This is a genomic window from Paenibacillus mangrovi (assembly GCF_022898935.1).
Classification (GTDB): Bacteria; Bacillota; Bacilli; order Paenibacillales; family Paenibacillaceae; genus Paenibacillus_AQ; species Paenibacillus_AQ mangrovi.
In genome coordinates this window covers 1-57,671 of sequence record NZ_JALIRP010000018.1, presented here as the reverse complement: position 1 = coordinate 57,671, position 57,671 = coordinate 1, and the positions used below count along the sequence as shown (strand labels likewise).

The following is a 57,671-nucleotide window of genomic DNA, read 5'->3' as shown; positions in this document are numbered from 1 at the left end:
CTGACGAGCTTCTGGATAGCGAGCAGGGCAAGATCGAATTGTTACAGCAGATCGGCGAAATCCGTGGTATGCTGATTAATCTCGTATTTTGAAGAAATAGGAATGAACATCTGAGCTATCTCATGATACACTAAGATATAGCAGTAAAATACAAACACGGATGTTGATCTAAACGAAGACTTTGCAAAATCCGATTTTTTGGTGAATCGGATCATGCAAGTTCCCGAAGGAAGAGAGGAAACATGTCTTTTCAGGATATTATGGGGCAGGAACCGGCCAAGAAGCTGCTGCAAAGCGCGCTTCGCAGCGATTCCGTCAGCCATGCGTATATTTTCAGCGGACCCGCTGGATGCGGGCAGATGAAGACGGCAATGACGTTTGCCCAGGCATTATTCTGTACTGAACGTGAGGATGATGCGTGCGGGCATTGTCTCGAATGCCGCAAGGTTTTGCACGGCAATCATCCCGATCTTCATCTCCTTGCTCCAGACGGATCTTCCATTAAAATAGACCAGATCCGCGAACTGCAGCGGGTCTTTTCCTATCGTTCGGAGTCCAAAAATCCAAAGGTATATATCATTGACCATGCGGATACCATGACCGTACAAGCTGCCAACAGCCTGCTCAAATTTTTGGAGGAACCGCCGGTGCCGGCTGTGGCTGTGCTGATCACGGAAAATGGACAGGCTTTACTGCCAACGATTCAGTCGCGGGCGCAAACGATAGCCTTTTTCCCACTGAGACCTGCCCTGATGCAGCAGCAGTTGGTCGATGAAGGGTATCCTTCAGTGCTTGCCAGGTGCGCGGTACAGCTGTCATCTGGACTCGATGGATGCCGTGAAATGATGGAGCAGAATTGGTTTGCAGAAATTAGAAACGTAATGTTACAATTAGGGAAGGAATCTCTGGGACGAGGCAGTTCCGCTCTGGTGACCGCAGGGCAGAAGGTGTTCAAAGCCGGACTTTCCGACCATCTGGATTTACTGCTAAGCTTGTTTCATTTGTGGTTCAAAGATATGCTTCACGTCCAATACGGAAAGCACGAAAGTATCGTTTTCATAGATCAGTTGGAGTTCTTATCCACATATGCTTCATCCCGCAGCACAGCACAATGGGTCTCCTATATGGATTTGGCCGCAGAGTGCCAAAAAAAATTGCGCTACAATGTGAATGGCCAACTTTGTCTTGAACAATTTTTGATCGGTTTGGAAGGATAGCTTCAAGGCCAGCCAATTTTTCTGGCATACGAGGGGGTTAATTTTTGTACAGTGTAGTGGGTGTCCGTTTTAAAAAAGCGGGCAAAATTTATTACTTCGATCCGCTCGATTTTCCGATAGAGAGGGATAATAGCGTTATTGTCGAAACGGCGCGCGGCATCGAATATGGTAAAGTTGTCGTTGGAAAAAAAGAGGTGCAGGAAGCCGATGTGGTATTGCCGCTGAAAAAAGTGATACGCATCGCTGGAGACTCTGACGCACGCGTTGTGGAAGAGAACAAGCAGGCTGCGAAAGAGGCTTTTACCACCTGTTTAAATAAAATCCGTGACCATGGGCTCAAAATGAAGCTGGTGGACGTGGAATTTACGTTTGACCGAAATAAAATCATTTTCTACTTTACGGCTGAGGGAAGAGTGGACTTCCGGGAGCTGGTCAAAGATTTGGCAGGCATATTCCGGACTCGAATTGAGCTCAGACAAATTGGGGTACGTGACGAAGCGAAGATGCTGGGCGGAATTGGCCCATGCGGTCGAATTCTTTGCTGCTCGTCGTGGCTCGGCGATTTCGAACCGGTATCGATCAAAATGGCCAAGGATCAAAGCTTGTCGCTGAATCCAACCAAAATTTCCGGTTTGTGCGGAAGACTCATGTGCTGCCTGAAATTTGAGCATGATAATTATGAAAGTGTGAAGGAAGAACTGCCATCGGTAGGCAAAATCGTCATCACATCCTTGGGCGAAGGCAAGGTAGTCGGCATCAATGCTGACACTCGTTCTGTCCATGTACAGCTGTTTGAGATCGGCAAGGTCAAGGAACTGCAACTGGATGACGTTGTCATTAAGTAGACCATATGGTTACTTTCGAGGTGGAAACTTGGAAAAGAAAAGTATTTTTGCACACATTCAAGAAATGGAAACACAAATGGGACAGATCCATAGTGATCTGGGTGAAATGAAGCTGATTATGAAAGAATTGCTGGAAGAGAATCATCGTCTGACCTTGGAAAATGAACATCTCCGCAAAATCTTGAAGGAAGCTTTGCCTGCTGAAGAGGGCTTGCCTTTGCATGAGCCGCCTCATGACTCAATGAAACCTGAACACCCAAGTGACGTGGTTGGGGAAGGCTATGACAACCTTGCAAGACTTTATCATGAGGGCTTTCACATCTGTAACGTCTATTATGGACATCTGCGCATGGAAGGCGATTGCCTTTTCTGCCTGTCTTTTTTGAATAAATGAGGCCGTAGGAGAGACTCCTACGGTTTTTTTTCGAGGTGTATACTCCACTTTGTGGGGTTATTTGCAATGATGAATGGTGAAAACTAGAGAACAACGGGTAAAGGAAAATAGAAACGATGAACATGGATATGGACAACAGCCTTTTGGAGCCATCGGAACGCATTGACGATTTACTGACCCATGATTTGCATATTATACAGAGCGACGAGGTGTTCAGCTTTTCGATGGATGCCGTCCTATTGGCACGGTTTGCGGGGATTCCGCCAAGGGGCAGGATCCTGGATTTGTGTACAGGCAACGGAGTGATTCCCCTGCTCCTGACGACCCGAACCAAGGCCGATATTGAGGGGATCGAAATTCAGCCCCGTCTTGCAGGGATGGCCCGCCGCAGTGTGACTCTGAACCAGATGCAGGAGAGAATCATCATTCGCGAGGGAGACCTGAGAGAACTGTATAAGGAAACGGGGCATGGCGTATATGATGCAATTACGGTGAATCCGCCCTATATGCCGCTGAACGGAAGCGATATTAAGCTGAATCGGCATCAGGCCATTGCCCGCCACGAAATCAGCTGTACGCTTGAGGAGGTTATTCAGACCTGCTTCCGGCTGGTCAAGCCCGGCGGTAAGGTCAGCATGGTTCATAAGCCACAGCGGCTTGGTGACATTATGGCTTTGATGCGGCAGTACCGGCTTGAACCGAAACGACTGCGTTTTGTGCATCCGCGTGCCCATCTGGAGGCCAACATGGTGCTAATTGAAGCGATACGCGACGGCAAACCGGAGGTAAGGCTCCTTCCTCCGCTGATTGTGTATGATGAGAATAATCAATATTGTCCGGAAATTATGGATATTTACTACGGTTCCAAAGAGGGAGAAGTATGAGTCTTACACGTCAAAGCAGCTTTCAAGAACAGTCCCATAGCGGCAAAGGATCATTGTATCTCGTTGGTACGCCAATCGGAAATCTAGAGGATATGACTTTTCGGGCGATCCGGACATTAAAAGAATGCGATATTATTGCAGCCGAGGACACGCGCCAGACTCGGAAACTGCTAACGCATTTCGAGATCAGCCCGCAGATGCTGTTTAGCTATCATGAGCATAACAAGGCGGCAAGCGGACCGGAACTGATACGCTATATAATAGAAGGAAAAAATTTGGCGCTCGTCAGTGATGCCGGTTTACCGGCGATTTCGGATCCTGGAGCGGACCTGGTGAAGTTGGCGGTAGCTGAAGGAATCAATGTAATTCCGATCCCGGGAGCCAATGCCGCATTATCATCCCTGATTGCTTCGGGACTATCGACAGAGCGGTTTACCTTCATTGGTTTTCTTCCCAGGGAACGTAAAGATGTCGAAGCGATACTCCAGTCCTTCCGGGTTTCGCAAGGGACGTTACTGTTTTACGAATCGCCGCACCGGATAATCAAAACCTTGAATGCGATTCTTAATGTATATGGGAACCGGCAGGTGGTTCTTGCTAGAGAGCTTACGAAGCGATATGAGGAATTTATTCGTGGCAGCGTAGAGGAGTGCCTGGAATATCTGCAAGAGCATCCGCCTCTTGGTGAATATTGCTTAGTCGTTGAAGGGACAAGTGCTAGAGAGGAACAGGAGCAGTTATCGGCCTGGTGGCAGCATCTATCGGTGGAGGAGCATGTGGCTCATTACGAGTCGGAAGGAGTTCCCCGTAAGGAGGCCATGAAGAAAACGGCGGGTGACCGAGGTGTGTCGAAGCGGGATATTTATAACGCATTGATCTAAGATTTAGCTGAAATGGATATAAAAAAGAGCTCGTCAACGGGGGGGTGCCGCTTTAACGCACCCCCGTAAAGGTGAGCAGCAGGAAAGAGGGCAAAAAAATGTCTCCCAAGGCCGGGTTCAATAGCCTAGGAGACACAAGGAGATATGAAAAAGGTTAGAATTAACAAATAGAATAATACTATTATATACTAAAAAACTTAATTTGTCACAGGTGTTGGGATTTCTGAGATACATTCATGGCAAACAATTTTTCCTTTGAAGTAAGTCACGTTCTCAGCGTTTCCACAGAAGATGCAGGCTGGCTCATATTTCTTGAGCATGATGCGCTCTCCGTCTACGTAAATTTCCAAAGCGTCCTTTTCCCCGATGCCCAATGTGCGGCGCAATTCAATTGGAATAACGACCCGGCCCAGTTCATCTACTTTTCTTACAATACCAGTTGATTTCATCATAACTGATCATTGCTCCTCTCGCCATAGTTTTAAAATGTCATAATTCGACAACGTTCTCTCTTTTATGATATTTATAATACCAACGATTCCCAAAACAGTCAACCTGCAATTTGTCATCAAAAAAAATACAGATCGCTTAATAGCTTGATAATCACTCGTTTTAGGATTCTTTTCCCATTATATAACGTTGGTAGGATAATGTCGATTTGGAAGTCTCTTTTTCTACTTGAAACGACACTATTCGACATACATTGTCGAAAAAAATTCAAAATTATTTTAATTTTAAATCACTAATTCAAGAAGGAAGTGAGAGATATGCATACTTTGAATGAGGAAAAGGTGTTTAAAGACCCGGTACATAATTATATTCACGTGCAGCACTCTATCATTTGGCGTTTAATCAATACGACGGAGTTTCAGCGGCTTCGGCGGATAAGGCAGCTCGGTACATCCTATCTGACCTTTCATGGGGCTGAGCACAGCCGCTTTTCCCATTCTCTTGGGGTGTATGAGATTACCCGCCGGATCATTTCCCAATTCGAACGGAGCGGATATGCCGATTGGCCCAGCAGCGAGAAGCTGCTAACGCTATGCGCAGCTTTACTGCATGATCTCGGACACGGTCCCTTTTCTCATTCAATAGAAGAAGCCTTTCATATGGACCATGAAGATTGGACCCGGCGAATCGTTTTAGGGGATACGGAAGTGAATGCGATCCTCACCGAGATTGCGGCGGATTTTCCGGCGAAGGTTGCATCCGTCATTGCCAAGGACTACGTCAACCCGATTGTCGTCAACCTGGTATCCAGTCCTCTCGACGCCGATCGGATGGATTATTTGCTGCGTGATGCTTATTACACTGGAGTGAACTATGGAACGATCGATATCGATCGCATTTTAAGAATGCTTCGTCCATATCAGGGAAGAGTTGTGGTTAAGGATTCGGGAATGCATGCGGTAGAGGATTACCTGATGTCCCGTTACCAAATGTATTGGCAGGTATATTTCCACCCGGTGACGCGCAGCTCGGAGATTATTTTGCGGCAGATTTTCCGGCGTGCCAAGGAGCTTTACCGGGATCATTATTCCTTCAATTTTATGGTGGATCCGCTCCCGGGGCTTTTTGAAGACAGGCTGTCCGTACAGGATTATCTCAAGCTGGACGAAGCGCTGATCCAAACCGCATTTTTGCAATGGGCAACCGAAAAGGATGCTGTTCTGAGCGAATTATGCTCTCGGTTTATGCATCGAAGGTTGTATAAATATGTAGAGGTTGAATCTGTGGACCTAGAAATGATCGATGAGATCCGCAGGGAATTCAAACGCGTGGGACTGAACCCCGAATATGATCTCGAGATTGATTTTCCAACGGATCTTCCGTACGATGTATTCCGTCCCGGTGATGAGTCCAGCCAAAAGCAGATTCTCCTGCTCGACCGCGAGGACCGGCTGCGTGAAATCTCAGAGGTGTCGGATATTGTTCGCTCTATCAGCGGCATTCATCGCGGCAAATATCACTTGTATTATCCAGGGTCGAAACTGAAGGACGTCATTTCTTCTCTTCCCGACTCCATCGCCCAAATTTTCAAGCAATAACGACAAATACTACGAAGATGCAAGGCCATGCTTTGCGACACGAAGGGAGTTATACTCATGAATTTGTTCGACACACATACACATCTTGACGCGCCTCAGTTCGACGAAGACCGCGAAGAGACGATTCAGCGCGCACTGGATGCCGGCGTCAGCCGGATGATCAACGTCGGCTTTAACCGCGAGACGATTCCGTCGACGATGAAGCTTGCAGAGACCTATGATTTTATCTATGCCGCTGTGGGATGGCATCCTCAAGATGTGATCACCATGAAAGAAGGGGACCTTGAATGGATTGCATCCTTATGCAGTCACGAGAAGGTCGTCGCGATCGGCGAAATTGGACTCGACTATTACTGGGATACCTCACCCAAAGAGGTTCAGCATCATGTTTTACGTCAGCAGATTGGCCTGGCCCGGGAGCTGAACATGCCGATTGTCATCCATAACCGGGATGCGCATGAGGATATCGTGAAAATTTTACGTGAAGAGAAGGCAAATGAAGTCGGGGGCGTCATGCACTCCTATTCCGGAAGCTGGGAAACGGCCAAATTATGCCTGAATATGGGCTTTCACCTCTCCTTCGGAGGACCGATCACGTTTAAAAATGCAAGACAACCCAAAGAGGTGCTCGCGCAGGTTCCGATGGACCGGCTACTCATTGAAACCGACTCTCCTTATCTCACTCCGCACCCCTTCCGCGGGAAGCGAAATGAGTCCGCTCATGTACGTTTGGTTGCCGAGGTGGCAGCACAGATTAAGGGGGTTGAAGTGGAAGAAATAGCCAGAATCACAACCGAAAATGCACTGGAACGATTTGGAATTATTTGAAAACAGGAGAAAAACAGATAAAAAAGTGAGCATGGTCGATGGATTAAAGAATTTTAATCAAAAAAACGATGAATATTACAATTTTTTAACCATATATTCAAATAAACGTAGTTGATTACCGCTTTACAACATGCATCAAAACAGGATATCATCTTGTCAGTAAGCTTCAACTGCTGCCAGAGGTTTCCTCTGATGCAGTTTCCAATGAACCAGTCTCGCTGAGTCTTTCGTCTTCGAAAGAGCGGGGGAACCGATACATAGAGTAACGGCCATTTCATGAGCCGAAGCAAGCTCGATATGTATTTGATTTCTTTTCAGGGTCTCTGGGGTGAATTCGATCGCAGTCCGCCATGAGCGGTCCCGCGAAGATAGGGCGGCTCTCTTTCGCCCGAACCCGACAGCTAACCCCGTAAGCGCAATAAAAGAGAGGGTTTCGTGTATTTACTTTTCTGTCATTCTGACATCCAGAGAAGCCACGAAAGAGTCCTCATAAGCTCTTGATCTGGCTTCTTTTGTTTTGAATAATGGAGAAGGCGTCGTCATACTGTTGTATAACAGGAGGTGGCAAATCATGAAAAAAAGACAGGTTCATGGTGCAAGAGCACATGATCCATGAGTGTTCTTGTAAAAATTTGAGTATAGCCCGCGTCAAAGTCATTCATGCGTAACTCTAAATGGCGAGGCTATGAAGGAGGATCGAGAAAGTGGGCATTTTCCATCAAGAAGAGACCCATGATTCAAACATCTCCAGCATGTCTTACGCATTACGATGGAAGCATGAGAATTTGCGCCGAATCTCTACTGCAGCTATCGTTTCAATCGCGGTTATCATCATGGTCCTGCTGCTCGTTAGCACACAAACGCTAAAGCAGGTATACCTGGTGGTAGACGGTCAGGTCAAATCGATACAGACCCACAAATCTTCTTTACAAGAAATGCTGGATGAGCAGTCTATCAGTCTTAGACCGGAAGATCAGATCTCTATGCCGCTGAGCGGTTCGCTTCAGGATGGAGACAAAGTGGTGATCGATCGTGCGGTCCCTGTTTCACTGACAGCTGATGGAACAACTAAGCAATGGAATTCAACCGGGGATACCGTTGGCGAAGTCCTGAAGGAAAAGGGCGTACCGCTGAAGGAAACGGATAAAGTTACCCCGTCTCTAAGCGAGCAGATTACCGGTCCAACAGATATTCGGATCGTGCACACCAACAAACAGGTCGTGCAGCGCCATGAGAGCCTGCCTTACCATGTCATCAAAACCGCAGATCCCAGCCTGACTGCAGGCGAGGTTCGTGTGGTTCAGCAGGGAAAACCGGGCGTGATGGTACAGAATATCGAGAAGGTATACCATGATGGCGAAATGGTGTCCATGCGTATGGTAGGCAAAGAAGTACAGACGAAAACGCAGGATAAAGTCATTGCCGTAGGTACCAAAAAGAAGCCGGAACCGGCTGTAGTCAAAACGGCGTCTGTAAAACCAAAACCAGTAAGCGCGTCATCATCGAACAAGGCTGTAAGCAGCAATAACCGTGTCAGTAAAGCCGGTGTTGATTTCTCATATAAAAAAGTGATTAATGTCTCCATGACGGCCTATTCTGCAGAGGAACCTGGTATCGGTACACGTACCGCAACAGGAACCCATGTAACTGAAGGCCGAACCATTGCCGTGGATCCAAATGTGATTCCGCTCGGCTGGTGGGTGTACATTGAAGGCGTCGGCTTCCGCCGAGCTGAAGATACAGGTGGAGCAATTAAGGGCAATAAGATCGATATCTATTATGACTCTGTGAAGCGTGCTAACAACTTTGGCCGCAAATCCGGACTCAAGGTATATGTTATCGGTCCGGTGAAGCCAGAAGTGAATTAATTTGGTTTTACATTGCCATTCTAATGTTATAGTATTATGATCATGAAAATGTCATGCTAAAGAAGAGGAGCATTCCTCTTCTTTTTGTTGTTTGGATGTCCGAAAAGCGGGTGACAAACGGACGGATGAGCTTTTGGGAAAGGGAGAAACGGGTCATGATAAAAGAAGTCATAGTCGTGGAGGGACGGGATGATACCGTCGCCGTCAAGCGGGCAGTGGAAGCCGATACGATCGAAACCGGAGGCTCGGCTATAAACACGCGGATATTGCAGCGGATTGCGCTGGCACAGGAGCGCCGCGGAGTCATTGTGCTTACAGATCCCGACCATGCCGGTGAACGGATCCGCAAGATTATTGCAAACAAGGTACCCGGCTGCAAGCATGCCTTCATTCCGGAAGTCGATGCTACGCGCAAAGGCGATATCGGTGTGGAGAATGCTTCACCAGAAGCGATACAAAAGGCGCTCTCCCGTGTACATACGTCTTATGAAGGAGCCGAGAGCCAAATTGACATGGAAGACCTAATGGCAGCCGGACTGCTGGTGCATCCAGACGCTGCCCATAGACGCATGACGATGGGGAACCTCCTTGGTATCGGCTATTGCAACGGAAAGCAATTTTACAAGCGCCTGGCCGTTTTTCAGATTACAAGGGAAGAATTTGCAGAGGCGTTAGCCCGTTTGGAACAGGAAGGAGAAGATCATTGATGAACGGATTGGACGATATCGCTTCACCGAGACGGACGAAAGAAATTATTCAGCGACATGGTTTTTCATTCAAAAAAAGCCTGGGGCAGAACTTTCTGATCGATCAAAATATTTTAAATAAAATTATTGAGGCTGCAGGGCTGGATTCAACCAAGGGAGCGCTTGAAATCGGTCCGGGGATTGGGGCGTTAACCGAAAAGCTGGCTCAGCAGGCTGCTACCGTTACAGCGGTAGAAATAGATCAGAGACTGATCCCAATCCTTCAGGAGGTTCTGGAGCCGTATCCACATGTGCATATACATCACGGGGATGTGCTGAAGACCGATCTTTTGGCATTGTTTCAGCAGAATTTTGCGAATGTATCCAAAGTGAGTGTTGTAGCTAACCTGCCTTATTACGTGACAACACCGATTCTGATGAGGCTGCTGGAAGAGAAGCTGCCGCTTGAGAACATCGTTGTCATGATTCAGAAAGAGGTTGCGGAGCGTATGGCGGCTGTACCGGGAACGAAGGACTATGGCAGCCTAAGCATAGCTGTACAATACTACAGCGTTCCTGAGCTGGTCTGTATTGTTCCCAAGACCGTCTTTATTCCACAGCCGAACGTAGAGTCCGCTGTCATCCGGTTGACGGTTCGCGAGCAGCCCCCGGTTGAAGTTGATGATGAAGCGTTCTTTTTCCAAGTGGTTCAGGCTTCCTTCGCCCAGCGGCGTAAAACGATCTCCAACAATCTGAAGACACGCTTCTTCCCGAAAGAGGGCAGAGAACGACTCGAAGCTTTGTTAGCCGAAGCGGGAATCGAGCCATCACGGCGTGGGGAGACGCTCAGCCTACAGGAGTTCGCCACGCTCAGCAATGTGCTGCTTAAGGCTGGAATCCGCTAATTGATCAGGCCGATACAGGACTTCGAAAAAAACTCGCCTAGGCGGGTTTTTTATATTTTGCCCAAAGTGATGAACCATTAGGAAGATTCGCCCATACCATAGGGTAGGGGTGATGTTGTGATGAATGTAGGAGACCTGGTCGTCCGCAAATCTTATGGCGGTGATATCGCTTTTCGTGTGGAGGATATGCGGAGCAATCTGGCTGTGATCAAGGGGACCGAGTTTCGGCTGCTGGCTGATTCGCCCCTGGATGACCTTATAAAGGTGCCTTACGCGCCGCTTAGTGAAAGATCACAGAAGGCCAATATTAGAGCAAATGAATCTTTTAGCAGGCTAAAACGCCACCGAGAGGAACAGGCTGAGCGCAACCAAGCGGATCTTAGCGGAGATTGGCCGCTGATGGAGCAGCCGTCCTATTTTGAGGTTCCGGGTAAAGTGCTCCATTTGGATGGAGATTTAAATTACTTAAAAAAGAGTTTGAGCCTATATCAGCAGCTCCGTGTACCCGCAGAGGGCCACTATGTGAATGAATCGGGCATGGCCGATGCCTTGTATCGGCTTCTGCCGAGAGTCAGGCCGGATATTGTCGTCATCACAGGTCATGACGGCGTGCTGAAGCATCGGCCCAATAATGACCTTTACAACCTGAACAGCTACAAAAATTCGCAAAATTTCGTGACGGCGATTCAGGTGGCAAGACAGTATGAACGGCATTATGATACGCTGACGGTCATTGCCGGTGCGTGCCAGTCGCATTTTGAGGCGCTGCTGCAAGCGGGAGCCAACTTTGCCAGCTCACCGGGGCGCATCCTTATTCACGCTCTGGATCCTGTATATGTCGCCGCTAAAGCATCGTTTACATCGGTACGGGATACGATCAACATGACAGACGTGCTTCACAATACGATCAGTGGAACACAGGGCGTTGGAGGCGTTGAGACAAGGGGGAGCTACCGCATCGGCTTGCCTCGTCTGAACGACCTTTCGCAATTGAAGGTAACGCCTTCCGTCATGTGAAAATGGATGTATTGAACCTTAATCATGCTGTATGGATTAAGGTTTTTTGTCGTTTGTAGGGTGTATGCGGAAATACTCCAAAATGTTGCAAAAAAATCCGTTGACAATTTAATTTTGATGCTGATATAATTAAAATTTTATTTGACAAAAACTGAATACCAAGTTATAATGGACAAGGAAAGAGGTGGTCGTCGACAATGGCTAAAAATGCGCTATTGGAAATCAAACGCAATCTCGAAGCTCATGTTGGTCAAAAAATATCGCTTCGGGCAAACGGTGGTCGCCGAAAGACCGTCGAGCGAACTGGTGTCTTGGAAGAAACGTACCCTTCTGTTTTTATTGTAAAGCTGGACCAAGAACAGCAAACCTTTAAACGTGTTTCATACAGCTATGCGGATATTCTTACTGAATCCGTGGAAGTAACTATTTGCGATGATAACGCAAGTACCCGGACTGAGTTTGAAGAGGCGTAACTTTATCATTTCGGAACAGCCATCCTTCGCGGAGGGCTGTTTTTTGTTGGCAGCGAGCTTTTCGAATGAGGATTTTCCCCACGAGAAATAATACATAAGGCATGAACCTATATAGACTGGCCTATACAGCAAAACAAGAGTCAATAAATGGGTGATAAGGAGGATTTACCATGAGCCGCAGACGCCGCAGTGTCATGTCAGAAGAACTGAAAAATGAACTTGCCAAGGATTTAGGCTTTTATGAGACCGTTCAGCAGGAAGGTTGGGGCGGAATCAAAGCCAAGGATGCCGGCAATATGGTGAAACGGGCCATCCAGCTGGCCGAGCAGGCTGCATCGCGCAAATCGTAAAATCTAAATAGGCAATTTCAGCGGAGACCACCATTTACCATGGGGATCTCCGTTTTTAATAACGAAAGCGAAATGACTTGCATGTTACAGTTTGATATAATGATTTGAAGCTGAAATGAGGGAAACTTGAGGATGGGTGAACGCCTTGAAAATTTACGAAAAAGCGCCAGCCAAAATTAATTTGATGCTGGATGTATTACATAAACGGCCTGACGGGTTCCATGAGGTCGAAATGGTTATGACGATGGTGGACTTGGCGGATCGGCTGGAGATGTCGGCTCTGCCGCGGGATACCATCATTATTACGAGCCAGGCAGGCTATATCCCGCTGGATGAGAAGAATCTGGCCTTTCAGGCTGCAAGACTGATTAAAGACCGCTATGATGTGAAAAGCGGCGTGCATATCCATTTGGACAAAAAGATCCCGGTAGCCGCAGGCCTTGCTGGAGGAAGCAGTGATGCGGCTGCGGCGCTGCGGGGGCTTAATCGGCTCTGGAATCTGAATATACCGTTGGAGGAGCTTCAGAAGCTTGGTGCTGAACTTGGCTCGGATGTTCCCTTCTGCGTGACCGGAGGTACGGCGCTTGCAACTGGCCGTGGCGAGAAGCTGGCATCTGTTAGAAATCCGCTGCAGTGCTGGGTGATTTTGGCCAAGCCTCCGATCAATGTATCGACTGCGGAAGTGTACGGCAAGTTCAGAGCGGCTGAGGTGAAGCAGCATCCATCCGCCAGCGGGATGATCGAAGCCATTGAAGCAGGCGATTTTGGGGCGGTATGCTCTGGTCTTGGCAACGTGCTCGAGGATGTAACCCTGAAACTTCATCCGCAAGTAGGGCAGCTTAAAGAAGCGATGCTGAGGCTTGGAGCCGACGGAGCCTTGATGTCCGGGAGTGGGCCGACTGTTTTTGGTCTCGTATACAAAGAATCCAAGGTTGCAAGGATCTATAACGGTCTGAGGGGCTTCTGCAAGGAAGTATATGCGGTGCGACTGTTGACCTAATCCTTGTTTTTATTGTACAAATACGTACAAAAATGATATATTTATACTACAATATTCGGATTTTACACATAGATAAGGGTTTATATGGAAGTTATCTTGAAATTGAACGTTCAATTTTGATTTCAGGCTGTAATTTTAACGATAAAGTGATAGCGAGGAGTATTTCGTGAAAAAATTAAAGCGAAGCGCGCGTCTGGTTGAGATGACCCAGTATCTCCTGTCCAGACCCCATACATTAATCCCGCTTACCACGTTCGCTGATCGGTACGGGGCTGCCAAATCCTCCATCAGCGAGGATCTGGTGATTATCAAGGAAGTGTTTGAGGACGAGGGTATAGGAGAGTTGTTGACACTGGCAGGAGCGGCCGGAGGGGTAAAATTTATCCCGAAAATCCCGAAGGAGCAGGCGCTCATTTTCGCTCAGGATCTGTGCAGCCAGCTGCAGCAGAAGGAACGGATTCTTCCGGGAGGATATTTGTACATGTCCGATCTGCTTGGACAGCCGTCTCTCATGAACGAAGCGGGCAAGATTTTTGCTACCGCCTTTGCCAATATGGATATCGATGTGGTCATGACAGTCGAGACCAAGGGGATTCCGCTGGCATACGCGACCGGAGCCCAGCTTAACCTGCCGGTTGTACTGGTACGTCGTGACCATCAAGTTACGGAGGGTTCGGCGGTAAGCATCAATTACGTCTCCGGCTCCCATAAAAGCATCCATACGATGTCGCTGTCGCGCCGTGCGCTGAAGGAGAAGTCTAAGGTACTGATCGTGGATGACTTCATGAAGGCAGGCGGAACGATTCAGGGCATGGTAGATTTGCTGGCAGAATTTGATGCTGAAGTAGCAGGTGTGGGCGTGCTGGTGGAGTCCGGCGCCGTAGAGTCAGAGGAGCGTCTTCTCCATGATTATGTTTCACTTGCGATCTTAACGGGAGTGGATTCTAAATCCAAGGAAATTGACGTAAGTCCAGGCAATTATTTTAACAAGCGATAAATGTTGATGGATATTGCGAATTTTGTCGATTAAATTCTTTTATCGGCGAATAGTTCCGAAGTCTGTCGACTTTATCAATCTTATAAAAAAATTCCTAAATTTAGGACATTTTATTGAACAAAAAAAGAGGATTTCGCTTCGCTGTGTGGAATTATACTACCCAAGTCTCTGATGGAAAAAGGTGGTGAACACACATGCAAATTACGGATGTCAGACTCCGCCGCGTCAACTCTGAGGGGAGAATGAAAGCAATCGCATCCATTACCATTGATAACGAATTTGTGGTTCATGATATTCGGGTTATCGATGGCAACAATGGAATGTTCGTTGCTATGCCGAGCAAGCGCACTCCAGATGGAGAATTCCGCGACATCGCCCATCCGATCTCTTCCGGTACTCGGGAGAAGATCCAAACGGCTGTTCTGGCGGAATATGAACGCGCTGCCAATGAAGAAGAAGTGATTGAGGAAGGCGCTTAAGCTTTACAATTGGGGTTCAAGGAAAAGAGGGCCAGGACTATGGCTCTCTTTTCTTTTTGCGAAGAATAGGATATATTCAGTAGTGAGTTCGAGAGTACAGGAGGTCAAGACCCTTGAAAAGAATGGCGATTGTTCTTGCCGCAGGGCAGGGTAAACGAATGAAATCGAAACTATACAAAGTGCTGCACCCCGTCTGTGGAAAACCTATGGTAGGGCATGTGTTGAATACCGTGAAACAAGTCAACTGTGAACGCAGCATCGTTATTGTAGGACACGGTGCGGAAGCTGTCCAATCTTATCTGGGTGAGACCGCTGAATATGTACTGCAGGAGCAGCAGCTCGGAACAGGTCATGCCGTAAAAATGGCGAAGGACTTGCTAGGATCAGAAGAAGGCTCCACCATTGTGATTTGTGGGGACACGCCGCTGGTTACCGCGGAAACGCTGGAGGCTTTAACCGAGCTTCATGAAAGCAATAACGCGGCTGCAACAGTGCTGACAGCTTATACCGAAAATCCAAAGGGATACGGACGTGTCATCCGCAGCGAGGACGGAAGCGTCCTGCGTATTGTGGAGCAGAAGGATTGCTCTCCAGAAGAGGATGCCGTACGTGAATTTAATACAGGCACATACTGCTTTGATAACGCTAAGCTGTTCGCAGCACTCGAGAAAGTTACGAACCAAAACGTGCAGCAGGAATATTATCTGACGGATGTCATTGGAATTCTGGTGGGTCAAGGTGAAACCGTTCTTGGTTATATGACGGAAGACTACGCAGAATCGATCGGTGTCAATGATCGCTTGGCGCTTTCAGAGGCAGAGCGTTTGATGCGGGAGCGCATCAATAAACGCCATATGCTGAACGGTGTAACGATTATTGATCCGGCTTCGACCTATATCGGGGCTGATGTAACCATTGGTTCAGATACGGTTCTTTATCCAGGTACCGTACTTAAAGGCAGCACGGTGATTGGTAAGGACTGCCAGATTGGACCGCAAAGCGATATTAAGGATTCCGTGATCGGCGACGGCGTCGCCATCAAGCATTCCGTGCTCGATCAAGCCGAAGTCGGCAACCGCACGACTGTCGGTCCTTTTGCGTACCTGCGCCCAAAAGCGAAGCTTGGTGAAGACGTGAAGATCGGCGATTTCGTGGAGGTTAAGAACGCCAAGATCGACAATGGCTCTAAAGTATCGCATTTAAGTTATGTGGGCGATGCCAATGTAGGTAAAAACGTCAATGTCGGCTGCGGAGCGATAACAGTGAACTACGATGGTTATAATAAGTTTATAACAGAAATCGAAGATGATGCTTTTATTGGCAGCAATGTGAATCTGGTAGCCCCTGTGAAGGTTGGAAAAGGTGCTTTTGTGGTCGCAGGCTCGACTATTACGAATTCTGTGCCTGAGAACGATCTGGCAATCGCTAGAAATCGTCAGGAAAACAAACCGGGTTATGCTGAGAAAATCAGAGCCCGCGCACAGGCAAAAAAAGACAAGCAGTAGCTTTCACGTCCAAAGGATGATTAAATAGTAATATAATATGTAATAGAACATTGTTCAAACGGCAATGGAGACAGGCATGAATTTCAATGAACCAAGCACGGAGGGTTTTTATTCTATGACTTATTGTGATTCGAAATTAAAGATTTTTACTTGTAACTCCAATCCGAAGCTCGCGCAGCAAATTGCCGATTACATCGGAATTCCTATGGGCGATTCTCACACCACCAGCTTCAGCGACGGCGAAATTCAGGTCAAACTGAACGAGAGTGTACGCGGCTGCCATGTGTATATAGTGCAGTCTACCTGCGGACCGGTTAACGACAATCTGATGGAGCTGCTCATCATGGTCGATGCCTTGAAACGCGCTTCCGCTAAAAGCATCAACGTCGTTATTCCTTACTATGGTTATGCACGTCAGGACCGCAAAGCTCGTTCGCGTGACCCAATCACAGCGAAGCTCGTGGCGAACCTGATTGAGAAAGCCGGTGCGCACCGCGTCATTACGATGGACTTGCATGCCATGCAGATTCAGGGATTCTTCGATATTCCGGTGGATCATTTGCTGGGCGTGCCGATTTTGGCACAATATTTCCGTTCCAAACAGATCGAAAATCCGGTTGTGGTTTCTCCTGACCATGGCGGCGTTGTTCGTGCCAGAAAACTGGCTGACTTCCTGAACGCGCCGCTGGCGATTATTGATAAGCGCCGTCCGGAGCCAAACGTCAGCGAAGTCATGAATATTATCGGGAACATTGAGGGAAAAACCGCGATTCTTATCGATGATATCATCGACACGGCCGGTACGATCGTCCTCGGAGCGAATGCGCTGATGGAAGGCGGGGTTAAGGAAGTATACGCATGCTGTACGCATCCGGTATTCTCCGGCCCGGCGATGGAACGCCTAGAAAACTCTCCGCTGAGTGAAGTGATTGTAACGGATACCATTCCGATTATGCATCCTGATCCTAGCGACAAAATTAAAGTGCTTTCGGTAGCTCCGCTTATGGGCGAAGCCATTATCCGGGTTCATGAAGAACTGTCGATCAGCAAGCTGTTTGAAATCGAATAGAAATATGGGATGAGCCTTAGGTTATCGTATTTCCAAGTTCATTCTATAACAAGCGAAGAAAGGGTTATGTTTCCTGCATAGGGAAATATAACCCTTCTCGCCATATCAAGCTCCCCTGGAGGAATAGAATCAAAATGAAATGGATTGTCGGACTCGGGAATCCCGGTTCAAACTATGAGAAAACACGTCATAACGTCGGTTTTATGATGCTTGATGCTTTGGCTAAACGCCATGGAATCACATTTGGTCCAAGCAAGTGCAAGGCGCTGATCGGCGAAGGGTTTATCGGAACCAATAAGGTTGTGCTAATTAAGCCGATGACCTATATGAATTTGTCAGGTGAGGCTGTACGGGCTTATATGGATTATTACAAGGTTAAGCTGGAAGATATGATGGTCGTCTATGACGACCTGGATACGGAAATTGGCAAAATCCGCTTGCGGTACCAGGGCAGTGCAGGAGGCCACAACGGCATTAAGTCGATCATTCAGCATACAGGAACTCAAGTCTTTGACCGTATTCGTATGGGCATCTCGCGTCCGGAGCCTGGTTTCGCTGTTGTAGACTATGTATTGTCTGCTTTTCCGAAAAAAGAGAAAGAACTGCTCGAAAACATGATTGAGCATGCATGTGATGCGGCTGAATTCAGTATGGACCATACCTATGAGCAGACGATGGCGAAGTTCAACGGGTAAACCTTGGCCTGATGCTTCGGAAAACAGGGCTAAATCAAGTGCATTGCGGGCATAATGAGGGTATAAATCACCTTCAGGAGGCATATAGATGGCAATAAATTATATCTGCCGGCACTGCCGTACACCGCTAGGAAGCATTGATTCCGCCCAGGTGACCGATATGCAGCTCGGGTTTCATTCCTTGACCCCTGCGGAACGTAGAGATATAATAGCGTATGATTTAAGCGGAGATATTACAGTCAAAGTGATTTGTGATTATTGCAGAGAGGCGCTGGAGCAGAATCCAGAGCTGAGTCTTGTGACAAGTCCGCTTCAATAAATATGACGATTGTGGGATACCCGATTATTTTGGGGCCTTGGCAGTTGCTGAGGCTTCTTTTCGATATTCCCTTCAGACGCACTGCAAAATAGCATGTATAAAATAATCGCAAGTTGAACCATTTTATGGTAAAATCTTTCGGGACTACCGGGCAAATGGTATAAAAGAATTCTAAAAGTAAGCATGAGAGAGGTGCCCCTTTTGTTACAAGCACTAATAGAAGCGTTTTCTAAAGATCCGGATTTACAATCCGTGATCGCCGGAGTGAAGGCTGGAATGAAAGAACAGCTGGTATCCGGTTTGTCGGGCTCTGCACGCCAAATGATGCTTGCAGCATTGTTTGAAGAAGTGAAGCGTCCGATGCTGATCGTAACCCACAATATGTTTTCCGCCCAAAAAATCGCGGAGGATTTGCAGGAAGCGCTTACAACCGATCGAGTTCTTCTCTACCCAGCCAATGAGCTGGTAGCTGCTGAATCAGCCGTATCTAGCCCTGAAACCCTGGCCCAGCGCATTGATGTGCTGATGAGATGTGCACAGGGATTTTCTGGTGTCGTCGTTGCGCCTTTTTCCGGTGTGCGTCGGTTTCTTCCTTCTCCTGAGGTGATGGGCAGCGCCCGAATTCGGATTGAGGATGGAGGAACGCTGGCGGTAGATGAATTTGTGTCCCGGATGATCGAAATGGGTTATGAACGGGTGGAACGTGTTGAAAGCAAGGGCGAAATGAGCCTGCGCGGCGGCATTATTGATTTTTATCCGATGACATCGCAGCTCGCATACCGGGTTGAACTGTTTGACGATGAGGTGGATTCGATCCGTACTTTTGATCCGGCAGATCAACGATCTATCGATAAAGTCAAAGAAGTGAACATTACGCCTTGTAAGGAAATTATCGCCGATGGGCACCGGCTGGTGCAGGCCGCGGAGGCCGCGGGACACTTGCTGGAGGAGCAGCTTGGCAAGATGACGGACCGTCAGGCCAAACTGCGCTTAACCGAAGAAATGAACCGGGAAATAGAGCTCCTGCGCGAGCATATATATTTCCCTGAAATCTATAAATATATCTCACTTCTCTATCCGGAGCGTAGAACTCTGTATGATTACATGCCGAAGGATACGGTACTCATTTTGGATGAGCCAGCCCGTCTGCTGGAGACCGCAAGGCAGTTGGAGCGTGATGAGGCGGAGTGGAATCTGCATCTGCTTCAAAACGGTAAAACGTTACCGCAGCTGCATTTGTCTGTGGAGAACGAGACGGTACTCTATCACCGTCCGTTCCAAACGATCTTCATGTCTATTTTCCTGCGTCAAGTGCCGCATACCCAGCCGCAAAATATTCTAAATTTTATTAGCCGGGGAATGCAGGACTTCCATGGTCAAATGAATGTGCTCAAATCAGAAATGGAGCGCTGGCATAAATCCGGCGTTAAGGTCATCATGCTGGCCAGCGGAGAAGAGCGGCTAGACCGGATGCGGCGCGTGCTTCAGGACTACAATATCGATGAACCGACGATGCTTCAGGGTAACTTGCAGACGGGATTCGAGATGCCTTCGATTCATCTGGCTGTCATAACCGAAGGTGAAATGTTCTCGCAGAAGCAGCGCAAAATCCGCAAGCTTGGCAAAAACATAGATAATGCCGAACGTATCAAGAGCTATACCGAGCTGAAGGTCGGAGACTACGTCGTCCACCAGAATCACGGAATCGGGAAATACATGGGCATCGGTACACTCGAAATCAACGGCATCCATAAAGATTACATGCATATTCTGTATGCCGGGGGCGACAAGCTGTCGGTACCGATTGAGCAGATTGACCTGATTCAAAAGTATGTCGGTTCCGAAGACAAGGAGCCTAAAATCTATAAGCTGGGCGGCAATGAATGGAATAAAGTTAAAAGTAAGGTGCGTTCCTCTGTACAGGATATCGCCGATGATCTGATCAAGCTGTACGCGGAACGCCAATCGACATCGGGTTTTGGCTTCGAAAAGGATACGGCCGAGCAGCGCGAATTCGAGGAAATGTTCCCGTATGACGAAACGCGGGACCAGCTCCGTGCCATTGAAGAAATTAAAAAAGACATGGAGCAGAAACGCCCAATGGACCGACTGCTCTGCGGAGATGTTGGTTACGGGAAAACCGAGGTCGCCATTCGTGCTGCTTTCAAGGCGGCAATGGAAGGCAAACAGGTTGCGGTGCTCGTACCGACAACGATTTTGGCACAGCAGCATTATGAAACCTTCCGCGAGCGTTTCTCCGGATATCCAATCAATATTCAAGTTCTCAGCCGTTTCCGTTCACGGAAGGAACAGAATGAAACGATCAAGGGCATCCGTCAAGGAACGGTGGACATTGTCATCGGTACTCACCGTCTCTTGTCCCAGGACTTGATCTTTAAGGACCTGGGCCTGCTGATTGTGGATGAGGAGCAGCGTTTTGGCGTCACGCACAAGGAAAAGCTCAAAAAGCTGAAGACGAATGTCGATGTATTGACGCTGACGGCGACCCCAATTCCGCGCACGCTGCATATGTCGATGCTGGGTGTACGTGATTTGTCGGTTATTGAGACGCCGCCGGAGAACCGTTTTCCGGTGCAAACCTATGTTGTCGAATATAGCCAGACTCTTGTCCGTGAGGCCATCGAACGAGAGCTCGCGCGCGGAGGCCAGGTGTATTATCTGTATAACCGGGTACAGGGTATCCAGGAAATGGCGAGCCAAATTACAGCATTGGTGCCGGATGCCAAAGTGGGCATCGGCCATGGTCAAATGTCCGAATCGGAGCTGGAAAAGACGATTTTGGACTTCCTCGACGGCGAATATGACGTGCTTGTAAGTACAAGCATTATTGAGACCGGCGTAGATATTCCGAACGTCAATACGCTGATCGTGCATGATGCCGATAAAATGGGCTTGTCCCAACTTTACCAGCTTCGCGGACGTGTAGGCCGGTCAAACCGGATCGCTTACGCCTATTTCACCTACCAACGGGACAAGGTACTGACTGAGGTGGCCGAAAAACGGCTCCAGTCCATCAAGGAGTTCACGGAGCTCGGCTCCGGCTTCAAAATTGCCATGCGTGATCTGTCCATCCGCGGTGCAGGAAATTTGCTTGGTGCGGAGCAGCACGGCTTTATCGCTTCGGTCGGTTTTGATCTTTACTCGCAAATGCTGGCTGAGGAAATTAAGAAGCGGAAAGTGTCTATGCTTGGAGAGAAAGAAGAGCCGTCGAAGGCGTGGAATACCACGATCGACATCGGCATCGATGCCTATCTGCCAGCGGATTATATCTATGATAGCATTCAAAAGATTGAGATTTACAAGAAGGTCGCTGTGGTGGGTACCTTTGCAGACGAAAGAGAGCTGAATGATGAGCTGCAGGACCGATTCGGAGAGCTGCCGTTGGCGGTGGTTAACCTGCTTACTGTGGCCCGTTTGAAAATATACGGCAAAATGTACGGCATCGACTCTATTACCCGGCGCGGGGACGATCTTTTGCTCAAGTTTTATGAAGGTCAGGAGAAGAAGGTCAGCACGGCAAAACTTGCCCAAGTTGGCAATAAATTTGAAAGACGTGTACAATTTGAGCAGGAGTCCCATATGTCGATCCGTATCAAGGGCAAGGGGCTCGATGACGGGCAGCTTCTCAATTTGCTGGAGCAATTTCTGAAGGCAATTCGAGAGCTGTTTAAATCGAAGGAGGAGCTTCAGGATGTTGTTCAATAACAAAAAAGCATGGAAAGGTGTTATACTCACCCTTATTACTATTATGGCCGTATCCATGCTGGCTGGCTGCGAAAAAAGCGAGTCTGCAGATAAACAAGACTCCAGCAAAGTCGTGGCAACTTATAAAGGCGGGCAAATTACCGAGAAAGAGCTTGAAACACAAAAAAGAATTATCTCTTTCATGTCTCCGGATTATGCCCAGCTCGTCAATATGAACGAATTTCAGGATTATCTTGTCAAGCAAATGATTGCTTTTCAATATTTAAGCGACAAGGCGAGCGATGCCGCGAAAAAGGAAGGCGAAAAGCAGGCTACCCAGGTATTGGATATGAATAAAAAGCAAATGGGAGACAAGGAATTTCAGAAGGCGCTTGATAACGCGAAACTGAATGAAGATGATCTGAATCAGTACCTGGTACAAACCATGACCGCCATGTCGGATATGACCAGCAAGGTTACGGAAGAAGAAATTAAGAACAAATACGAGGAAACCAAGCAGGATTATACCGTGGCTTCGCTTCATCATATCCTGATTGGGCTGCAGTACGGGGACAAAAAAGAACGCACCAAGGAAGAAGCGCTCAAGATTGCCAAGGATGTGAAATCCCAGCTCGATCAAGGTGCGGATTTCGGCGAAATGGCCAAAAAGTATTCCGATGACACTGCGACCAAGGACAACGGCGGGGAGTATAAGAACTTCACCTTAGGGCAAACGGGTGTGAGCGAGTTCAAAGAGAAGGTGTTGAGCCTGCCGCTGAATCAAATCAGCGATCCGTTTGAATCTACCCTCGGCTATCATATTGTGAAGGTAGATTCTCGCGAGGAAACGCCGTATGACAAGCTCACTGCGGATCAGAAGAATAGTATCAAGCAGAATTTGGGCGCTGCCAAGATCGACAACTTCATGCAGAACGATCTAAAGAATATTATTCAAAAGATTGATCTGCCGAAGTCGACCGAAGCGCCAGCTGAAGGAACGGGAAAGGATAAATCCAGTACTGAAGGCACGAATGGCACAAACAAAGAGGACGTAAACAAAACTGAGGGTACGAGCGGCAAATAAACCGGGATTATGGAACTAAAAGGCAGCTACTTAAAAACGCGGAGAAATCCGCGTTTTTATTTTATGATCTTGTTTGGCCCTTCCTTATGCAAATGCGCTGTTGACCGCAACTATTCATCCCAAGATCATGTATAAGGAATTGGGAAAGGATGAATACTATGGTCAGATATCACACTTATATTCCTGGGACACTCATCTTCCCATCCGAACAGTAGTTGAAAAATCTTCTCGAGAAAGCGGGGCAACATGTCAATGAAAGCTACTGGAATAGTCCGTCGTATTGATGACCTGGGCAGAGTGGTCATCCCCAAAGAAATCAGAAGAACACTGCGTATCCGTGAAGGAGATCCGCTTGAAATTTTTGTTGACCGTGACGGAGAAGTTATTCTGAAGAAATACTCCCCGATCGGAGAACTTGGCGATTTCGCTAAGGAATATGCTGAATCGCTTTACGAAGGTATAGGACACATCACAATCATTTCCGACCGTGACACGTTTATCGCCGTAGCCGGAGGCTCCAAGAAGGAATATTTGGAGAAACAAATCGGCTCACAGATCGAAGGCTGCATGGATCACCGGAAAACATTGCTCGAAACGAATGGCGGCAATTACGAAATTAGCAAGGATCACCAAGAAACGCTGTCGTCCTTTGTAGCGGCGCCTATCATTTCAGGCGGCGACCCGATCGGAACGGTGATTCTTCTCAGCAAGGATGATTCTGTTAAAATGTCTCAGCTGGAAATCAAAATGGCTGAAACTGCAGCTGCATTTCTCGGTAAACAAATGGAGCAGTAAACCATTCAACTCCCGCTTTGCAGGCCAAACGGCCATGCGAAAGAAGCGGGAGTTTTTTGTGTCCGCTTTCCCAGGTATAATGAAAGCTGGCGGTTTTTTTGCCTATTGTTTTTTTAAAATCGGGAAGAAGTAGGGAAACTGGATGAAGGAAGCGGGGACATCCTCGAAGATCATGCAAGGGGCGTTTGTGCTGAGCATGGCCATGGTGCTTTCGAAGCTGATTGGAACGCTGCAAAAAATACCGCTGCAAAATATGGGCGGCGATGTCGTTTTTGGTATTTATAATACAGTTTATCCGCTTTACACCGTCATGATTACGGTCGCGCTGGCCGGATTTCCGGCGGCGATTTCGAAATTTGTTGCCGAGGACGCGGCGCTGGGCGGGCGGACAAGGAGCAGACAGATCATCCGGATTGGATCCGTAGTCATGGTGGTTTCCGGCATTCTGTTCGGAGAGGTCATTTACTTTGGCGCTCCGCTGATTGGGAGGATCATCGGTAATGCAAGCGTTGTGCCGGCTCTAAAGGCCTCGTCTATTGCGCTGCTCTTCGTGCCGCTGATGTCAGGTCTGAGAGGGTTCTTTCAGGGGCATCAGAATATGATGCCGACCGCGGTCTCTCAAATCACGGAACAAAGCGTGAGAGTTACGTTCATGATCATACTGCTTGTGTATCTAACTTCAATTGGCGCATCTGCGGAGCATATCGCGGCCGGGGCCCTTCTAGGCTCGGCAGCCGGTAGCGCGGCAGGGCTGATCGTGATGGGCGGTTACTGGCGAGGTTATCGTAAAGGCAAACATGCGGTCATGGATGACTCGGCCCCGGCCACCGATGGCAATGAGGCGCACCAACAGAGTGGCAGGCTGCTCTTGAGCATGCTGAAGTATGCGATACCCATATGTCTGGGAACGCTGGCGATTTCGCTGGTAAGCCTGGTAGATACCTTTACCGTGCCCCGTCTGCTTGAGACTGGTGGAGCGGGGGAGACCGAAGCGATGGTCCAATTCGGCGTTTATAATCGCGGCATGCCTGTGGTACAGCTGATAACCATGCTGGCCACGTCTTTGTCTGTTTTGTTTATTCCCGCGCTGGCTGAAGCAAAGGTCGTAGGTGACAAGAACTTGATTGCAGAACGCTGCCGCCTTTCCCTTCGGTGGTTCTGGCTGGTGGGGATGGCCGCTTCCATAGGGATCGCCGTATTGGCGGAGCCGATCAATATCGCGCTCTATGAGGATGGAACGGGGACCGGCGTGATCCGCTGGATTGCCTTCACGGCAGCCGGCAGCGCGCTTAGTATTATCTCTGCCGCCCTGCTGCAGGGCATTGGCATCGTGAGGGCACCGGCGCTGCATCTCTTGACCGCAGCGGCGGTGAAGGCACTGCTTAACCTGCTGCTGGTTCCGCAGCTGGGCATTACCGGCGCGGCCATCGCCAGCGTAGCCGCGCATTTTCTGGCAGCAGCGCTGAATATCGCGCTGCTCATGCGCCGTACCGGCCTGCGCATCAGCGCCGGTACGCTGCTTGGCAAGCAGGCGGCTATCATCGCCTGCATGGCCCTGGCGGCGGGCGCCGCCATGCTCGCTGCGGACGCGCTGCTGTCCGCACTCGGGCTGCACGCCCGCATAACGGCAGCCGCGGCCAGCCTGGCTGGGGCCGCGGCCGGCGGCGCCGTGTTCCTGGCCGGCGCCGTCAAAACCCGCCTGCTCAGCGAGCAGGAGCTGCGCATGCTGCCGAAGATCGGCGCTCCGCTCGCCGCCCTGCTGCACAGACTGCGCCTTCTTCCATAGCAAGACGCATATTTTTGTTCGCTAAAGCAATCATGATATAGTATATATGCTACCAAATACCGGAAATAATGATGTATAGAGCGGGGGAATGAAGGATGAGTGCATCCATAACAATTGTCGGCTTGGGATCCGGAAATCCGGACCGCCTGACCATGGGGATTGTCAAAACATTGCAGCAGGCTTCGGAGGTATATATCCGGACTAAAGAGCATCCGGTGATGTCGGTGCTGGATGAACTGCAGGTTACCATGCAGTCCTTTGATCATATTTACGAAGCCCGGGATTCCTTTCCCGAGGTATACGCGTCCATAGCGGATACTTTGCTTGCGAAAGCAGTTTCCGGACAATCCGGATCGGTGATCGTGTATGCGGTGCCGGGACACCCAATGGTCGCCGAGTCTACCGTGCAGATTCTCCGTGAGCGCTGCCCGCGTGAGGGTATCGAATTGACCATCCTGGGCGGGGAATCCTTCCTGGATGAAGCCTTTATCCGTCTTGGATTTGACCCGATCGAGGGCTTTCAGCTGCTGGATGCCAGCGGACTGAATGCAAGCTTTCTCCAGCCGCAGCTGCATACGGTAATCGGCCAGGTGTATGATACCTTTACGGCTTCCGACGTCAAGCTCGCATTGATGGAGCTTTATCCGGAGGATTATACGATTACCGTTGGCCATGCGCTTGGAGTAGAAGGGCAGGAGCAGATTCTGCAGGTGCCTCTGTATGAGTTGGATCGGGTGGACGGATACGGCAACCTATCGCTGATTTATGCGCCTCGAAGCGAGGATGAGATGCTGCGCCAGCGCACGTTTACCCGGCTTCACGAAATTGTCGGTATTCTCCGCAGCCCGGGGGGCTGTCCATGGGACCAGGAGCAAACACATGAATCCATTCGGAAGAATCTGATCGAAGAAACCTATGAGGTGATCGAGACGATCGATGAGGATGATCCAGAGCATATGCAGGAGGAGCTTGGAGATCTGCTGCTTCAGGTGATGCTGCATTCGCAGATGGAAGAAGAGATCGGCACCTTTAATGTCTTTGACGTGATTCAAGGGCTTAATGACAAGCTGATTTTCCGCCATCCTCATGTATTCGGGCAGACACAAGCCGAGGATGCAGAAGCAGCGCTTCAAAACTGGGAACAGATGAAGGCGGAAGAGAAGCGCCGCAAAGGTCTAAAACCGGAGCAGGCTTCCGTTTTGGATGGAATTCCGAAGGATCTGCCTGCGCTGATGAAGGCCTACAAGCTCCAGAAGAAGGCTTCTAAGGTGGGCTTCGATTGGGATCAAATCAGCGATGTTTTTCTTAAAATCGAAGAGGAACTGGCTGAGCTCCGCGAAGCTGTCGAAAAAGGCTTTGACCCGGAAGAACAGGTGGCAGAACTCGGAGATCTGCTGTTCGCCGCTTCCAACGCCGCACGCTTTCTTCATGCCGACCCGGAAGAAGCGCTTTCCAGAACCAACCGCAAGTTCATCCGGCGGTTCCATTTTATCGAGGAAGAACTGCGGGCACGGGGCAAGACCGTGGAGGAGAGTACACTCGAGGAAATGGACGCTATTTGGCAACAGGCTAAAAATCAGGTATGATAAGGACTTGACCTGCTTAAAGTCCGTGTGCAGCATCGGCATGGGCGAGTCAGCGAGGAAGTACAATTGTCGACGTTTTGACAAGGATTTCCTCGTAAATAATAAAATTTTGGCGACACTAAGCAGGAATTCGGGCAGGGCATCAAGAATAACCATACACATGAAAATGCGGAAGTGATTGCATGCGTATGCCTTCATGACGCACCTATACTTATTTTTTTGTATATTGGGAGGATAATAATTTATGAACAAGACAGATCTGATCAACAACATTTCGACTAAAAGCGGCTTGACCAAAAAAGACGTAGAATCCGTTCTGAACGGTTTTCTTGGTGAAATCACCGATGCTTTGGCAAACGGCGACAAAGTGCAATTGATCGGCTTCGGCACATTCGAAACTCGTAAGCGTTCCGGACGTACTGGCCGTAACCCTCAAACCGGCAATACGATCGAAATTCCAGAAGCAAACGTACCTGCTTTCAAAGCAGGCAACAAGCTTAAAGAAGCCGTAAAATAAGATGCGTGTCGATAAATTCCTAAAGGTATCCAGGCTGATCAAACGGCGTACCGTAGCCAAGGATGTCTCGGATCAAGGCCGGGTTCTGATTAACGGCAGAGAAGCAAAGCCCAGCAGCACCGTGAAGATCGGCGACGAAATTACGGTACAATTCGGGCAGAAGCTGGTCACCGTTAAGGTGGAAAGACTCGCTGAGAGCACCCGTAAAGATGAGGCCGCAAGCCTGTATTCCTTGGTCAAGGAAGAACCGATTGCAAAAGATAACGGTTTGAATTGGTAATAAGCACTTTCATAGTCAGCATATATAGGCACTCTCCGGATTTTCGGGGAGTGCTGTGCTATTTTTCAGAGTACTCTTTACATTCATGAAGCTTCTGAAGTTCTTGCTGCACATGGTTCTAAACCGCAATCGCCCCCCATAAGCTATTGGTAAGAAGGAGGGGTACATGCCATGATCGAGCCATCGAAAAACAAACAGCATGAGCTGCATTTGCTGAACCGCAAGCAGCTGAACCTGACAGGGGTCCATAATGTGGAAAGCTTTGACAGCGAGGAGTTTCTGCTTCATACCGAGCTTGGACACCTGACCATCAAAGGACAAAATTTACATATCAAAAATTTAAGCCTTGAGGAAGGCCTGCTCTCCATTGAAGGCTTGGTCCATTCAATGGTTTACTTGGATCCCGGTTCACACGGCAAAAATAAGGGAATGCTCGGCAAGCTGTTTAAATGACTCCGCAAATTCAGTGGATCACCCTGCTCTGGATGCTGTTCTCGGGAGCAGCGATGGGACTGGCCTATGACAGCTACCGGGTGCTGTCGGGCCAGCTGCATTTTCCAAGATGGACCCTCCACGTTCTGGACCTCTTCTATTGGTGCGGTGCCGCTCTTTTTGTATTCAGAATGCTGTATGTCAGCAATTACGGGCAGCTTCGGTTCTATGTCTTTGTAGGACTCTTTCTGGGAGTATGGGTATATTTTTTATTCTTAAGTGTTACAACTCAGCGTTTTGTGGTAATGTTAATAAAGGTAGTACGTTATTTAATCGATGTGCTGAAGCGACTTTTCAGGCTCATGGTATGGGCGCCGATCCGTATGCTGCTTAAGCTGCTGAAGGGACTGGCCGTCATGCTTGGCAGCCTGCTCATGTTTGTTTTTCACGTTGTGCTGAAAATATTGCTGCCTTTCTGGAAGCTGGCGAAGTGGATGTTCAGGCCGATCACCTCGCGTCTTCGGATGTCGAAGTGGCTTGACAAGCTTATAAACTCTGCAGCCCTTCTTTGGAACAAATGGTTCCCGAAGAATGAGGAATAGAGGAGTATAGCAGCCAAGTCTAGAAATAAAAGGCTACAATGCCCTGTAAAGGAGGAGACCTATGGGAAAATACGCTGCCAAGGAACAAGAACGTACGCAGGCAAGAACAACTCAGGATAGCAAGACCGTCCAAAATGCCGGCGCGCGCAGGCGGCTAATGATCTGGCTTACTTTTATGGTCGTCTTTATGGGGTGGGCGGGCTATACACTTATCTCTCAGCATTCGCAAATTGCGGACAAGAGTACCGAGCTTGACAAGAAGAAGTCAGAACAGCAAATGACGAACCAAACCCAGGATCAGCTGAAGACCGAAGTAAAAAGGCTGAATGACCCTGAATACATCGGGCAGCTGGCACGCAAAAATTATGGAATGTATTTACCAGGGGAAACCCCCATCCATACAGAGGAAACTAACCCATAATATAAGCGCGGAAACGGGGTTATTACTCAGTTGACCTCAGTTTGCGCTTTATGTATAATCAAATCACCACAGCCAAGGTTTGACTCAAATCTTGTTGTATATTTTTAAGGGAGGATCATTTTATTCTATGGCAATCGAAGTGGGCACCAAGTTAGAAGGCAAGGTGACAGGCATAACGCATTTTGGAGCATTTGTGGATCTGTCAGGAGGTGTCACGGGTCTCGTTCACATCTCGGAAATCGCCGATAATTACGTCAAGGATGTCAACGATCACCTGAAGATCAATGATGTTGTAACCGTGAAGGTGATCAATGTCGACAAGGACGGGAAGATCGGACTTTCCATCAAACAAGCTGTTGATAAGCCAGCATCCGAAGCTCGGCCTCCAAGAGGACCAAGACCGGAACGGACCGGTGGCGGAAATGGAGAGCGGTTTGGCGGCGGCGGTGGAGGCTACAATCGTGAACGTGGCGGGCGCCCATTTAAGCCTGCGGCCAACAAACCTTCGTTTGAGGATAAAATGTCACGTTTCCTGAAGGATAGCGAGGAACGCATTTCTTCCATCAAGAAACAAACGGAATCCAAGCGCGGAGGACGCGGCGCCAAACGTATGTAATTGCATGCTCAGGACGAGCGCACCGATCGCTTGATAAGTCCAATTGTTCAGCATCGCTGAAACTTTTGAATTCTATGATCTTAAGATAAACCGCAGCAGGTTCGAGCCTGCTGCGGTTTTTTTGTCGCTCCAAAAAAAAATTACCGACAGCATCCAACTCAATTCCGGTTCTGTTTATAGCAATCGCTAGCGGATTCTTGGAGAGAGACCCGGGAGTGCTGACACTGGCTGCAAGCTCTCATACAGCTCAAATAGGCAACGCTAAAGGAAGTCTTGGCCCATTCCCGACATTTCGCAGGACGGGCTTTTTTGTCGGAAATTTCTTTGAAGCCTGTCCGCTGTTATGACAAACTTTCATGTTTCAAGGCCTCTATAATGAGTACCATCAAATCTATCGAAATGGTGGTGCGAAGTACATGGAGAAGTTGAACGTAAACATTCCCGGATGGAAGACGCTGCAAGGAGAAGCGGTAATGGAGGATCATGGATGGATGGGACAACTGCGAAGTATGCCTTTCCTCCAGCGTCCGCTTCAGCTGTTTGCAGCCAAGAAGTGGGTGATGCTGCTGACACTGATGGCATTTTTACTCGGGAAAGCCATGATATTGAATGAGCTCACCCCATTTGCGATTGCCTACTTTGCCGTTATTGCCTTTATGCGCCGTGACTATTTGCTTCCTGTCACTGCTGCTCTTATAGCTGGGAGCCTTTTTGCCCCCTTTCCGGTACCGCTGATCATTACGGCTGAACTCCTTATTTTTTATTTCATCCATCGGGGACTGAACGCCTTCGAGCATGCCGAATTGTCCTACGCGCCTCTGATGGTTTTTGTTTCTTCCTTCGCCGTTAAGCTGTTCACGATCATGATCGGCCCGTCATTTACCTGGTACGCACTTCTGATGGGTTCACTGGATTCAGTCCTCAGCTTTGTGCTTACGCTGGTGTTCATCCAGGCGATCCCGGTATTCACTTACCGTAAGAAGAATTATCAGCTGCGAAGTGAGGAAATTCTTTGCCTCATTATCCTCCTGGCTTCTGTTATGACCGGGGCGGTAGGCTGGACCGTATACTCCTTATCTGTGGAGCACGTGCTCTCTCGCTATCTCATTTTGATCTTCGCTTTAGTAGGCGGAGCGCCACTTGGGGCGTCGGTTGGCGTTGTCACCGGACTTATCCTGAGTCTCGCGGATATATCTGCTATCTATCAGATGAGTTTGCTCGCTTTCTCAGGCATGCTGGCCGGTATGCTGCGTGAAGGAAGGAAAGGCGCCGTAATGATCGGGATGCTTTTGGGCTCTTCGATCCTATCCATTTATTTTAGCGGCCCGGCTGATGTCATGACCTCCACATGGGAATCCTGTGCAGCGATTGTGTTATTTTTGCTGACGCCGAAATCGGTAATCACCATGATCTCCAAATATGTTCCCGGAACGAACGATCACAGCAAGTCTCAGCATGAATATGCCAAGCGGGTGCGCGATCTGACGGCAGAGCGGGTCACCCAATTTTCCCAGGTGTTCCGGCAGTTATCTCAAAGCTTCGGACAGGTAGCCGGAGCCGAGGAGGTGAGCAAGCGTAATGGGGAAATGGAGCATTTCATGAATGCTGTGGCGGAAGGGACCTGCTCTACCTGTATCAAAAAGAGTCACTGCTGGGATGCGAAATTCTATCAGACTTATAAATATATGACGGACGTAATGACCGCGGTGGAGGACAACCCGGAGATCACAAACCAGCAAATTCCGAAGGAATGGGCGCGAATCTGCGGCAGAACGGGCGAGGTGCTTCAGGAAATGAAGCAGCAGTACAGCCTCTATCAGCATGATATGCAGTGGAAACGCCAAATATACGACAGCCGCTATCTTGTTGCCGAGCAGTTGTCGGGCGTATCGCAGGTGATGGAAGATCTCGCGCGGGAGATTCAGCGGGAAGGACAGGCCATGTACCGGCAGGAAGAGCAGATCCGCGAAGCACTGGAGCAGCTCGGCCTTTCCATTCAGGGCATTGAGATTATCAGTCTCGATTCCGGGCATGTGGAGATTGAAATTGTTCACGCTTTCACACGCGGTTATGACGAATGCCGCAAAATTATCGCACCGCTATTGTCCGACATTTTAGATGAGCATATCGCAGTGCTCCATGAATCACCGGTCTCTTCCAAGGATGGTCTGGCGACGGTGATGTTCGGTTCGGCCAAAACCTTCGAGATTACAACCGGGGTTGCTGGAGCGGCAAAAGGGGGAGATCTGCTGTCCGGAGACACTTCCCGTACGGTGGAGCTGGGCAACGGCACCTTCGCGGTAGCGCTCAGCGATGGCATGGGCAACGGTGAACGGGCCAATCAGGAGAGCAGCACCGCATTGTCTATTTTGGAGCAGCTGCTGCAAAGCGGCATGGATGAGAAGCTCGCGATCAAATCGGTCAATTCCATTCTGATGCTCCGTTCGCCGGATGAAGTATATGCCACCGTTGATATGGCGCTGATAGATCAATATACAGCAGAAACCACCTTTATGAAAATTGCTTCCACGCCAAGTTTTATTAAACGCGGTCTTGAGGTGATTCCTATTTCCGCAAGCAATTTGCCGATCGGCATTATTCAGGATATTGAGGTGGACCTTGTAACGCTGAAGCTTCAGGCAGGCGATATTGTCATCATGATGACCGACGGTGTTTACGACGCGCCCGGACATGCCGTCAACAAAGAGCTATGGATGAAGCGGATGATTCAGGAGATCGACAACGAGGATCCGCAGCAGATCGCAGACATTCTTTTGGAAAAAGTAATCCGCTATCAGCAAAATATCATCCATGATGACATGACGGTAGTCGTAGGGAAGGTCGAGCATTACCGTCCGGAGTGGAGCACCCTGCATGTGCCTGGGCTTGAACGGATGGAGCGTCCACGAACCGTGAGCTGATAGGACCTTCGAATGACACGAAAAACACAAGGGGAGGAATGATAACGTTTGGAATCTCTCAAAAGTGGAAATGCTAGAAGCAAGAGAATGCCACTTTTGGGAGGATGATAGATCGTGAAGCAGATTCTTTTGATAACAGATGGATGCTCAAACGTAGGGACAAGCCCGGTGCTGGCGGCAGCCCATGCTTTTCAGGAGGGAATTACGGTCAACGTGGCGGGGGTGGTAGATTACGGAACGATTGGCGAGCTTGGAAGTCTGGAAATTGCAGAAATCGCTAAAGCAGGAGGAGGTGTCAGCCAGGTCGTAGGCACGGGGCAGCTTGCCCAAACCATGCAGATGATGACACGCAAAACGGTGGTTCAGACTATTCAGCAAGCGGTTAATAAAGAGTTAAAACAAATATTGGGGCAACCAGCGCTAGAGGATCTGCCTCCTTCACAGCGTTCACAGGTGGTTCAAGTTGTCGATGAAATGACGGAAACGACGCCGCTTCAGGTTGCGTTATTGATTGACGCAAGTGCCAGTATGAAGCCGAAGCTTGGTGCGGTGGAGGATGCGATTCGCGATCTGATGCTTAGTCTTCAGGCGCGTGAAGGGGTGAGCGAACTCGCCGTATTCCATTTTCCGGGACGCCGGAGCGGTGAAGATGCGGTGATGGACAGCGATTGGACCCGGGATGCAGGTACGCTTAGATCTCTTTTTCAGCGACTTCAGATGAAAGGGGCTACGCCAACGGGGCCTGCCATCATGAGGGTGATTGATTTCTTCCGTTATGGTACACTAGATGAACATCAAACATGGCGGGGAAATACCGATGAAGGAGACGGGATACTCGGTGACTACGTCGTCTAACCCGGCGTATCCGGCCGGTACGGTCATTACAGGAAAATGGCGCAAAGGCCGTTTTGTCATCCGGCGTATGCTGGGTAAAGGTGCTAATGGGATTGTATACCTTGTACAAAAAGAAGGCTCAAGCATTCCCTATGCTCTTAAAATGGGATATGATACGCTTGATCTTCAATCCGAGATCAATGTGTTGATGTCTTTACAGTCCAAACGCAAGTCTTCGGATTCGTCCAAGGGCGGTTCCCGCATGTCCTATCTGCTGGAAGTGGATGATTTTAGAGGTCAGGACGGGGACATACCCTTTTACGTTATGCGTTATATCCGGGGCAGCTCACTCCATCATTTCATACGCAAACGCGGCCGAGAATGGATTGGCCTCACCGGACTGCGGCTGCTGGAGAAGCTGAGCGGGCTGCACCGGTCGGGTTTTATTTTCGGTGATTTAAAACCGGAGAACGTGATGGTATCCGATGTCGGCCACGTGGAGCTGATTGATTATGGTGGAGTGAGCTCCATCGGGCGAAGCGTAAAGCAGTTTACGGAGTGGTATGACCGAGGATACTGGAATGCCGGCTCCCGTACAAGTGACGAGGGTTACGACTTGTTCGCGTTCGCTGTTTTGATCATACAGCTTTTGGATGGGGAAGAGCTGAAGAACGCTGCCTCGCAGCACTTGCCTCAGACCCGGAGTCCGGGCCAGCTGCTTTCCCTCGTTCAGCGGAGTTCGAGCCTAAAGCCATATTCGGAGTGGCTGAAACGGGCGATCCGCGGGGATTTTTCCAGTTCGCAGGAAGCGCTGAAGCTGTGGAAGGAAACCATTTATACACCAGCTTTGGTCGGCAAGCTGCCTGGCAAAACACCGCGCTGGCTGATTAATGCCTTTGCCCTTTCGGTCATCATCGTATGCCTTGCGTGTGTATGGGCGTTCTTCCTGTAAGATGCCTGTGAAGAGAATGGGTGAATGAAGTAAAAAAGCAACAGAGGTCAATACATAGGGTGTGCTGTAGAAGAGGGGATCTGGGATGGAAAGCAGGACTGACCTGAATACGCTGATGGAGCATGTTCTCCATACTGCTGGAGAGCATAACTTATGGGTGCCACATGACACGATCATAGTCGCAGTATCCGGCGGACCGGATTCTGTGGCTCTTTTGCATGTGCTCCATCAGATTTCAAATCGGTACATTCCGCTGCGCCTCATTTGCGCCCATGTCCATCACGGGCTGCGTGCGGAGTCGGATCAGGAGGCAGAGCTTGTCCGCAGTTTGGCGCAGCAGCTGAACCTTCCATTCGAGATGGTGAGAATCGATGTTCCTTCTTATATGAAGGAAAGCGGTAAAGGATTTGAAGAAGCAGCGCGAGACAAAAGATATGCTTTTTTGCACGAAACGGCGCAGAGGCACGGCGCGGCATCCATCGCCTTGGCTCATCATGCCGATGACCAGGCGGAGACCGTTTTGCTTCATCTGCTGCGGGGCAGCGGCCTTGGAGGCCTGAAAGGCATGAAGATCAAAAGACGTGAAAAAAATGTGGAACTCATTCGTCCTTTTTTACGTATATACAAAACGGACATCATGAACATTTGCAGGCAAAACGGTTATGCGTACGCTATAGACAGTTCCAATCTCTCCAATCAGTACCGACGAAATGCGATTCGGCTGGATGTGCTGCCTTTTTTGGGGCAATATAATGGTCATATCCGGCAGTCGCTGGTTCAACTGGCCGATATTGCGGGTGCGGAAGATGATTACATGGAGCAGGCTGCAGATCATGTATATCATGATTTGGTGCAGCATAAGGATGGAGGGCTCCACTTCCAGACGCCTTCTTTTTTGGCCTTACATGTCGCTTTACAACGAAGGTTGATTAAACTAATATTAAATTATCTGTCAGCAGGCATTGAAATCGCCGATTTTCACAAGATTGAATTGATCCGCCAAGGTATTGTTCAGAATAAAAGCACGACCTGGAGCCTTGATATTGGAGGAGGCTTGGCCTGCATACGCGAATACGATATGATATTGTTTATGCATAAGCCGACAGAGCAGTCCAAGAGCTATACATACGAGCTTCAAACTGCTGTTCCGGAACTCTTTATTCCTGAAATTGGCAAGAGGTTGAAAGTGAAGATGCAGCCGCCCCATGATCGCTATTTTTCCAACATGGCTGGGGCCTGTGCTGAAGCAGTATTTGATGCCGATGAGCTGATATTTCCATTAACACTCCGCTCAAGGCTGCCTGGAGATACCATGAAGGTCATGGGATTAAACGGAAGCAAAAAGGTAAAAGATATTTTCATTGACGCGAAGATACCTCCATCCATACGCTCCCGCATTCCCGTGTTAGTTGATGGTTCAGGCAACATGATCTGGATACCGGGGGTTAGGCGCTCCATACACGCTGCTGTTGGAACACAGACGACAGCCGTTCTCCACATGTGCCTGGAGGAAACAGAGACAGTGGAGCACCTGTAATTGTCACCACAAGACTTTCATAGTATAAACGTAGGAGGTTCGCTCAGTTGCAAAACGATATTCAAGAAGTTCTCATCAGCGAAGAAGAAATTCAGAAGAAAATTAAGGAACTTGGAGCAGAGCTCAGCAAGGTTTATGAAGGACGCAATCCTTTGGTTATTTGTGTACTGAAAGGTGCGTTTATTTTCATGGCCGATTTGGTTAAAAATATGACAGTACCCATTGAACTTGATTTCATGGCTGTGTCGAGCTACGGCGCATCCACCAAATCATCGGGTGTCGTCAAAATCATCAAGGATTTGGATGTCCCTGTTGACGGGCGCGATGTACTGATCGTTGAAGACATTATCGACAGTGGTCTCACGCTCAGTCATCTGATCGAGCTCCTGAAGAGCCGTAACGCCAAATCGACGTGCGTATGCACCCTGTTTGACAAACCTGCGCGCCGCACCGTGAATCTGGAAGCGGACTACACAGGCTTCACCCTGCCTGACGCGTTTGTCGTTGGATACGGTTTGGATTACGCAGAATACTACCGGAACCTGCCCTACATCGGGATCTTGAAACCGGAAATCTATTCTCACTAATGGTGATACTCCAGCCCATGGACTTTACGATGGTTCATGCTAATACCACCTCTGTTGAGATGGTCAGACAGGCTATGGTAAAATAATTTAAGTGTTTTGAGAGGAGGTAGGGGATGAATCGGTTCATCCGGAATTCTGGTTTTTATTTGATTCTTTTTTTAGTTGTGGTGGGCATTGTCCAGTTTGTAAGCAGCAGCGGTGAATCTGCTCATAATCCTAGATACGATGAATTTCGGCAAGAAGTCAAAGCTGGCAATGTGAAGGAAATCACGGTCCAGTTTGACGGTTACGCCTATCTCGTAAATGGTAAATATAAGCAAAAACCGGACGGAGTTAAATCCGACAGCTTCTCAACATACATTCCGGCTACAGATTCCGCGATTCAGGAATTAGTGGATGCCAGCGACAAAACCGGCATGCAATTTACCCAAAAGAAAATGGAGGGTGATAGCATTTGGCTGACGCTGCTTTCTTCCATGATTCCTTTGGTCATCATGTTCGTTCTCTTCTTCTTCCTGTTCAATCAGGCGCAGGGCGGCGGAGGCAAAGTCATGAACTTCGGCAAGAGCCGCGCCCGTCTATATAATGAGGAGAAGAAGAGGGTCACATTTGAAGATGTAGCAGGAGCCGATGAAGAGAAGCAGGAACTCGTCGAGGTCGTAGAATTCCTGAAGGATCCACGCAAATTTGCCGCAGTAGGCGCACGTATTCCTAAAGGGGTACTGCTCGTAGGTCCTCCGGGAACCGGTAAAACGCTCCTCGCTCGTGCGGTTGCTGGTGAAGCTGGTGTTCCTTTCTTCAGCATTTCCGGTTCTGACTTTGTGGAAATGTTCGTGGGCGTTGGTGCATCCCGTGTGCGCGATTTGTTTGAAAACGCCAAGAAGAACGCACCATGTATTATCTTTATCGATGAAATCGATGCGGTTGGCCGTCAGCGCGGCGCCGGTCTTGGCGGTGGCCATGACGAGCGCGAACAAACGTTGAACCAATTGCTCGTAGAGATGGACGGCTTCGGGGGCAACGAAGGCATTATTATCGTGGCAGCAACGAACCGCGCCGATATTCTCGATCCTGCACTCCTGCGTCCGGGACGCTTTGACCGTCAAATTACGGTAGATCGCCCAGACGTGAAAGGCCGCGAAGCGGTATTGAAAGTCCATGCACGCAATAAGCCGCTGACGAAGGATGTTAAGCTGGATATCGTGGCTAAACGTACCACAGGCTTTACCGGTGCGGAGCTGGAGAACCTGATGAACGAGGCTGCCCTGCTTGCGGCACGCCGCAACCGGAAGGATATCTCCATGCGTGAGGTCGACGAAGCGATTGACCGTGTGATCGTTGGTACAGAGAAACGCAGTCGCGTGATCAGTGACCGCGAGAAACGGATCGTTGCATATCACGAAGCAGGTCATACCATTGTCGGTTACTTCCTCGAGAATGCCGATATGGTGCATAAGGTTACCATTATTCCTCGCGGCCGTGCCGGCGGATATGTCATCATGATGCCGAAGGAAGACCGCATGCTCGTGACCAAGCAGGAATTGCTGGATAAAGTAACAGGCCTCTTGGGCGGCCGTGTGTCTGAGGAAATCTTCATCGGTGAAATCGGCACAGGCGCATACAGTGACTTCCAACAGGCAACGGGCATTGTCCGCAGCATGATTATGGAATACGGTATGAGCGAGAAGCTTGGACCGCTGCAGTTCGGTTCGACCCAAGGCCAGGTATTCCTCGGCCGTGATCTCGGACATGAACAAAACTACAGCGATTCAATCGCATATGAAATCGATCAGGAAATGCAGCGCATGACCAATGAATGTTATCAGCGTTGTAAAGATTTGCTCATCAAGCATTCCAAAGAGGTTCATCTCATCGCGAATACGCTGCTTGAGAAAGAAACGTTGGAACTTGATCAAATCAAAGAACTGATCGAAAAAGGATATCTGTCGGAAGACGGATCAAGCGACGGCGAAGACGAAGGTTCCTCCGAAAACGGCGCGCCTGTCATTGACTCGATCGGCGATGTGCGTGTTCGCATTCAAGGCAAGGAAGATAACTCCGATTTGCCAACGAATGAAGTTCCGAATGAAGTTCCGGAGAGTCCTTCGGACATTCCGAACGATCCAACGAACCCGCCGGCAGACGATTCAAACAAAGGTAACGGGGGCACACCTCCCGGAACGATATCCTAAAGGATACGCTTGAACTATAGCATCATGAATTAACCCGGAAGACGACGGCAATCGTCTTCCGGGTTTTTTGCTGTCACCCGTTTCAAAGTTTCAAATTTTATTTTTTAGGTGAATTACAAATTACATGAGAACGGAGTGCATGAAAGCGGCGCCACAAAAGGATTTTTCATGCATTGAGCCATTTACGCTTCATCATTGTGCCCAATTGACAGTCCGAGAAACCTTGTGTACATTAGTTGGTAACTGAAAAACCCTCGAAGCTTGGACACCCAACTTTGAGAGAATTTTCACAAATATATTTGTCGTGTATGACTTCATAAAAAGGAGTGGGTCGCTGGTGGAAGCTCTTGCGCTGCAGCATAAAGAGGAACAAAAACGGGAATTAACAGAGAAGCTGATGCAGCTTAAAAAAGAAAGAAACGCTATTATCCTTGCTCATTATTATCAGAGGGATGAAATTCAGGAGGTTGCTGATTTCCGTGGCGATTCCTTTTTACTTGCCCAAAAAGCGGCGCAAACCGATGCGGAAACCATCGTATTCTGCGGCGTACATTTTATGGGGGAAAGCGCCAAAATCTTGGCGCCTAACAAAACGGTTCTCATTCCGGATGAACGTGCAGGATGTCCAATGGCGGATATGGTGAACGTAGACGGTCTCCGGAAGCTTAAAGCTCAGCATCCCAATGCCAAGGTTGTCACATATATCAATTCATCGGCCGACGTCAAAGCGGAAACGGATATTTGCTGTACTTCCGCGAACGCTGTAAGGGTGATCCAGTCTTTGGACTGTGACGAAATCATCTGGGTGCCGGATAAAAATCTCGGGCATTATGTGCAGCAGCATACCGACAAGAAAATGATTATTTGGGAAGGATACTGCAATACTCATGATATGCTGACCGTCAAAGACGTGGTTGAGATGAAAGCCAAACATCCAAACGCCCAGTTTGTGGTTCATCCGGAATGCCGCCCTGAAGTTGTCGCGATGGGGGATTTCGTAGGAAGCACCACTGCGATTATTGATTACTGCAAAAAATCCGACTGCCAGGAATTTATCGTGGGTACGGAGGATGGAACAGGATACCAGCTTCGTCTGGACAGTCCGAACAAGACTTTCCGTTTTGCTACAAAGTATCTTGTATGCCCGAACATGAAAGTGAACAATCTCAAAAAATTGGTGAAGTGTCTGGAAACCATGAAGCCGCAGATCTATGTGCCGCCTGTTGTTGCAGATCAAGCCCGCATTTCCTTAGAGCGCATGTTACAGGTTCAGTAGGGCGCAATCAAGAAAATTAGAGCAACTATTTTTTTGATCGCACCAGCATGCGCTACTCTTTCTCTTAAGACAGGTGAATGGATCCATGATTCCACAGTATTTGGTTGACTTTGACTTGCAATCCTTGCCCTGTATAGAAACCGATGTCATTGTAATTGGTTCGGGGATTGCGGGATTATATACGGCCATTGAGGCTGGCAAAGACCATAGCGTTATCATGATTACCAAAAATGCTCTTCTGGAAAGCAACACCCGCTATGCTCAGGGAGGGATCGCCGCCGTTACTTCGGAGGACGACTCTCCCACCTACCACCGTGAAGATACGCTGATGGCCGGAGCTGGATTATGCTCATCAGCTGCTGTCGATGCACTCGTGAATGAAGGACCGGAAGGTGTACAAGAACTGATTCGTCTGGGTACATCCTTCGATGTTGAGAACGGGGAGCTTGCTCTAACCCAGGAAGGTGCACACAGCCGCCGCCGAATTCTGCACGCGAATGGGGATGCAACCGGCTTCGAGATCGTGAGAGCGCTCGCTGTACAGGTTCAGTTGCATGAACGCGTGAAGTTATGGGAGCATCATTTTGTGATTGATGTGCTCTCCTCTCAAAACGAATGCATTGGTGCTCTGATACAGCGCCCTGATGGACAGAGGGTGTACGTGAAAGCTGCTGCCACGATTCTGTGTACAGGAGGAGCTGGTCAGCTCTACCGCTACACGACCAATCCGGATGTGGCGACTGCAGACGGCATTGCCATCGCCTATCGGGCCGGGGCACAAATCCGTGATATGGAGTTTATCCAATTCCATCCTACGGCTCTGTGCTACCCGGGGGCACCGCGCTTCCTGATTTCGGAGGCTGTACGCGGTGAGGGTGCTGTTCTCAGGAATATCAAGGGCGAACGTTTTATGGAAAAATACCATGATCTGCTCGAGCTTGCTCCACGTGACATCGTTGCGAGGGCCATTGTCAGCGAGATGGAGGACACTAAGTCCACGTTCGTGTATCTGGATATTACGCATGAACCGGAGGATATGATCAAGCACCGTTTTCCCACCATTTACGAAACCTGCATGAATTACGGGCTGGACATGGCGGCGGATTGGATTCCGGTTGCTCCGGCTGCGCATTATATGATGGGTGGAGTCAAAACGGATCTTAATGGGGAAAGCAGTGTGTCGCGTCTGTTTGCCTGTGGCGAGGTCTCCTCGACAGGTGTGCATGGTGCTAATCGTTTGGCGAGCAATTCACTGTCTGAGGCCATCGTTTTTGGCAAAAGAATTGTGAATCGGATCAGAGGTCTTAAACCTCTGAGCGCAGCCGGGGATATTTTGGATATTTTCCACGTAGATAAGGAACGGATGGGAGCTCCGAAGCAGGCGATCATTGAACGCAGACTGAAGCTGCAGAAGGTGATGGTCAGATACGTCGGACTAAGACGGAACGAGGCGCTGCTTTATAAAGGGATGGAAGAGCTGAAACGCCAGCTTCCGATTTTTCATGGGGAGCTTACCCGCAAGGAAGAGTTTGAGTTCGCAAACATGCTGATAAGCTGTCTACTGGTTACCTGTGCCGCACTGGAACGCCAGGAGAGCCGTGGGGCGCATTATAGGGAGGATTATCCTCATAAAGACGACGCGATGTGGCGGAAGCATTTGCTTCAGCATCGTGAAGATGAAATCATGGAGGAATTCAGCGATGATGTTTAACGGATATAACGAGGGTCTGGTGGAATCGATCCGCTTGTGGCTGAAAGAGGACGTAGGCTCCGGCGATATTACGACCATGACGACGATACCGGCGGGACATGAATCGAAGGGTATTATCCATGCGAAGGAGGCGGGCATTGTGGCCGGTATTCCGGTCGCGGAGCTTGTGTTCCAGGTAGTTGACCCTTCCCTCTCGTTCACAGCCCATGTCAAGGACGGAGATCATGTGGCAAAAGGAACGGTACTCGCGGTTGTGGAAGGAAGTACGCATCATATTTTAACCGGTGAACGGATCGCCTTGAACCTGCTGCAGCGCCTGTCGGGCATAGCCTCCCGAACCCGGATGTTCGTGGATGCGCTTGAAGGGCTTGAAGCGCGGCTGGTAGATACACGCAAAACGACGCCGGGACACCGCATGCTTGAGAAATATGCCGTACGGGTCGGCGGAGGATCTAATCACCGGTTTGGGCTGTATGATGCCGTTATGATTAAGGACAACCATATCAAGGGAGCAGGGGGCATCCGCAGAGCGGTGGAGCGCGCACGCTCCCATATTCCACACACGATGACGATCGAAGTGGAAACGGAATCGCTACAGCAGGTTGAAGAGGCTTTGGATGCTGGAGCAGACATTATTATGCTGGACAATATGGACAAGCCAATGATGAAAGAGGCCGTTAGACGGATCAAATCCAAGGCTCCCCATGTCCGTGTAGAGGCTTCCGGAAATGTTTCGTTACAGACGGTTAAAGAAATTGCTGAGTGCGGGGTTGACGTGATATCTGTAGGGCGGTTAACCTATTCTTTTGAGAGCCTGGACATCAGTTTGGATCTGGGCGCTGTCAAGTAAAGGAGGAATCGTCTCCGTGATCCTTGTCATCGATATCGGGAATACCAACATTGTGCTAGGCATATACAAGGGACGCGAGCTTTTGCATCATTTCCGTCTCAGCACCATACGTCAATCTACAGCGGATGAATACGGGGTTTGGTTTCATAATTTGTTCCACATGTCAGGGATACATATTTCAGATATTCAGGGGGTTATTATGTCCTCTGTAGTCCCGCCAATGGTGCATATCATTGAGGAAATGTGCCGTAAGTATATCCACAAGCAACCCCTTATGGTTGGGCCCGGCATTAAAACAGGGGTGAATCTTCGCAACGAAAATCCGCGTGAGGTCGGAGCGGATCGGATTGTAAACGCCGTTGCGGCGGTAGACTTGTATAAGGGACCGCTTGTGGTGGTGGACTTCGGGACGGCGACCACATTCGACTGCATCGATGAAAAAGGAGCTTATCTCGGGGGTGCGATCGTTCCAGGGATCGGAATCGCGACCGAGGCCTTGGTTGAGCGGGCATCGAAGCTTCCGCGCATTGAGCTGGAAAAGCCCAAAAAAGTTATTGGCCGTAACACGGTTCATGCGATGCAGGCCGGGATTATTTTTGGATATGCCGGGCAGGTGGATGGTATCGTGAAACGGATGAAGCAGGAAATGGGAGCGCCGAGACTCAAGGTCGTTGCCACCGGTGGACTGGCAGAGCTTATTGCCAGCGAATCGGAGGCCATCGATGAGGTGAATCCGCTGTTAACACTTGAGGGGCTACGTCTCATTTATGAGCGCAATAGCTGACTCTCTTTTGGGCATGAATGATCAGCATAACATGAGGGACCACTCGATAAGATGTTTTCTTTGCCATTTAGGAAACAATAGGACGAAGAGCGGCGAAAGCATTTAAAATAAAGCCGCTATTTCGGTTAATTAGAGAGCAAGGGGGCTAAGAGAAGACATGGAACATAAACAAGATCGCCTCATCCGAGGCACCGCAATGGGCGGCCGCATCCGGGCCTTCGCAGTAAGAACAACCGCGCTCGTGGAGGAGCTTCGCCAAAGACATGACACTTGGCCAGTTGCTACAGCGGCTATGGGACGCACGTTGACGGCCGCAGCGATGATGGGCGCCATGTTGAAAGGTGAAGAAAGACTGACAATTCAGGTACAAGGCAATGGACCTATCGGCCAAGTTGTCGTTGATGCCAACGCTAAAGGCGAAGTCAGAGGTTACGTGAATGAGCCTCATGTCCATTTGCCGAGCAACAGCATGGGCAAGCTGGATGTGGCAGGGGCTGTGGGCCGCGAGGGCTTTTTGAATGTCATTAAGGATTTGGGTTTGAAAGAGCCTTACCGCGGAAGCGTACCGATTATTTCCGGTGAGCTAGGCGAGGATTTTACGTACTATTTCGCGGTTTCCGAGCAGACGCCGTCGGCTGTGGGGCTTGGTGTGCTTGTCGCTCCTGACAATTCGGTCATTGTGGCCGGAGGATTTATCATACAACTTCTGCCTGGACTCAGTGACGAGGAGATTACCGTGATCGAGCAGGCTGTGGGGACGATGCCGCCGGTAACGTCGCTGCTGGATCAAGGATTAGAGCTTGATGAGATGCTGCGCCGGCTGCTGCCGGACGTGGAGATTCTCGAACAGATGGATATTCGTTTTCAGTGCCAATGCTCGCGTGAACGCGTAGAGCAGACCCTTGTCAGCCTTGGTAAGAGCGAGCTGGAGCAGTTGATTGAAGAAGACGGCAAGGCGGAAGTCGTATGCCACTTCTGCAATGAAGCCTATACGTTTAAAAAAGATGAGCTGCAGCAGATTCTTGAAAAAGCAATTCATTAAGGCGGACGGAGTACTAAGATGATGATGACCAGACAAGAAAAGGCGCTTTGGGCCGCAGTCATCATTTTGGCAGCGGGAGTGCTGCTTATGGGGAGCCTGATCGTCATCCGTGGATTAAAGCCTGCGGGATCGGTATATGAGCCGGAAGAAGAATCAAGCAGCCTTGATGCCGTGGCATCCTTTGACGGTCAGCTCATTACGGAAGATGAGTGGGTAGAAGAGCTGAAGCGAACGCATGGGCACGAGGTGCTTTTGCAGATGCTGAATCAGAAAGCGGTATACGCCGAAGCGAAGGCTCTTCATATCGAGGTTACACCGGAGGAGATCGCTGACAGAATCAAAAACGATGCTGCAGGTTACGAATCGGAGGACGCCTATTATCAGGCCATGTCGGTACAGCTGGGAATGAGTCCGGAGGATATCCGGGCGGAGGCGGCCTATCAGCTGACACTCGAAAATATCGCCATCGCTCACATCGAAATCAGTGATGAAGAGGTTGACCGATATATCGAGCAGCACAAAGATGAGTTTGAGCCAAAAAAGGAATACGCGCTGGCCTGGATTAAGCTTAAAAGCCGCAAAGAGGCCAATAAAACGCTCGACCGCCTGGAGCAGGGAGAGGATTTCGGCAAGCTCGCCGAAGAACTTTCGCTGGACGAGTACACCCGAATGCAGGGTGGAAGACTGGGCATGATAGAGGATGACGACCCGTTCGTCCCGAAGGAGCTGCTGAGCACCGCCAAGGATCTGGAAGCAGGAGATATTGCCGGTCCTATTGAGCTCGGTGATGGAGGGTATGCAGTCATGCAGGTTATTGATATTGTAAAAAAGGAGCCGCTCAGCAGCTCGGAAATCCGGGCCGATGTGCGCAAGCAGCTTGCCCTGAATAAAGCCGTACCACTAACCCAGCTGGAGGCCGAGCTCAGGGGTAAGTACGGGGCCCGATTGATTAAGAAAACCAACCTCTGAACAGATATAAAATAATACGAGTGATCAAACCTTTGCCGCGAGGATATTCCTCCACTAAGCAGGGTTTGTTTTTTTGCCAAGCCGTAGTGGAATAGGCCCACGTTATGTATGGTTCATATTGACATTCGTATGGAAGGTTGTTAAGATAAAGGTATTAAATACCTACTTAATTACTCGGAAATAAAATAGTTAAACAACCAGATGCCTCTTTTGAATCGTATATATAACAATGATTACCATTAGATATGGGAGGAATTTTCTTATGGCGAAAGTCGTTAATAATGTTACTGAACTCATCGGCAGTACTCCACTCGTTCGTTTGAACCGTCTGGTTCCGGAAGACAGCGCGGAAATCTATATCAAGCTGGAATACCAAAACCCTGGCGCAAGCGTTAAGGACCGGATCGCCATCAGCATCGTTGAAGAAGCGGAAAAAGACGGCACGCTGAAACCAGGCGGCACGATCGTTGAAGCAACAAGCGGGAATACAGGGATCGGCCTGGCTATGGTAGCTGCTGCAAAAGGATATAAAGCGTTGATCGTTATGCCGGAAACCATGAGCTTGGAGCGCCGAAACCTGCTTCGTGCTTATGGAGCTGAGCTAGTGCTGACGCCAGGAGCGGAAGGCATGAACGGCGCAGTTAAAAAAGCCGAAGAGATCGTAAGTGAAAATCCAGGCTATTTTATGGCTGAACAGTTCAGAAATCCGGCCAACGTGAAAATCCACCGCGAAACCACGGGTCCGGAAATCGTGGATGCTATTGAATCCATCGGCGGTACACTCGACGCATTTGTTGCAGGCATCGGTACAGGAGGCACCATCTCCGGAGCAGGCGAAGTACTGAAGAAGAGCTTCCCTGATATCAAAATCGTAGCGGTAGAGCCTGCGGCTTCTCCGATCCTGTCCGGCGGCAAACCAGGACCTCATAAAATCCAAGGACTTGGCGCCAACTTTATTCCTGATATCCTCAATCGTGAAATTTACGATGAAATCGTCCATGTGGAAAATGATGAAGCATTCGAAACAGCGCGCCGCGTTGCGAAAGAAGAAGGCGTTCTGGGAGGCATCTCCTCAGGCGCTGCAATATTTGCCGCTCTTAAGGTTGCTAAGGAGCTTGGAAAAGGCAAACGCGTCGTTGCGATTATTCCAAGTAACGGCGAACGTTACCTGAGCACGCCGCTGTACAATTTTGAAGGATAATATAACATACATTGATAATTGCCCCTGCTGCTGTAGATACAGTAGCAGGGATTTTTTTGGATTGAGGAATAACCATTCATTTTCCTTTGGTAAAAAAAACTCAGGAAAAGTCTTTTCAAAAGGGCAGCGGGCAAAGTATACTGACAACCAATAGAAAGCTCTTGCAGCAGAAGGGATGAGGATGTGAAAGGGGACAGCATGATTACGCTTGAATATTGGAAAAGGTGGGTGGAAGAGGGCTACACCATTTTGCCATATGTACTTGAAACGGAAGTGCCTGCTGAGGCAGCAGGCCTGCCAGCATCGTGGTCACACGCCTGGGAGCAGGCGTCCCCGCATTCCTTTGTTCTTGAAAGCGGCAAGGATGGACGTTACACGTACCTGGGGCTTGCACCTGTATCGCTTCTCCAAGGTAAGGGACATCAGGCGGAGATTCATGAACTAAGAAGTGGCAGCATGCAAAAAACAACCGGCGCGCCGCTCGAAGTCATTAAGCGGTGGATGGAGCCCTTTCAGGCTCCTTCAGCACAGGATTTGGCGGAGCTGTCTGCTGAAATGCCTCCGTTTCTTGGCGGCTCGGTCGGATTCCTCGGATATGACATAGTCCGCTTCCTGGAAACCATACCTACGAGTGCGGCAGACAATCCGAAAATTCCGGATTATCTATGGATGCGGCTTGAAGAGGTTTGGATCTACGATCATGCCACACATAAGCTCTTCTGTACTGTTCATACGCCAGTATCAAAGGAAAGCGGAGTTGACCTGGCACGCATGATGGAAGCGGCGCAGGATAAAGCAGAACGGATGCTTGCAAGCTGGCGTCAATTCACGGAAAAGGTGCAGACCGAGCTGAATGAAGAACGGAATTTGCGGCAAAAGCACATGGTGGATTCGCAGTCCCGTACTGATGAAGGACAATGGCCCGGCATGCGCAGCGCTTTTTCACAGCAGGGCTTCGAACGGGCAGTAGAGAAAATTCAGAATTACATCCGGCAGGGTGATGTGTTCCAGGTCAATTTGTCGCTCAGACAGGAACAAGAGCTGCTGTCTGAGCCGGAGCGGATTTATGAGTGGCTTCGCATATTGAACCCTTCACCGTATATGGGGCTGCTCCGTTCGCCGGGCTTCAGTCTCGTGAGTGCGTCTCCCGAGCTTCTGGTGAAACGTCAAGGAGAATTAATCAGCGCCCGTCCGATCGCAGGTACCCGCCGCCGTGGGCTTACGCGTGAGGAGGATCAGGCTATGGCAGAGGAGCTTCTCGGCAGCGAGAAAGAGCGTGCGGAGCATGTCATGCTCGTCGATCTGGAACGCAATGACATCGGCAAAGTGGCGGCTTACGGCACGGTAAGTGTGCCGGAGCTGATGACGATCGAGCACTACTCTCATGTGATGCATCTGGTATCCCAAGTAGAGGGACGACTCGCTGAGGGTAAAGGAGCGTTTGATGTTATTGCTGCTCTTTTCCCAGGCGGAACGATTACAGGGGCACCGAAAGTACGCACGATGGAGATTATCGAAGAGCTGGAGCCGGTACGACGTGGGCCTTATACGGGATCCATGGGCTGGATTGACTATAACGGCAATTTGGAATTAAATATTATCATAAGAACGCTAGTTGTTTCGGAAGAAATCGGCATGATTCAGACCGGCGCAGGGGTTGTTATCGACTCCGAGCCGTATCGTGAGTATCGTGAGTGCCATAATAAAGCCAAGGCGATCGTAAAGGCAGTCCTTTTAAGTGAAGAAGAAGCGGCTGCTGGCATGATCCGGCGGGAAAAGGAGATGAGAGTATGATACTGGTGATTGATAATTATGATTCTTTTACGTATAACCTGGTTCAATATCTCGGGGAGTTGGGAGAAGAAGTCAAGGTGTTCCGCAATGACGAAATTGATATTCAGGGCATTGAAAAGCTGGCTCCGGATCATATCCTGATATCGCCGGGACCCTGCACGCCGAATGAAGCGGGAATCAGCCTGAAGACGATCGCGCATTTCAAAGGAAAAGTCCCAATCTTCGGCGTCTGCCTTGGACACCAGGCCATCGGACAGGCGTTTGGCGGCGAAGTGGTTCGCGCAGAACGGTTGATGCACGGCAAGACCTCACCGATTCTGCATCATGGGACATCCGTATTTGAAGGCCTGCCGTCCCCATTCACGGCGACGCGGTATCATTCCCTGCTGGTGGAACGCAGCACACTGCCTGACTGCCTGGAGATTACGGCGGAGACGGAAGAGGGCGAGATTATGGGGCTTCGTCATAAGGAATACCCTATAGAGGGTGTACAGTTCCATCCCGAGTCGATTATTACCGATTTCGGACACCAGATGCTGCGCAACTTTCTGAAGCGGACGACAACAACGAACGCATGAGATGGATTCTTCTGAACGGTCAATGTATGGATACGACTGCTGCCGTGGTTTCTGTTATGGATCACGGCTTTTTATACGGTATGGGCTTGTTTGAAACCCTCCGTACCTATGGAGGCAGGCCATTCCAGCTGGAGAGGCATCTGGACAGGTTGGCGGCGGGCTGCAAACAGCTTGGGATTGAAACGGATACTCTGCCCAATTCCGGCCAGCTGCGGCGTATGATTGCAGAACTGATAGAGGCGAATGGGCTGCAGGAGGCGTATATCCGCTACACCGTCAGCGCGGGTGAAGATGTTTTGGGCCTACCGGCGGGGGTGTATACGCGTCCCAATTACGTATTGATGGCCAAACCTCTGTCCGAGGCTTCGGAGGAGCTGTATACGCATGGAAAAGCACTGCAGCTGCTCGCCACCCGGCGCAATTCGCCCGAAGGGCCGGTGCGGCTGAAGTCGCTTCATTATATGAATAATATTTTGGCGAAAAGAGAACTTTCCTCCTATCCCGAAGCCGCGCGCCTTCACGCTGAAGGGCTGATGCTGAATGCGGACGGCTATTTGTCGGAAGGGGTCGTAAGCAATCTTTTCTTCGTAAAAAATAATCAAATATATACGCCGGATACGGCCTGCGGATTACTGCCTGGCATTACGCGCGGTTTGGTTATGGAGCTAGCAGCTGCGGAGGGAATGACATGCGAGGAAGGCTTTTATACATGGGAGGATCTGACGCAGGCGGATGAAATATGGCTGACGACCTCCATTCAGGAGCTGGTTCCTGTTACCGCGTTAATGGATACGTCAGGAAGTGCAGCAGTTATCAGCGGCGGGCGCATCGGTCCAATAACAGACAAGCTGCTCCGGCTGTACCGGCGGCATACGGGAGGTTATCATGAAAACGACAATCTATGAACGGACCTACACTATGGGTGAAGCTGTGCTTGAGCTCGGAGCATCCACCAAAATCATGGGTATCTTGAATGTGACACCAGACTCTTTTTCGGATGGCGGACGATATGTCGATCCGGAACAGGCTGTACAGCATGCGCTGCAGATGGTTCGGGATGGGGCGGATCTAATTGATATCGGTGGAGAATCCACCCGGCCCGGATATGAGCCTGTCAGTGCAGAAGAAGAGCTGCGCCGGGTCATCCCCGTCATTGAGGCTCTTCACCGTGCGGCTCCACATATTCCGATTTCGGTGGACACCTACAAGGCTGAGGTAGCCCGCCAGGCAATTCAGGCCGGTGCCCATATCATGAATGACATCTGGGGAGGCAAAAAAGACCCGGACATGCTGAAAGTCGCGGCTGAACTGGGCTGCCCGATTATTTTGATGCATAACAGGAAAGATATGAATTACGGGGATTTTGCAGCCGATGTGGTGCAGGATCTGAAAGAAAGCGTACGTTTGGCATTGGAAGCGGGCGTGTCAGAGAAGCAGATTATTTTGGATCCCGGTGTCGGATTTGCGAAAAATGGACCTGAAAATCTGCAGATTATGACACAGCTCGATCGTTTGGTGGATATCGGATATCCGGTACTGCTCGCCACTTCCCGCAAAAAATTCATCCGCACGGTGCTGGATCTGCCGGTGGACGACATTGTGGAAGGAACTGCGGCTACTGTCGCATTCGGAATTGCGCAGGGGTGCCAAATGGTACGGGTGCATGATGTGAAGCAGATCAAACGGACCGTGACGATGTGCGACGCGATGCTGTATGCATCTACGGATACCAGACGGGTACGTTTGTAATTGAGGGCTTCGCATAGAGCAAAGCTTCGGACCATATGGAGGGATGACGGAATATGGATAAAATGAAATTACATCGCATGGAATATTACGGCTATCATGGCGTTTTTGAAGAGGAGCGTAAGCTGGGCCAACGCTTTTATATCGATCTTGAACTTGACCTTGATCTGCGGGCAGCTGGGGAAAATGACGATCTGACACAAACGGTAAATTATGCCGAAGTCCACGAAGTTGTGAAAAAGGTCGTTGAAACCGAGTCTTTTCGCCTGATCGAAGCATTGGCCGAACGTATTGCATCCTGTTTACTGGACACTTATACTAGTATCGATGCATTGACGGTCAAAGTGACCAAACCTCACCCTCCCTTTGACATCCATTTTCAGGGCGTCACCGTGGAGCTTCATAGAACAAGAAAGTGAGAACCCATCATGAACGCACATTCTACCTCTGAGTCATCAGAGGCTTATATTGCTTTAGGGGCTAATTTGGGGGACCGCGAGGATACGCTTATGGAGGCGCTGCGGCGGCTAGACGAATCCCCGGAAATCACTGTCCTTTATTGCTCCAATATCTACGAAACGGAACCTGTTGGTTACGTGGACCAGCCGCTGTTTCTGAATATGGCTGTGCGGGTGCGTACGAATCTGGATCCATACGGTCTGCTGCATGTAATGCAGCAAATCGAGAAGGAGCTTGGAAGAGTCCGTCACATTCGCTGGGGTCCGCGGACGGTTGATCTGGACCTTATATGGATGGAAGGGCAGGAGGAGAATACGGAAGAATTGATTCTACCCCACCCCCGTATGGAGGAACGGTTGTTTGTGCTTGTTCCGCTTAAGGACATTGTGCCTGCGGATGAGCCCTCCGGTCTGCGAACTAAGGTTCTGGCAGCAATGGAAAGACTGGATGGAAAGGAAGGTTTACAGCTTTGGAAAACTTACAGCTGGCACAGCGTATCCGCGCCTTCCGCAAACTAAAGGGATTTACACAGCAGGAGCTTGCATCCCGGTGCGGTGTTTCGCTGGCGGTGCTTGGTGCCGTTGAGCGGGGAAACCGGCGCGCTGACGAACAGATGCTCACGAAAATTGCCGGAGTTTTGGGCATTACAGTTCAGGAACTCACGAATCATTAAGATTACGGACTTTATATAGATACACAAATAAAATTAAAGGAGCGAATAAATCACATGCTGAAGATTGGCAATGTTGAAATGAAGAACCAAGTCGTTCTGGCTCCGATGGCAGGTGTCTGCAATCCGGCGTTCCGGCTGATCGCGAAGGAATTCGGAACCGGACTGGTTTGCGCCGAGATGGTCAGCGGCAAGGCGATCGTCCACGGCAACCGGCGCACGCAGGAAATGCTCTTTGTTGACGAGCGGGAAAAGCCGCTGAGTTTGCAGATTTTTGGGGGAGACCGTCAATCGCTGGTGGAAGCCGCGAAAGTCGTCGATACGCAGACCAATGCCGACATTATCGACATTAACATGGGCTGCCCTGCGCCGAAAGTGACCAAAATCGATGCCGGCGCCCGCTGGTTGCTGGATTCGAATAAAATTTACGAGATGGTTGCCGCAGTCGTGGATGCAGTTGATAAACCGGTAACCGTTAAAATGCGTACTGGTTGGGACAGCGACCATATTTACGCGGTTGAGAACGCACGTGCCGTCGAGCGTGCAGGGGGTCAGGCTGTCAGTGTGCACGGTCGTACACGCGAGCAGCTGTATACTGGCCATGCCGATTGGAATATTATAAAACAAGTTAAAGAGGCTGTATCCATTCCGGTCATCGGCAACGGTGATGTGGCAACACCGGAGGATGCGCGCCGGATGCTGGACCAAACCGGAGTTGACGGGGTTATGATCGGCCGTGGTGCGCTGGGTAATCCTTGGATGCTGTACCGTACCATTGAATATTTGAAGACCGGGGAGCTTGTACCTGATCCATCTGCGGAAGAGAAGATCCGCATTGCCATTTTGCATATGGACCGCTTGATTGCCTTGAGAGGAGAATCGGTGGCTGTGCGTGAAATGCGCAAGCATATAGCTTGGTATTTGAAGGGACTGAGAGGATCTGCCCGCATTAAAGATGAGATTATGGAAGAAACGAAACGGGATGAAATGGTCAAGATTCTGGAAAATTTCGTAGCCGACCTGAATGAGCGGGCGGAACGGGAAGCACATACGCCGGAGGAAGAGGCTCTCGCCCAATAATAGCGTATGTAAATGTCCTTACGGATGCAATTTGCAATGCAATTGACATTTTGAAATGGTTACCATATAATTTTTCAGTATAAATTCGACTTATCCTTAAAACAGCAGAGGGATGTTCTGATCCTTCAAACTTTGCATAAATATAGATTGATCTAAAGGTAGCATAGTAGTTCATTCTATAATCGTTACGGTAGTTTTAAATTTATTTACATGACAGGAGAATCGGTTGAGATGAGCGATAAAGAAGTCATTTTGACACAGGACGGACTCAAAAAGCTAGAAGACGAACTCGAGAACCTGAAATCAGTCAAACGCCGCGAGGTTGCGGAACGGATCAAAGTAGCCATCGGTTACGGGGATATCAGCGAAAACTCGGAATATGAAGATGCCAAGAACGAGCAGGCTTTTATTGAAGGGCGTATTATCACCCTGGAGAAAATGCTTCGCAATGCGCGCATCATTAACAACGACGAGATTAATACTGATATTGTCGGCGTTGGCGCAACAGTCATCGTGAAGGATTTGGAATTCGGCGATACGATGGAATACACCATTGTAGGTACGGCTGAATCTGATCCTCTGAACAATAAAATCTCGAACGAAAGCCCGGTTGGCAAAGCGATTTTGGGCAAGCAAAAAGGTACCACGGTGGACGTTAACGTTCCTGCGGGCGTTATTCAATACAAGATTATCGATATCAAAAAGTAAGATCCGTGCTTTAGGATTGTTAGAAAGCTTCCTTTAGGAAGCTTTTTTTCAGATATACAGAATGAAGTGCGGGTTTAAGCCTTTCTTCAGTTCATTCGATGTTAGACACCTGTAACGTGTATCTGCGGGCAGGCAGTGAGATAGAAGGAGTGACGATGTAAAATGTCGGAAGAAGTAAACAACCACGAACAAGAAATTGAACTTAGCGAGATGCTGCAAATTCGCCGCGGTAAATTGGACGAGCTTCGCAGTCTTGGAATTGATCCGTTTGGTAAAAAGTATGACCGGACCCATCATGCGGGCGATCTGATCGCGAAGTATGAAAACATGACTAAGGAAGAGCTGGACGAGCAGCATGCCGAAGTGCGCGTTGCGGGAAGAATTATGGCCAAGCGCGGTATGGGTAAGGCGATTTTCGCCCATATCCAGGACCTGAGTGGTAAAATTCAGATCTACGTACGTCAGGATTCCGTTCCTGAGGCTGCTTTTGAAGCATTCCGTCTGCTTGATCTCGGAGATATTGTCGGCATTGCCGGCACGATGTTCAAGACCAAAACGGGAGAGACGACGATCAAAGCAAGCGAAGTTGAAGTTCTTTCCAAGTCCCTCTATCCACTGCCTGACAAGTACCATGGTTTGAAGGACGTAGAGCTTCGCTACCGTCAGCGTTATGTCGATCTGATCATTAACCCTGAGGTACAGCAAACCTTTATTGCCCGTTCCCGCATTATTCAATCGATGCGCCGTTATCTGGATTCCCAAGGATATCTGGAAGTGGAAACACCAACCCTGCATGCTATCGCCGGCGGCGCGGCAGCGAAGCCGTTTATTACGCATCATAATGCGCTCGATATGCAGCTTTATATGCGTATTGCGATCGAACTTCATTTGAAGAGACTGATCGTCGGCGGCTTGGAAAAGGTATATGAAATCGGACGCGTATACCGTAATGAGGGTATTTCTACACGCCATAATCCAGAATTCACTATGATCGAGCTGTATGAAGCCTATGCGGACTACAAGGATATTATGAATCTGACCGAAAGCCTGATTGCGCATATTGCTCAAGAGGTGCTCGGCACTCAAGTCGTCAATTATCAAGGACATGAGGTCAACCTGGCACCGGGATGGCGCCGGGTATCCATGGTAGATGCGGTGAAGGAAGTGAAGGGCGTTGACTTCGGCGTTCACATGACGGATGAAGAGGCACACCGCCTCGCTAAAGAGCATAACGTCAAAGTTGAGCCGCATATGACCTTCGGCCATATCCTGAATGCGTTTTTTGAAGAATTTGTAGAGGAAACGCTGATTCAGCCGACGTTTGTAACCGGTCATCCAGTAGAAATCTCGCCGTTGGCGAAGAAAAACGAAGAGGATCCGCGCTTTACGGACCGCTTCGAGCTGTTTGTTGTGGCCCGTGAGCATGCCAATGCCTTCAGTGAGCTCAATGACCCGATCGACCAGCGTCAACGTTTTGAAGCACAGCTCAAAGAGCGTGAGCAGGGTAACGATGAAGCGCATGAGATGGATGAAGACTTCCTGAATGCACTCGAGTATGGCATGCCGCCTACAGGCGGTCTGGGTATCGGTGTCGACCGTCTGGTGATGCTGCTGACCAATTCGCCGTCCATTCGTGACGTGCTTCTCTTCCCTCATATGAGAAACCGGACGCAGGAATAGTCTGATATACGTAAATGGGGATTTTCCTCATCCTATAGAAAAGGAACAGCGTGATTAATTCACGGCTGTTCCTTTTGTTTTAGACGTCAGTTTTCTTATATTCCTGATTGTGGACGACAAAGTGTCAATAGGTGTCGGATTACGGTTTTCCGCATCATGTCTGTTGTTACAACTTCCGGTCTAAGTATGGCGTGGATAGCTAGGCCGTCAATTAGGGCATAGAAGCGCTCGATTTCAAGAGCAGTATCCAGATCCGGCAAAGCAAGGCCGCTAGCGGCCAATCCATTCATAATGTTGATGAAAAGCATTCTGAGATCGTCATCGATCTCACAACGATGCTGGGCAAGCGTGGAATCAGACATCGATTTGACGACAAAAGCAAACCATACCTCCATTTCGTGCCGTTTCTCTTCATTGGTGGGAAGAATTTCATCCACCAGCAGAGGGATGTCCTTTAATAAATCTCCACTAAAGGTGATACCCGCAATTCGTTCTCTTACCCGGTCGGAAACTCTTTTCATCGCATAGGACAGAAGTTCAGAGTGCGTGGTAAAGTAATGCCGCATCGAGCCAACGGACAAGCCGGCCTCATCAGCGATATTTCGAACCGAAGCTTGATCAAGTCCCAATTTACGAATAACACGCCATGCGGCCTCAGCTACTTTTTCCTTTTGTTTATCATGATCTACAACTTTAGGCATGTCTTTAGTATAACATTCTTCTTGTTTATTTAATACATTCGTGCTAAATTGTTTTTAACACAATTGTATTAAATAACTGAGGTGGGGATAATTTGATTGCTGTCATGATTATAGGTTGTGAAATAGCATTTTGGGTGCTTGTACTTGCAGGTTTAAGCGCAAGATATGTAGCAGGGTGGAAGCGAACAGGAGCTCTTCTACTGTTAGCTACGCCGGTGGTGGATGTGCTGCTGATTCTGTTCACGATCATGGACCTGAGGAACGGAGCCACAGCAGAATTCATGCATGGTCTTTCTGCCATATATATCGGAGTCACCGTCGCTTTCGGGCATCGGATGATCAAATGGGCTGACGAGAGGTTCGCTTACCGCTTCGCGGGAGGGGTGAAGCCTGAGCCCGCGCCGAAACGCGGAAAAGCGCATGCAAAGCGAGAGAGAGAAGGTTGGTACCGGCATGTGCTTGCGTGGTTCATCGGCTCCATACTGCTTGTACTGATGATTGTAATGGTCAATGATCCTTCCCGCACCGAGGCTTTAAAGATGATGCCTTTATCATGGGGTGGCATTGTGGCCATCGATTTTTTGATCAGCTTCAGTTATACGTTATGGCCTAGACGATAAAGTCAGATGGGGGTCGAGCATTCGCGAATAACTAAACTATTAAATTTAAAATAATGCTTGCATAGACTTAAAATCCGTGTTATATTATTAATCCGGCCAAGAAATGCAGAGTTATCTGCTAGCCAGCAAGCTTCAAACTTTGAAAAAATAATTTCAAAAAAGCTTGCAAAACTAGGCCGAACATGATATATTATAAGAGTTGCTGCTGAGCTAAATGAGCGACAACGAAAACGAAAGAATTTGATCTTTGAAAACTGAACAACGAGTGAGATACAGACTTCAGCAATGAAGTCAAAACGCAAAGCAGTTCGGTCCCCGAACTGTGGAGCGCAAATGAGATTTAAATCTCGTCAGATTCAAAATGAGTCACAAACTTTCTTGGAGAGTTTGATCCTGGCTCAGGACGAACGCTGGCGGCGTGCCTAATACATGCAAGTCGAGCGGACTTGATGAGGAGCTTGCTCCTCTGATGGTTAGCGGCGGACGGGTGAGTAA

Annotated in this window: 58 protein-coding genes, 1 rRNA gene and 1 riboswitch (1 of these 60 running past the window's edge); of the genes, 57 read left to right on the top strand and 2 right to left on the bottom strand. The window is 49.2% G+C overall.

Going from position 1 to position 57,671, the window contains the following annotated elements; genetic code table 11:
* The 6 genes from MUG84_RS25790 to rsmI all read left to right on the top strand — a co-directional run.
* Positions 1-92, top strand: the 3' end of a protein-coding gene (locus tag MUG84_RS25790) for a YaaR family protein (RefSeq protein WP_244730949.1). Its footprint begins 346 nt before the window's first position; the window shows 92 of its 438 coding nt (coding positions 347-438); its start codon lies beyond the left edge, outside the window; the stop codon is at positions 90-92.
* A gap of 150 nt (positions 93-242) precedes the next feature.
* Positions 243-1,217 (top strand): DNA polymerase III subunit delta', encoded by a 975-nt coding sequence (holB, locus tag MUG84_RS25785; protein WP_244730947.1) that lies wholly within the window; start codon positions 243-245, stop codon positions 1,215-1,217.
* A gap of 44 nt (positions 1,218-1,261) precedes the next feature.
* Positions 1,262-2,062: a PSP1 domain-containing protein gene (locus MUG84_RS25780; protein ID WP_244730945.1), complete on the top strand. Its 801-nt coding sequence runs from the start codon at positions 1,262-1,264 to the stop codon at positions 2,060-2,062.
* A gap of 28 nt (positions 2,063-2,090) precedes the next feature.
* Positions 2,091-2,456, top strand: coding sequence for a DNA replication initiation control protein YabA (gene yabA / locus MUG84_RS25775; RefSeq protein ID WP_244730943.1), 366 nt, complete (start codon positions 2,091-2,093; stop codon positions 2,454-2,456).
* Positions 2,457-2,578: 122 nt separating this feature from the next.
* Entirely contained in the window at positions 2,579-3,340 is a 762-nt protein-coding gene (locus MUG84_RS25770) for a tRNA1(Val) (adenine(37)-N6)-methyltransferase (protein ID WP_244730972.1), read from the top strand.
* Positions 3,337-4,221, top strand: a complete 885-nt coding sequence (rsmI, locus tag MUG84_RS25765; RefSeq protein WP_244730941.1) for a 16S rRNA (cytidine(1402)-2'-O)-methyltransferase — start codon at positions 3,337-3,339, stop codon at positions 4,219-4,221. Before MUG84_RS25770 ends, rsmI begins: the two co-directional genes overlap by 4 nt.
* A 197-nt stretch (positions 4,222-4,418) precedes the next feature.
* On the opposite strand, the gene MUG84_RS25760 is transcribed toward rsmI, so the two are convergent.
* Positions 4,419-4,673, bottom strand: a complete 255-nt coding sequence (locus MUG84_RS25760; protein ID WP_006207408.1) for an AbrB/MazE/SpoVT family DNA-binding domain-containing protein — start codon at positions 4,671-4,673, stop codon at positions 4,419-4,421.
* Positions 4,674-4,988: 315 nt separating this feature from the next.
* Between MUG84_RS25760 and MUG84_RS25755 the strand changes: the two genes are divergently transcribed.
* The 49 genes from MUG84_RS25755 (at position 4,989) to lysS (ending at position 55,855) form a co-directional block, all read left to right on the top strand.
* A complete protein-coding gene (locus MUG84_RS25755; protein WP_244730940.1) occupies positions 4,989-6,269 on the top strand; it encodes an HD domain-containing protein in 1,281 nt (426 codons plus the stop codon).
* 57 nt (positions 6,270-6,326) lie between these two features.
* Positions 6,327-7,097 (top strand): TatD family hydrolase, encoded by a 771-nt coding sequence (locus MUG84_RS25750; protein WP_244730939.1) that lies wholly within the window; start codon positions 6,327-6,329, stop codon positions 7,095-7,097.
* Positions 7,098-7,303: 206 nt separating this feature from the next.
* Positions 7,304-7,529: riboswitch (cyclic di-AMP (ydaO/yuaA leader) on the top strand.
* Positions 7,530-7,801: 272 nt separating this feature from the next.
* Complete coding sequence (locus MUG84_RS25745) at positions 7,802-8,965, top strand: resuscitation-promoting factor (protein ID WP_244730938.1); 1,164 nt, start codon at positions 7,802-7,804, stop codon at positions 8,963-8,965.
* Between the two features lie 155 nt (positions 8,966-9,120).
* A complete protein-coding gene (gene rnmV, locus MUG84_RS25740) occupies positions 9,121-9,672 on the top strand; it encodes a ribonuclease M5 (RefSeq protein WP_244730937.1) in 552 nt (183 codons plus the stop codon).
* Entirely contained in the window at positions 9,672-10,556 is an 885-nt protein-coding gene (rsmA, locus tag MUG84_RS25735) for a 16S rRNA (adenine(1518)-N(6)/adenine(1519)-N(6))-dimethyltransferase RsmA (protein ID WP_244730936.1), read from the top strand. The genes rnmV and rsmA overlap by 1 nt, the downstream gene beginning before the upstream one ends.
* Before the next feature lie 120 nt (positions 10,557-10,676).
* Positions 10,677-11,573, top strand: coding sequence for a sporulation peptidase YabG (gene yabG, locus MUG84_RS25730; protein WP_244730935.1), 897 nt, complete (start codon positions 10,677-10,679; stop codon positions 11,571-11,573).
* Positions 11,574-11,770: 197 nt separating this feature from the next.
* Positions 11,771-12,046 carry a biofilm formation stimulator Veg gene (veg, locus tag MUG84_RS25725; RefSeq protein ID WP_244730934.1) on the top strand — a complete coding sequence of 92 codons (276 nt, stop codon included), beginning with the start codon at positions 11,771-11,773 and terminating at the stop codon, positions 12,044-12,046.
* A 170-nt stretch (positions 12,047-12,216) separates the two neighbouring features.
* Positions 12,217-12,396 (top strand): small, acid-soluble spore protein, alpha/beta type, encoded by a 180-nt coding sequence (locus MUG84_RS25720; RefSeq protein ID WP_136607555.1) that lies wholly within the window; start codon positions 12,217-12,219, stop codon positions 12,394-12,396.
* 145 nt (positions 12,397-12,541) lie between these two features.
* A complete protein-coding gene (ispE, locus tag MUG84_RS25715; protein ID WP_244730933.1) occupies positions 12,542-13,396 on the top strand; it encodes a 4-(cytidine 5'-diphospho)-2-C-methyl-D-erythritol kinase in 855 nt (284 codons plus the stop codon).
* Between the two features lie 166 nt (positions 13,397-13,562).
* The gene (gene purR, locus MUG84_RS25710; RefSeq protein ID WP_244730932.1) at positions 13,563-14,393 is read left to right on the top strand and encodes a pur operon repressor; all 831 of its coding nucleotides are present in this window, start codon (positions 13,563-13,565) and stop codon (positions 14,391-14,393) included.
* 194 nt (positions 14,394-14,587) lie between these two features.
* The gene (gene spoVG / locus MUG84_RS25705) at positions 14,588-14,872 is read left to right on the top strand and encodes a septation regulator SpoVG (RefSeq protein WP_036712730.1); all 285 of its coding nucleotides are present in this window, start codon (positions 14,588-14,590) and stop codon (positions 14,870-14,872) included.
* Positions 14,873-14,994: 122 nt separating this feature from the next.
* Positions 14,995-16,377 (top strand): bifunctional UDP-N-acetylglucosamine diphosphorylase/glucosamine-1-phosphate N-acetyltransferase GlmU, encoded by a 1,383-nt coding sequence (gene glmU / locus MUG84_RS25700; protein ID WP_244730971.1) that lies wholly within the window; start codon positions 14,995-14,997, stop codon positions 16,375-16,377.
* A gap of 115 nt (positions 16,378-16,492) precedes the next feature.
* A complete protein-coding gene (locus MUG84_RS25695; RefSeq protein ID WP_244730970.1) occupies positions 16,493-17,446 on the top strand; it encodes a ribose-phosphate diphosphokinase in 954 nt (317 codons plus the stop codon).
* A 134-nt stretch (positions 17,447-17,580) separates the two neighbouring features.
* Entirely contained in the window at positions 17,581-18,141 is a 561-nt protein-coding gene (pth, locus tag MUG84_RS25690) for an aminoacyl-tRNA hydrolase (RefSeq protein ID WP_244730931.1), read from the top strand.
* Between the two features lie 88 nt (positions 18,142-18,229).
* Complete coding sequence (gene fin / locus MUG84_RS25685; RefSeq protein ID WP_244730930.1) at positions 18,230-18,460, top strand: anti-sigma-F factor Fin; 231 nt, start codon at positions 18,230-18,232, stop codon at positions 18,458-18,460.
* Between the two features lie 201 nt (positions 18,461-18,661).
* Positions 18,662-22,186, top strand: a complete 3,525-nt coding sequence (gene mfd, locus MUG84_RS25680; protein ID WP_244730929.1) for a transcription-repair coupling factor — start codon at positions 18,662-18,664, stop codon at positions 22,184-22,186.
* The gene (locus MUG84_RS25675) at positions 22,173-23,249 is read left to right on the top strand and encodes a peptidylprolyl isomerase (protein ID WP_244730928.1); all 1,077 of its coding nucleotides are present in this window, start codon (positions 22,173-22,175) and stop codon (positions 23,247-23,249) included. Before mfd ends, MUG84_RS25675 begins: the two co-directional genes overlap by 14 nt.
* A gap of 252 nt (positions 23,250-23,501) precedes the next feature.
* Positions 23,502-24,044 carry a stage V sporulation protein T gene (gene spoVT / locus MUG84_RS25670; RefSeq protein WP_280521513.1) on the top strand — a complete coding sequence of 181 codons (543 nt, stop codon included), beginning with the start codon at positions 23,502-23,504 and terminating at the stop codon, positions 24,042-24,044.
* 142 nt (positions 24,045-24,186) lie between these two features.
* Positions 24,187-25,830, top strand: a complete 1,644-nt coding sequence (locus tag MUG84_RS25665; RefSeq protein WP_244730915.1) for a putative polysaccharide biosynthesis protein — start codon at positions 24,187-24,189, stop codon at positions 25,828-25,830.
* A 95-nt stretch (positions 25,831-25,925) separates the two neighbouring features.
* Positions 25,926-27,416 carry a bifunctional methyltransferase/pyrophosphohydrolase YabN gene (gene yabN, locus MUG84_RS25660; protein WP_244730914.1) on the top strand — a complete coding sequence of 497 codons (1,491 nt, stop codon included), beginning with the start codon at positions 25,926-25,928 and terminating at the stop codon, positions 27,414-27,416.
* A gap of 244 nt (positions 27,417-27,660) precedes the next feature.
* Positions 27,661-27,933, top strand: coding sequence for an HU family DNA-binding protein (locus MUG84_RS25655; RefSeq protein WP_244730913.1), 273 nt, complete (start codon positions 27,661-27,663; stop codon positions 27,931-27,933).
* 1 nt (position 27,934) lies between these two features.
* On the top strand, positions 27,935-28,213 hold the full coding sequence (locus MUG84_RS25650) for an RNA-binding S4 domain-containing protein (RefSeq protein ID WP_036712748.1): 279 nt from the start codon (positions 27,935-27,937) through the stop codon (positions 28,211-28,213).
* A 171-nt stretch (positions 28,214-28,384) separates the two neighbouring features.
* Positions 28,385-28,666 (top strand): sporulation protein YabP, encoded by a 282-nt coding sequence (gene yabP, locus MUG84_RS25645; RefSeq protein WP_244730912.1) that lies wholly within the window; start codon positions 28,385-28,387, stop codon positions 28,664-28,666.
* Positions 28,663-29,247: a spore cortex biosynthesis protein YabQ gene (yabQ, locus tag MUG84_RS25640; RefSeq protein WP_244730911.1), complete on the top strand. Its 585-nt coding sequence runs from the start codon at positions 28,663-28,665 to the stop codon at positions 29,245-29,247. Before yabP ends, yabQ begins: the two co-directional genes overlap by 4 nt.
* Before the next feature lie 61 nt (positions 29,248-29,308).
* Positions 29,309-29,668, top strand: coding sequence for an FtsB family cell division protein (locus tag MUG84_RS25635; RefSeq protein ID WP_244730910.1), 360 nt, complete (start codon positions 29,309-29,311; stop codon positions 29,666-29,668).
* 127 nt (positions 29,669-29,795) lie between these two features.
* Complete coding sequence (locus MUG84_RS25630; protein WP_244730909.1) at positions 29,796-30,284, top strand: S1 domain-containing RNA-binding protein; 489 nt, start codon at positions 29,796-29,798, stop codon at positions 30,282-30,284.
* 416 nt (positions 30,285-30,700) lie between these two features.
* Entirely contained in the window at positions 30,701-33,205 is a 2,505-nt protein-coding gene (gene spoIIE / locus MUG84_RS25625; RefSeq protein ID WP_244730908.1) for a stage II sporulation protein E, read from the top strand.
* A gap of 114 nt (positions 33,206-33,319) precedes the next feature.
* Positions 33,320-34,060, top strand: a complete 741-nt coding sequence (locus tag MUG84_RS25620) for a vWA domain-containing protein (RefSeq protein WP_244730902.1) — start codon at positions 33,320-33,322, stop codon at positions 34,058-34,060.
* Positions 34,044-34,991 carry a serine/threonine protein kinase gene (locus tag MUG84_RS25615; RefSeq protein WP_244730900.1) on the top strand — a complete coding sequence of 316 codons (948 nt, stop codon included), beginning with the start codon at positions 34,044-34,046 and terminating at the stop codon, positions 34,989-34,991. Before MUG84_RS25620 ends, MUG84_RS25615 begins: the two co-directional genes overlap by 17 nt.
* 85 nt (positions 34,992-35,076) lie before the next feature.
* On the top strand, positions 35,077-36,528 hold the full coding sequence (tilS, locus tag MUG84_RS25610; protein ID WP_244730898.1) for a tRNA lysidine(34) synthetase TilS: 1,452 nt from the start codon (positions 35,077-35,079) through the stop codon (positions 36,526-36,528).
* Positions 36,529-36,575: 47 nt separating this feature from the next.
* Positions 36,576-37,115, top strand: a complete 540-nt coding sequence (gene hpt / locus MUG84_RS25605; RefSeq protein ID WP_244730896.1) for a hypoxanthine phosphoribosyltransferase — start codon at positions 36,576-36,578, stop codon at positions 37,113-37,115.
* Positions 37,116-37,228: 113 nt separating this feature from the next.
* Complete coding sequence (gene ftsH / locus MUG84_RS25600; protein ID WP_244730893.1) at positions 37,229-39,307, top strand: ATP-dependent zinc metalloprotease FtsH; 2,079 nt, start codon at positions 37,229-37,231, stop codon at positions 39,305-39,307.
* A gap of 337 nt (positions 39,308-39,644) precedes the next feature.
* On the top strand, positions 39,645-40,583 hold the full coding sequence (gene nadA / locus MUG84_RS25595) for a quinolinate synthase NadA (protein WP_244730891.1): 939 nt from the start codon (positions 39,645-39,647) through the stop codon (positions 40,581-40,583).
* A gap of 85 nt (positions 40,584-40,668) precedes the next feature.
* Positions 40,669-42,294: an L-aspartate oxidase gene (nadB, locus tag MUG84_RS25590; RefSeq protein ID WP_244730889.1), complete on the top strand. Its 1,626-nt coding sequence runs from the start codon at positions 40,669-40,671 to the stop codon at positions 42,292-42,294.
* Positions 42,284-43,144, top strand: a complete 861-nt coding sequence (gene nadC / locus MUG84_RS25585) for a carboxylating nicotinate-nucleotide diphosphorylase (RefSeq protein ID WP_244730887.1) — start codon at positions 42,284-42,286, stop codon at positions 43,142-43,144. Before nadB ends, nadC begins: the two co-directional genes overlap by 11 nt.
* Positions 43,145-43,160: 16 nt before the next feature.
* On the top strand, positions 43,161-43,928 hold the full coding sequence (locus MUG84_RS25580; protein WP_244730885.1) for a type III pantothenate kinase: 768 nt from the start codon (positions 43,161-43,163) through the stop codon (positions 43,926-43,928).
* 157 nt (positions 43,929-44,085) lie between these two features.
* A complete protein-coding gene (gene hslO, locus MUG84_RS25575) occupies positions 44,086-44,970 on the top strand; it encodes an Hsp33 family molecular chaperone HslO (RefSeq protein WP_244730883.1) in 885 nt (294 codons plus the stop codon).
* A gap of 18 nt (positions 44,971-44,988) precedes the next feature.
* Entirely contained in the window at positions 44,989-45,939 is a 951-nt protein-coding gene (locus MUG84_RS25570) for a peptidyl-prolyl cis-trans isomerase (protein WP_244730874.1), read from the top strand.
* A 262-nt stretch (positions 45,940-46,201) separates the two neighbouring features.
* A complete protein-coding gene (gene cysK / locus MUG84_RS25565) occupies positions 46,202-47,140 on the top strand; it encodes a cysteine synthase A (protein WP_244730871.1) in 939 nt (312 codons plus the stop codon).
* Positions 47,141-47,323: 183 nt separating this feature from the next.
* Positions 47,324-48,934: an anthranilate synthase component I family protein gene (locus MUG84_RS25560; protein WP_425313280.1), complete on the top strand. Its 1,611-nt coding sequence runs from the start codon at positions 47,324-47,326 to the stop codon at positions 48,932-48,934.
* Positions 48,931-49,512 (top strand): aminodeoxychorismate/anthranilate synthase component II, encoded by a 582-nt coding sequence (pabA, locus tag MUG84_RS25555; protein WP_244730869.1) that lies wholly within the window; start codon positions 48,931-48,933, stop codon positions 49,510-49,512. The genes MUG84_RS25560 and pabA overlap by 4 nt, the downstream gene beginning before the upstream one ends.
* Entirely contained in the window at positions 49,509-50,417 is a 909-nt protein-coding gene (locus MUG84_RS25550; protein ID WP_244730867.1) for an aminotransferase class IV, read from the top strand. The genes pabA and MUG84_RS25550 overlap by 4 nt, the downstream gene beginning before the upstream one ends.
* Complete coding sequence (gene folP, locus MUG84_RS25545; protein ID WP_280521507.1) at positions 50,398-51,261, top strand: dihydropteroate synthase; 864 nt, start codon at positions 50,398-50,400, stop codon at positions 51,259-51,261. The genes MUG84_RS25550 and folP overlap by 20 nt, the downstream gene beginning before the upstream one ends.
* A gap of 53 nt (positions 51,262-51,314) precedes the next feature.
* The gene (gene folB / locus MUG84_RS25540) at positions 51,315-51,677 is read left to right on the top strand and encodes a dihydroneopterin aldolase (RefSeq protein ID WP_244730865.1); all 363 of its coding nucleotides are present in this window, start codon (positions 51,315-51,317) and stop codon (positions 51,675-51,677) included.
* Positions 51,678-51,686: 9 nt separating this feature from the next.
* Complete coding sequence (gene folK, locus MUG84_RS25535) at positions 51,687-52,235, top strand: 2-amino-4-hydroxy-6-hydroxymethyldihydropteridine diphosphokinase (RefSeq protein WP_244730863.1); 549 nt, start codon at positions 51,687-51,689, stop codon at positions 52,233-52,235.
* Positions 52,187-52,390 carry a helix-turn-helix domain-containing protein gene (locus MUG84_RS25530; protein WP_244730861.1) on the top strand — a complete coding sequence of 68 codons (204 nt, stop codon included), beginning with the start codon at positions 52,187-52,189 and terminating at the stop codon, positions 52,388-52,390. The genes folK and MUG84_RS25530 overlap by 49 nt, the downstream gene beginning before the upstream one ends.
* 54 nt (positions 52,391-52,444) lie before the next feature.
* The gene (gene dusB / locus MUG84_RS25525; RefSeq protein WP_244730859.1) at positions 52,445-53,467 is read left to right on the top strand and encodes a tRNA dihydrouridine synthase DusB; all 1,023 of its coding nucleotides are present in this window, start codon (positions 52,445-52,447) and stop codon (positions 53,465-53,467) included.
* Between the two features lie 231 nt (positions 53,468-53,698).
* Positions 53,699-54,175, top strand: a complete 477-nt coding sequence (greA, locus tag MUG84_RS25520) for a transcription elongation factor GreA (RefSeq protein WP_244730857.1) — start codon at positions 53,699-53,701, stop codon at positions 54,173-54,175.
* A gap of 162 nt (positions 54,176-54,337) precedes the next feature.
* The gene (lysS, locus tag MUG84_RS25515) at positions 54,338-55,855 is read left to right on the top strand and encodes a lysine--tRNA ligase (protein WP_244730844.1); all 1,518 of its coding nucleotides are present in this window, start codon (positions 54,338-54,340) and stop codon (positions 55,853-55,855) included.
* A gap of 95 nt (positions 55,856-55,950) precedes the next feature.
* Here the strand turns inward: lysS and MUG84_RS25510 are convergent, their stop codons facing one another.
* A complete protein-coding gene (locus MUG84_RS25510; protein WP_244730842.1) occupies positions 55,951-56,556 on the bottom strand; it encodes a TetR/AcrR family transcriptional regulator in 606 nt (201 codons plus the stop codon).
* A gap of 92 nt (positions 56,557-56,648) precedes the next feature.
* Here MUG84_RS25510 and MUG84_RS25505 point away from each other — a divergent pair, with 92 nt between their 5' ends.
* Together MUG84_RS25505 and MUG84_RS25500 are read left to right on the top strand one after the other, a co-directional pair.
* Positions 56,649-57,176 carry a hypothetical protein gene (locus MUG84_RS25505; RefSeq protein WP_244730841.1) on the top strand — a complete coding sequence of 176 codons (528 nt, stop codon included), beginning with the start codon at positions 56,649-56,651 and terminating at the stop codon, positions 57,174-57,176.
* Positions 57,177-57,551: 375 nt separating this feature from the next.
* Positions 57,552-57,671 (top strand): 16S ribosomal RNA (locus MUG84_RS25500); the annotation flags it as partial.

Excerpts from the sequence above, each read along its gene's own strand:
- holB (WP_244730947.1), top strand. The coding sequence starts at position 243 with ATGTCTTTTCAGGATATTATGGGGCAGGAACCGGCCAAGAAGCTGCTG.
- MUG84_RS25770 (WP_244730972.1), top strand. The coding sequence starts at position 2,579 with ATGGATATGGACAACAGCCTTTTGGAGCCATCGGAACGCATTGACGAT.
- rsmI (WP_244730941.1), top strand. The coding sequence starts at position 3,337 with ATGAGTCTTACACGTCAAAGCAGCTTTCAAGAACAGTCCCATAGCGGC.
- MUG84_RS25760 (WP_006207408.1), bottom strand. The coding sequence starts at position 4,673 with ATGATGAAATCAACTGGTATTGTAAGAAAAGTAGATGAACTGGGCCGG.
- MUG84_RS25755 (WP_244730940.1), top strand. The coding sequence starts at position 4,989 with ATGCATACTTTGAATGAGGAAAAGGTGTTTAAAGACCCGGTACATAAT.
- MUG84_RS25750 (WP_244730939.1), top strand. The coding sequence starts at position 6,327 with ATGAATTTGTTCGACACACATACACATCTTGACGCGCCTCAGTTCGAC.
- rnmV (WP_244730937.1), top strand. The coding sequence starts at position 9,121 with ATGATAAAAGAAGTCATAGTCGTGGAGGGACGGGATGATACCGTCGCC.
- rsmA (WP_244730936.1), top strand. The coding sequence starts at position 9,672 with ATGAACGGATTGGACGATATCGCTTCACCGAGACGGACGAAAGAAATT.
- yabG (WP_244730935.1), top strand. The coding sequence starts at position 10,677 with ATGAATGTAGGAGACCTGGTCGTCCGCAAATCTTATGGCGGTGATATC.
- veg (WP_244730934.1), top strand. The coding sequence starts at position 11,771 with ATGGCTAAAAATGCGCTATTGGAAATCAAACGCAATCTCGAAGCTCAT.
- MUG84_RS25720 (WP_136607555.1), top strand. The coding sequence starts at position 12,217 with ATGAGCCGCAGACGCCGCAGTGTCATGTCAGAAGAACTGAAAAATGAA.
- spoVG (WP_036712730.1), top strand. The coding sequence starts at position 14,588 with ATGCAAATTACGGATGTCAGACTCCGCCGCGTCAACTCTGAGGGGAGA.
- glmU (WP_244730971.1), top strand. The coding sequence starts at position 14,995 with ATGGCGATTGTTCTTGCCGCAGGGCAGGGTAAACGAATGAAATCGAAA.
- MUG84_RS25695 (WP_244730970.1), top strand. The coding sequence starts at position 16,493 with ATGACTTATTGTGATTCGAAATTAAAGATTTTTACTTGTAACTCCAAT.
- pth (WP_244730931.1), top strand. The coding sequence starts at position 17,581 with ATGAAATGGATTGTCGGACTCGGGAATCCCGGTTCAAACTATGAGAAA.
- fin (WP_244730930.1), top strand. The coding sequence starts at position 18,230 with ATGGCAATAAATTATATCTGCCGGCACTGCCGTACACCGCTAGGAAGC.
- MUG84_RS25675 (WP_244730928.1), top strand. The coding sequence starts at position 22,173 with ATGTTGTTCAATAACAAAAAAGCATGGAAAGGTGTTATACTCACCCTT.
- spoVT (WP_280521513.1), top strand. The coding sequence starts at position 23,502 with ATGAAAGCTACTGGAATAGTCCGTCGTATTGATGACCTGGGCAGAGTG.
- MUG84_RS25665 (WP_244730915.1), top strand. The coding sequence starts at position 24,187 with ATGAAGGAAGCGGGGACATCCTCGAAGATCATGCAAGGGGCGTTTGTG.
- yabN (WP_244730914.1), top strand. The coding sequence starts at position 25,926 with ATGAGTGCATCCATAACAATTGTCGGCTTGGGATCCGGAAATCCGGAC.
- MUG84_RS25655 (WP_244730913.1), top strand. The coding sequence starts at position 27,661 with ATGAACAAGACAGATCTGATCAACAACATTTCGACTAAAAGCGGCTTG.
- MUG84_RS25650 (WP_036712748.1), top strand. The coding sequence starts at position 27,935 with ATGCGTGTCGATAAATTCCTAAAGGTATCCAGGCTGATCAAACGGCGT.
- yabP (WP_244730912.1), top strand. The coding sequence starts at position 28,385 with ATGATCGAGCCATCGAAAAACAAACAGCATGAGCTGCATTTGCTGAAC.
- yabQ (WP_244730911.1), top strand. The coding sequence starts at position 28,663 with ATGACTCCGCAAATTCAGTGGATCACCCTGCTCTGGATGCTGTTCTCG.
- MUG84_RS25635 (WP_244730910.1), top strand. The coding sequence starts at position 29,309 with ATGGGAAAATACGCTGCCAAGGAACAAGAACGTACGCAGGCAAGAACA.
- MUG84_RS25630 (WP_244730909.1), top strand. The coding sequence starts at position 29,796 with ATGGCAATCGAAGTGGGCACCAAGTTAGAAGGCAAGGTGACAGGCATA.
- spoIIE (WP_244730908.1), top strand. The coding sequence starts at position 30,701 with ATGGAGAAGTTGAACGTAAACATTCCCGGATGGAAGACGCTGCAAGGA.
- tilS (WP_244730898.1), top strand. The coding sequence starts at position 35,077 with ATGGAAAGCAGGACTGACCTGAATACGCTGATGGAGCATGTTCTCCAT.
- ftsH (WP_244730893.1), top strand. The coding sequence starts at position 37,229 with ATGAATCGGTTCATCCGGAATTCTGGTTTTTATTTGATTCTTTTTTTA.
- nadB (WP_244730889.1), top strand. The coding sequence starts at position 40,669 with ATGATTCCACAGTATTTGGTTGACTTTGACTTGCAATCCTTGCCCTGT.
- nadC (WP_244730887.1), top strand. The coding sequence starts at position 42,284 with ATGATGTTTAACGGATATAACGAGGGTCTGGTGGAATCGATCCGCTTG.
- hslO (WP_244730883.1), top strand. The coding sequence starts at position 44,086 with ATGGAACATAAACAAGATCGCCTCATCCGAGGCACCGCAATGGGCGGC.
- MUG84_RS25570 (WP_244730874.1), top strand. The coding sequence starts at position 44,989 with ATGATGATGACCAGACAAGAAAAGGCGCTTTGGGCCGCAGTCATCATT.
- cysK (WP_244730871.1), top strand. The coding sequence starts at position 46,202 with ATGGCGAAAGTCGTTAATAATGTTACTGAACTCATCGGCAGTACTCCA.
- pabA (WP_244730869.1), top strand. The coding sequence starts at position 48,931 with ATGATACTGGTGATTGATAATTATGATTCTTTTACGTATAACCTGGTT.
- MUG84_RS25550 (WP_244730867.1), top strand. The coding sequence starts at position 49,509 with ATGAGATGGATTCTTCTGAACGGTCAATGTATGGATACGACTGCTGCC.
- folP (WP_280521507.1), top strand. The coding sequence starts at position 50,398 with ATGAAAACGACAATCTATGAACGGACCTACACTATGGGTGAAGCTGTG.
- folB (WP_244730865.1), top strand. The coding sequence starts at position 51,315 with ATGGATAAAATGAAATTACATCGCATGGAATATTACGGCTATCATGGC.
- folK (WP_244730863.1), top strand. The coding sequence starts at position 51,687 with ATGAACGCACATTCTACCTCTGAGTCATCAGAGGCTTATATTGCTTTA.
- dusB (WP_244730859.1), top strand. The coding sequence starts at position 52,445 with ATGCTGAAGATTGGCAATGTTGAAATGAAGAACCAAGTCGTTCTGGCT.
- greA (WP_244730857.1), top strand. The coding sequence starts at position 53,699 with ATGAGCGATAAAGAAGTCATTTTGACACAGGACGGACTCAAAAAGCTA.
- lysS (WP_244730844.1), top strand. The coding sequence starts at position 54,338 with ATGTCGGAAGAAGTAAACAACCACGAACAAGAAATTGAACTTAGCGAG.
- MUG84_RS25510 (WP_244730842.1), bottom strand. The coding sequence starts at position 56,556 with ATGCCTAAAGTTGTAGATCATGATAAACAAAAGGAAAAAGTAGCTGAG.